Source organism: Blastococcus sp. TF02A-35 (assembly GCF_004571075.1).
Taxonomy (GTDB): Bacteria; Actinomycetota; Actinomycetes; order Mycobacteriales; family Geodermatophilaceae; genus Blastococcus.
In genome coordinates, this window is the sequence record NZ_SPQP01000007.1 from 54153 (window position 1) to 108148 (window position 53996).

The 53996-nt window shown below is 74.6% G+C and carries 63 protein-coding genes, 1 tRNA gene and 1 pseudogene (2 of these 65 cut by a window edge); 26 read left to right on the plus strand and 39 right to left on the minus strand.

Going from position 1 to position 53996, the window contains the following annotated elements:
• The 4 genes from E4P43_RS05015 to E4P43_RS05030 form a co-directional block, all read left to right on the plus strand.
• Positions 1-1001, plus strand: the 3' portion of a protein-coding gene (locus E4P43_RS05015; RefSeq protein WP_209313735.1) for an NAD(P)-binding domain-containing protein. It extends 109 nt beyond the left edge of the window; 1001 of the gene's 1110 nt are visible here — the last part of the coding sequence; its start codon lies off the left edge, out of view; the stop codon is at positions 999-1001.
• 112 nt (positions 1002-1113) lie between these two features.
• Entirely contained in the window at positions 1114-2046 is a 933-nt protein-coding gene (locus tag E4P43_RS05020) for an ABC transporter ATP-binding protein (RefSeq protein WP_135144320.1), read from the plus strand.
• The gene (locus E4P43_RS05025) at positions 2043-2876 is read left to right on the plus strand and encodes an ABC transporter permease subunit (RefSeq protein WP_135144321.1); all 834 of its coding nucleotides are present in this window, start codon (positions 2043-2045) and stop codon (positions 2874-2876) included. Before E4P43_RS05020 ends, E4P43_RS05025 begins: the two co-directional genes overlap by 4 nt.
• Positions 2877-2936: 60 nt before the next feature.
• Positions 2937-3281 (plus strand): hypothetical protein, encoded by a 345-nt coding sequence (locus E4P43_RS05030; protein WP_135144322.1) that lies wholly within the window; start codon positions 2937-2939, stop codon positions 3279-3281.
• A 24-nt stretch (positions 3282-3305) separates the two neighbouring features.
• On the opposite strand, the gene E4P43_RS20420 is transcribed toward E4P43_RS05030, so the two are convergent.
• Together E4P43_RS20420 and E4P43_RS20425 are read right to left on the minus strand one after the other, a co-directional pair.
• The gene (locus E4P43_RS20420) at positions 3306-3896 is read right to left on the minus strand and encodes a hypothetical protein (protein WP_245158942.1); all 591 of its coding nucleotides are present in this window, start codon (positions 3894-3896) and stop codon (positions 3306-3308) included.
• Positions 3897-3982: 86 nt separating this feature from the next.
• Positions 3983-4336: pseudogene (locus E4P43_RS20425) on the minus strand (ornithine cyclodeaminase); the annotation flags it as partial.
• A gap of 124 nt (positions 4337-4460) precedes the next feature.
• Here E4P43_RS20425 and E4P43_RS05040 point away from each other — a divergent pair.
• Positions 4461-4892, plus strand: a complete 432-nt coding sequence (locus tag E4P43_RS05040) for an Lrp/AsnC family transcriptional regulator (protein WP_135144323.1) — start codon at positions 4461-4463, stop codon at positions 4890-4892.
• An 18-nt stretch (positions 4893-4910) separates the two neighbouring features.
• On the opposite strand, the gene pruA is transcribed toward E4P43_RS05040, so the two are convergent.
• On the minus strand, positions 4911-6536 hold the full coding sequence (pruA, locus tag E4P43_RS05045; protein ID WP_135144324.1) for an L-glutamate gamma-semialdehyde dehydrogenase: 1626 nt from the start codon (positions 6534-6536) through the stop codon (positions 4911-4913).
• Between the two features lie 56 nt (positions 6537-6592).
• Positions 6593-7522: a proline dehydrogenase family protein gene (locus tag E4P43_RS05050; RefSeq protein WP_135144325.1), complete on the minus strand. Its 930-nt coding sequence runs from the start codon at positions 7520-7522 to the stop codon at positions 6593-6595.
• Between the two features lie 128 nt (positions 7523-7650).
• Here E4P43_RS05050 and E4P43_RS05055 point away from each other — a divergent pair, with 128 nt between their 5' ends.
• The 4 genes from E4P43_RS05055 (at position 7651) to E4P43_RS05070 (ending at position 12963) form a co-directional block, all read left to right on the plus strand.
• On the plus strand, positions 7651-8802 hold the full coding sequence (locus E4P43_RS05055; RefSeq protein WP_135144326.1) for a PucR family transcriptional regulator: 1152 nt from the start codon (positions 7651-7653) through the stop codon (positions 8800-8802).
• Positions 8802-9440, plus strand: a complete 639-nt coding sequence (locus tag E4P43_RS05060) for a biliverdin-producing heme oxygenase (RefSeq protein ID WP_135144327.1) — start codon at positions 8802-8804, stop codon at positions 9438-9440. Before E4P43_RS05055 ends, E4P43_RS05060 begins: the two co-directional genes overlap by 1 nt.
• On the plus strand, positions 9437-11800 hold the full coding sequence (locus E4P43_RS05065) for a SpoIIE family protein phosphatase (RefSeq protein ID WP_135144328.1): 2364 nt from the start codon (positions 9437-9439) through the stop codon (positions 11798-11800). The genes E4P43_RS05060 and E4P43_RS05065 overlap by 4 nt, the downstream gene beginning before the upstream one ends.
• Before the next feature lie 68 nt (positions 11801-11868).
• Complete coding sequence (locus E4P43_RS05070; protein ID WP_209313737.1) at positions 11869-12963, plus strand: M20/M25/M40 family metallo-hydrolase; 1095 nt, start codon at positions 11869-11871, stop codon at positions 12961-12963.
• Positions 12964-12975: 12 nt separating this feature from the next.
• Here E4P43_RS05070 and E4P43_RS05075 read toward each other — a convergent pair whose 3' ends face one another.
• From E4P43_RS05075 to idi, 4 genes are all read right to left on the minus strand, one after another.
• Complete coding sequence (locus E4P43_RS05075) at positions 12976-13227, minus strand: hypothetical protein (protein ID WP_135144329.1); 252 nt, start codon at positions 13225-13227, stop codon at positions 12976-12978.
• Positions 13228-13248: 21 nt separating this feature from the next.
• The gene (locus E4P43_RS05080; RefSeq protein WP_135144330.1) at positions 13249-14022 is read right to left on the minus strand and encodes an SDR family oxidoreductase; all 774 of its coding nucleotides are present in this window, start codon (positions 14020-14022) and stop codon (positions 13249-13251) included.
• A gap of 89 nt (positions 14023-14111) precedes the next feature.
• Positions 14112-14960, minus strand: coding sequence for a polysaccharide deacetylase family protein (locus tag E4P43_RS05085; protein WP_135144331.1), 849 nt, complete (start codon positions 14958-14960; stop codon positions 14112-14114).
• Positions 14961-15061: 101 nt separating this feature from the next.
• A complete protein-coding gene (gene idi, locus E4P43_RS05090; protein WP_135144332.1) occupies positions 15062-15610 on the minus strand; it encodes an isopentenyl-diphosphate Delta-isomerase in 549 nt (182 codons plus the stop codon).
• 73 nt (positions 15611-15683) lie between these two features.
• Here idi and E4P43_RS05095 point away from each other — a divergent pair, with 73 nt between their 5' ends.
• Genes E4P43_RS05095 through E4P43_RS05105 form a run of 3 tightly spaced genes read left to right on the plus strand, consistent with a single transcriptional unit; the run spans position 15684 to position 19048 of the window.
• Positions 15684-16511: an alpha/beta fold hydrolase gene (locus tag E4P43_RS05095; protein ID WP_135144333.1), complete on the plus strand. Its 828-nt coding sequence runs from the start codon at positions 15684-15686 to the stop codon at positions 16509-16511.
• A 27-nt stretch (positions 16512-16538) separates the two neighbouring features.
• Positions 16539-17888, plus strand: coding sequence for an MFS transporter (locus E4P43_RS05100; RefSeq protein ID WP_135144334.1), 1350 nt, complete (start codon positions 16539-16541; stop codon positions 17886-17888).
• Between the two features lie 41 nt (positions 17889-17929).
• On the plus strand, positions 17930-19048 hold the full coding sequence (locus tag E4P43_RS05105; RefSeq protein ID WP_135144335.1) for an NAD-dependent epimerase/dehydratase family protein: 1119 nt from the start codon (positions 17930-17932) through the stop codon (positions 19046-19048).
• A gap of 4 nt (positions 19049-19052) precedes the next feature.
• On the opposite strand, the gene E4P43_RS05110 is transcribed toward E4P43_RS05105, so the two are convergent.
• Positions 19053-19718, minus strand: a complete 666-nt coding sequence (locus E4P43_RS05110; protein WP_135144336.1) for a PaaI family thioesterase — start codon at positions 19716-19718, stop codon at positions 19053-19055.
• Positions 19711-20865: an acyl-CoA dehydrogenase family protein gene (locus tag E4P43_RS05115; protein WP_135144337.1), complete on the minus strand. Its 1155-nt coding sequence runs from the start codon at positions 20863-20865 to the stop codon at positions 19711-19713. Before E4P43_RS05115 ends, E4P43_RS05110 begins: the two co-directional genes overlap by 8 nt.
• A gap of 176 nt (positions 20866-21041) precedes the next feature.
• Here E4P43_RS05115 and E4P43_RS05120 point away from each other — a divergent pair, with 176 nt between their 5' ends.
• Positions 21042-21914, plus strand: a complete 873-nt coding sequence (locus E4P43_RS05120) for a DUF559 domain-containing protein (RefSeq protein WP_167759071.1) — start codon at positions 21042-21044, stop codon at positions 21912-21914.
• A gap of 87 nt (positions 21915-22001) precedes the next feature.
• Here E4P43_RS05120 and E4P43_RS05125 read toward each other — a convergent pair whose 3' ends face one another.
• Positions 22002-22856 carry an aldo/keto reductase gene (locus E4P43_RS05125; RefSeq protein ID WP_135144339.1) on the minus strand — a complete coding sequence of 285 codons (855 nt, stop codon included), beginning with the start codon at positions 22854-22856 and terminating at the stop codon, positions 22002-22004.
• 58 nt (positions 22857-22914) lie between these two features.
• Here E4P43_RS05125 and E4P43_RS05130 point away from each other — a divergent pair, with 58 nt between their 5' ends.
• Positions 22915-23496, plus strand: coding sequence for a histidine phosphatase family protein (locus E4P43_RS05130; RefSeq protein ID WP_135144340.1), 582 nt, complete (start codon positions 22915-22917; stop codon positions 23494-23496).
• A gap of 21 nt (positions 23497-23517) precedes the next feature.
• Here E4P43_RS05130 and E4P43_RS05135 read toward each other — a convergent pair whose 3' ends face one another.
• Entirely contained in the window at positions 23518-24084 is a 567-nt protein-coding gene (locus E4P43_RS05135; protein WP_135144341.1) for a hypothetical protein, read from the minus strand.
• A complete protein-coding gene (locus E4P43_RS05140) occupies positions 24081-25193 on the minus strand; it encodes an EAL domain-containing protein (RefSeq protein ID WP_135144342.1) in 1113 nt (370 codons plus the stop codon). Before E4P43_RS05140 ends, E4P43_RS05135 begins: the two co-directional genes overlap by 4 nt.
• 200 nt (positions 25194-25393) lie before the next feature.
• Between E4P43_RS05140 and E4P43_RS05145 the strand changes: the two genes are divergently transcribed.
• Positions 25394-25933, plus strand: a complete 540-nt coding sequence (locus E4P43_RS05145) for a TetR/AcrR family transcriptional regulator (RefSeq protein ID WP_245158937.1) — start codon at positions 25394-25396, stop codon at positions 25931-25933.
• A 72-nt stretch (positions 25934-26005) separates the two neighbouring features.
• Here E4P43_RS05145 and E4P43_RS05150 read toward each other — a convergent pair whose 3' ends face one another.
• Positions 26006-26236: a DUF3618 domain-containing protein gene (locus tag E4P43_RS05150; RefSeq protein ID WP_113800257.1), complete on the minus strand. Its 231-nt coding sequence runs from the start codon at positions 26234-26236 to the stop codon at positions 26006-26008.
• Positions 26237-26324: 88 nt separating this feature from the next.
• Here E4P43_RS05150 and E4P43_RS05155 point away from each other — a divergent pair.
• Positions 26325-26405, plus strand: a tRNA-Leu gene (locus E4P43_RS05155).
• A gap of 13 nt (positions 26406-26418) precedes the next feature.
• Here the strand turns inward: E4P43_RS05155 and E4P43_RS05160 are convergent.
• Positions 26419-26964, minus strand: a complete 546-nt coding sequence (locus tag E4P43_RS05160) for a hypothetical protein (protein ID WP_135144344.1) — start codon at positions 26962-26964, stop codon at positions 26419-26421.
• A 131-nt stretch (positions 26965-27095) separates the two neighbouring features.
• On the opposite strand from E4P43_RS05160, the gene E4P43_RS05165 reads away from it, so the two are divergent.
• Entirely contained in the window at positions 27096-27491 is a 396-nt protein-coding gene (locus E4P43_RS05165) for a GNAT family N-acetyltransferase (RefSeq protein ID WP_135144345.1), read from the plus strand.
• On the opposite strand, the gene E4P43_RS20770 is transcribed toward E4P43_RS05165, so the two are convergent.
• Genes E4P43_RS20770 through E4P43_RS05180 form a run of 3 tightly spaced genes read right to left on the minus strand, consistent with a single transcriptional unit; the run spans position 27488 to position 29389 of the window.
• Positions 27488-28420 (minus strand): hypothetical protein, encoded by a 933-nt coding sequence (locus tag E4P43_RS20770; protein WP_280790930.1) that lies wholly within the window; start codon positions 28418-28420, stop codon positions 27488-27490. The genes E4P43_RS05165 and E4P43_RS20770 overlap by 4 nt on opposite strands.
• Before the next feature lie 26 nt (positions 28421-28446).
• Positions 28447-28962, minus strand: a complete 516-nt coding sequence (locus E4P43_RS05175; RefSeq protein ID WP_135144346.1) for a DinB family protein — start codon at positions 28960-28962, stop codon at positions 28447-28449.
• 52 nt (positions 28963-29014) lie between these two features.
• Entirely contained in the window at positions 29015-29389 is a 375-nt protein-coding gene (locus E4P43_RS05180) for a hypothetical protein (RefSeq protein WP_135144347.1), read from the minus strand.
• A gap of 127 nt (positions 29390-29516) precedes the next feature.
• Between E4P43_RS05180 and E4P43_RS05185 the strand changes: the two genes are divergently transcribed.
• Positions 29517-29738: a hypothetical protein gene (locus E4P43_RS05185; protein ID WP_135144348.1), complete on the plus strand. Its 222-nt coding sequence runs from the start codon at positions 29517-29519 to the stop codon at positions 29736-29738.
• Positions 29739-29750: 12 nt separating this feature from the next.
• On the opposite strand, the gene rdgB is transcribed toward E4P43_RS05185, so the two are convergent.
• Together rdgB and rph are read right to left on the minus strand one after the other, a co-directional pair.
• On the minus strand, positions 29751-30362 hold the full coding sequence (rdgB, locus tag E4P43_RS05190; RefSeq protein WP_135144349.1) for an RdgB/HAM1 family non-canonical purine NTP pyrophosphatase: 612 nt from the start codon (positions 30360-30362) through the stop codon (positions 29751-29753).
• On the minus strand, positions 30359-31099 hold the full coding sequence (gene rph, locus E4P43_RS05195) for a ribonuclease PH (protein ID WP_135144350.1): 741 nt from the start codon (positions 31097-31099) through the stop codon (positions 30359-30361). The genes rdgB and rph overlap by 4 nt, the downstream gene beginning before the upstream one ends.
• Positions 31100-31161: 62 nt before the next feature.
• Here rph and E4P43_RS05200 point away from each other — a divergent pair, with 62 nt between their 5' ends.
• Both E4P43_RS05200 and bcp read left to right on the plus strand, forming a co-directional pair.
• Positions 31162-31566 carry a YjbQ family protein gene (locus E4P43_RS05200; RefSeq protein WP_135144351.1) on the plus strand — a complete coding sequence of 135 codons (405 nt, stop codon included), beginning with the start codon at positions 31162-31164 and terminating at the stop codon, positions 31564-31566.
• Positions 31567-31617: 51 nt separating this feature from the next.
• Positions 31618-32106: a thioredoxin-dependent thiol peroxidase gene (gene bcp, locus E4P43_RS05205; RefSeq protein ID WP_135144352.1), complete on the plus strand. Its 489-nt coding sequence runs from the start codon at positions 31618-31620 to the stop codon at positions 32104-32106.
• 20 nt (positions 32107-32126) lie between these two features.
• Here the strand turns inward: bcp and E4P43_RS05210 are convergent, their stop codons facing one another.
• The 10 genes from E4P43_RS05210 to E4P43_RS05255 form a co-directional block, all read right to left on the minus strand.
• Complete coding sequence (locus tag E4P43_RS05210) at positions 32127-32609, minus strand: DUF4262 domain-containing protein (protein WP_135144353.1); 483 nt, start codon at positions 32607-32609, stop codon at positions 32127-32129.
• A gap of 83 nt (positions 32610-32692) precedes the next feature.
• Complete coding sequence (locus E4P43_RS05215; RefSeq protein ID WP_135144354.1) at positions 32693-33283, minus strand: QsdR family transcriptional regulator; 591 nt, start codon at positions 33281-33283, stop codon at positions 32693-32695.
• A gap of 67 nt (positions 33284-33350) precedes the next feature.
• Positions 33351-34211, minus strand: a complete 861-nt coding sequence (locus tag E4P43_RS05220) for a dienelactone hydrolase family protein (protein WP_135144355.1) — start codon at positions 34209-34211, stop codon at positions 33351-33353.
• Between the two features lie 151 nt (positions 34212-34362).
• Positions 34363-34974, minus strand: a complete 612-nt coding sequence (locus E4P43_RS05225; protein WP_135144356.1) for a DUF6461 domain-containing protein — start codon at positions 34972-34974, stop codon at positions 34363-34365.
• On the minus strand, positions 34971-35924 hold the full coding sequence (locus tag E4P43_RS05230; protein WP_209313738.1) for an ATP-dependent DNA ligase: 954 nt from the start codon (positions 35922-35924) through the stop codon (positions 34971-34973). Before E4P43_RS05230 ends, E4P43_RS05225 begins: the two co-directional genes overlap by 4 nt.
• 50 nt (positions 35925-35974) lie before the next feature.
• On the minus strand, positions 35975-36718 hold the full coding sequence (locus E4P43_RS05235) for an MBL fold metallo-hydrolase (RefSeq protein WP_135144358.1): 744 nt from the start codon (positions 36716-36718) through the stop codon (positions 35975-35977).
• Positions 36715-37539, minus strand: coding sequence for a glutamate racemase (gene murI, locus E4P43_RS05240; protein ID WP_135144359.1), 825 nt, complete (start codon positions 37537-37539; stop codon positions 36715-36717). Before murI ends, E4P43_RS05235 begins: the two co-directional genes overlap by 4 nt.
• A 99-nt stretch (positions 37540-37638) precedes the next feature.
• Complete coding sequence (locus E4P43_RS05245) at positions 37639-38589, minus strand: cysteine synthase (RefSeq protein WP_135144360.1); 951 nt, start codon at positions 38587-38589, stop codon at positions 37639-37641.
• Between the two features lie 47 nt (positions 38590-38636).
• Positions 38637-38915 carry a MoaD/ThiS family protein gene (locus E4P43_RS05250; RefSeq protein ID WP_104528681.1) on the minus strand — a complete coding sequence of 93 codons (279 nt, stop codon included), beginning with the start codon at positions 38913-38915 and terminating at the stop codon, positions 38637-38639.
• A 123-nt stretch (positions 38916-39038) separates the two neighbouring features.
• Positions 39039-39524, minus strand: a complete 486-nt coding sequence (locus E4P43_RS05255) for a M67 family metallopeptidase (RefSeq protein WP_135144361.1) — start codon at positions 39522-39524, stop codon at positions 39039-39041.
• Between the two features lie 101 nt (positions 39525-39625).
• Here E4P43_RS05255 and E4P43_RS05260 point away from each other — a divergent pair, with 101 nt between their 5' ends.
• Entirely contained in the window at positions 39626-39979 is a 354-nt protein-coding gene (locus tag E4P43_RS05260; protein WP_135144362.1) for a hypothetical protein, read from the plus strand.
• Here E4P43_RS05260 and E4P43_RS05265 read toward each other — a convergent pair.
• Together E4P43_RS05265 and clpS are read right to left on the minus strand one after the other, a co-directional pair.
• Positions 39918-40415 (minus strand): DUF2017 family protein, encoded by a 498-nt coding sequence (locus tag E4P43_RS05265; RefSeq protein ID WP_135144363.1) that lies wholly within the window; start codon positions 40413-40415, stop codon positions 39918-39920. The genes E4P43_RS05260 and E4P43_RS05265 overlap by 62 nt on opposite strands.
• Positions 40412-40708, minus strand: a complete 297-nt coding sequence (clpS, locus tag E4P43_RS05270) for an ATP-dependent Clp protease adapter ClpS (RefSeq protein ID WP_135144364.1) — start codon at positions 40706-40708, stop codon at positions 40412-40414. Before clpS ends, E4P43_RS05265 begins: the two co-directional genes overlap by 4 nt.
• 59 nt (positions 40709-40767) lie before the next feature.
• On the opposite strand from clpS, the gene E4P43_RS05275 reads away from it, so the two are divergent.
• Genes E4P43_RS05275 through E4P43_RS05285 form a run of 3 tightly spaced genes read left to right on the plus strand, consistent with a single transcriptional unit; the run spans position 40768 to position 42994 of the window.
• Complete coding sequence (locus E4P43_RS05275; protein WP_135144365.1) at positions 40768-42051, plus strand: nicotinate phosphoribosyltransferase; 1284 nt, start codon at positions 40768-40770, stop codon at positions 42049-42051.
• Positions 42052-42068: 17 nt separating this feature from the next.
• Complete coding sequence (locus E4P43_RS05280) at positions 42069-42635, plus strand: isochorismatase family protein (protein WP_135144366.1); 567 nt, start codon at positions 42069-42071, stop codon at positions 42633-42635.
• Positions 42632-42994, plus strand: a complete 363-nt coding sequence (locus tag E4P43_RS05285; protein ID WP_135144367.1) for a hypothetical protein — start codon at positions 42632-42634, stop codon at positions 42992-42994. Before E4P43_RS05280 ends, E4P43_RS05285 begins: the two co-directional genes overlap by 4 nt.
• Here E4P43_RS05285 and serB read toward each other — a convergent pair.
• From serB to E4P43_RS05305, 4 genes are all read right to left on the minus strand, one after another.
• Entirely contained in the window at positions 42975-44249 is a 1275-nt protein-coding gene (serB, locus tag E4P43_RS05290; RefSeq protein ID WP_135144368.1) for a phosphoserine phosphatase SerB, read from the minus strand. The two genes, E4P43_RS05285 and serB, sit on opposite strands and share 20 nt — an antisense overlap.
• A gap of 131 nt (positions 44250-44380) precedes the next feature.
• On the minus strand, positions 44381-46138 hold the full coding sequence (ctaD, locus tag E4P43_RS05295) for a cytochrome c oxidase subunit I (protein ID WP_135144369.1): 1758 nt from the start codon (positions 46136-46138) through the stop codon (positions 44381-44383).
• Between the two features lie 64 nt (positions 46139-46202).
• Positions 46203-47063 (minus strand): putative RNA methyltransferase, encoded by an 861-nt coding sequence (locus E4P43_RS05300; RefSeq protein WP_245158938.1) that lies wholly within the window; start codon positions 47061-47063, stop codon positions 46203-46205.
• Positions 47060-47566, minus strand: coding sequence for a YfcE family phosphodiesterase (locus E4P43_RS05305; RefSeq protein ID WP_135144370.1), 507 nt, complete (start codon positions 47564-47566; stop codon positions 47060-47062). Before E4P43_RS05305 ends, E4P43_RS05300 begins: the two co-directional genes overlap by 4 nt.
• An 80-nt stretch (positions 47567-47646) precedes the next feature.
• On the opposite strand from E4P43_RS05305, the gene E4P43_RS05310 reads away from it, so the two are divergent.
• Positions 47647-49239 (plus strand): MFS transporter, encoded by a 1593-nt coding sequence (locus tag E4P43_RS05310; RefSeq protein WP_245158939.1) that lies wholly within the window; start codon positions 47647-47649, stop codon positions 49237-49239.
• A 59-nt stretch (positions 49240-49298) separates the two neighbouring features.
• Here E4P43_RS05310 and E4P43_RS05315 read toward each other — a convergent pair whose 3' ends face one another.
• The 3 genes from E4P43_RS05315 to E4P43_RS20150 all read right to left on the minus strand — a co-directional run bounded on the left by E4P43_RS05315 (position 49299) and on the right by E4P43_RS20150 (position 53309).
• Complete coding sequence (locus E4P43_RS05315) at positions 49299-50255, minus strand: cytochrome c oxidase assembly protein (RefSeq protein ID WP_245158940.1); 957 nt, start codon at positions 50253-50255, stop codon at positions 49299-49301.
• Positions 50256-50376: 121 nt separating this feature from the next.
• Entirely contained in the window at positions 50377-51294 is a 918-nt protein-coding gene (locus E4P43_RS05320; RefSeq protein ID WP_135144371.1) for a cation diffusion facilitator family transporter, read from the minus strand.
• Positions 51295-51389: 95 nt separating this feature from the next.
• Positions 51390-53309, minus strand: coding sequence for a M23 family metallopeptidase (locus E4P43_RS20150; RefSeq protein ID WP_245158941.1), 1920 nt, complete (start codon positions 53307-53309; stop codon positions 51390-51392).
• 317 nt (positions 53310-53626) lie between these two features.
• Here E4P43_RS20150 and E4P43_RS05330 point away from each other — a divergent pair, with 317 nt between their 5' ends.
• Positions 53627-53996, plus strand: partial view of a zinc-dependent alcohol dehydrogenase gene (locus E4P43_RS05330; RefSeq protein ID WP_135144372.1) — the 5' portion only. The gene runs 812 nt beyond the window's last position; 370 of the gene's 1182 nt are visible here — the first part of the coding sequence; the start codon lies at positions 53627-53629; the stop codon falls past the right edge of the window.

Sequence of the window (53996 nt, forward strand, 5' to 3'; positions counted from 1 at the left end):
GCGGCTTCGTCGTCCTCGACGGGGAGCCGGCTCCCGGCGGCGCCTGGCGCCACCGCTGGGCGTCGCTGACCCTCGGCACCACCCACCGGGTGCACGACCTCCCCGGCCTCCCCTTCACCCCCGACGACGACCGCGCACCGGCCGTCGAGTCCGTCCCCGCCTACTTCGCCGCGTACGAGCGGCACTTCGAGCTGCCCGTCGTCCGGCCGGTCCGGGTGTCGGCCGTCCGCCGGACCGACGACGGCCGGTTCCGCGTCGAGACCGACCACGGCGACTGGACGGCGCGGGGCCTGGTGAACGCGACCGGCACCTGGACCCGGCCGTTCGTCCCGCGCTACCCGGGCCAGGAGCTGTTCCGCGGCCGCCAGCTGCACACGGTCGACTACCGCTCGCCCGAGGAGTTCCGCGGGCAGCACGTCGTCGTCGTGGGCGGCGGCGCCTCCGCCACCCAGCTGCTCGGCGAGATCTCCCGCGTCACCTCGACGACATGGGTGACCCGCCGGCCACCGGTGTGGCGCGAGGGCGTCTTCGACGAGAACGCCGGCCGCGAGGTGGTCGCGAAAGTCGAGGAGGCCGTGCGCCAGGGCCGCCGTCCCGGCAGCGTCGTCGGCCTCACCGGGCTGCTGGTCTCCACCCCCTACATCCGCGACGGCCTCGACCGCGGCGTCCTGGAGCGGCTGCCGGTGTTCGACCGGATCACCGAGGACGGCGTCGCCTGGGACGCCACGCCCACCCGGCCACCCCGGTTCGTGGCCGCCGACGTGATCCTCTGGGCCACCGGCTTCCGGGCGGCCGTCGGCCACCTGGCCCCCCTGCACCTGCGCGAGCCGGGCGCCGGCTTCCGCCTCGACGGCACCCAGGTCGTCGGCGAGCCCCGGGTCCACCTCGTCGGGTACGGCCCCTCCGCCAGCACGATCGGGGCCAACCGGGCCGGCCAGGCCGCCGCCCGCGCGCTGCGCCGCGAGCTCCGCCCGGGTGCTCCCCTGTCCCGCACCGCCTGAGCCCTCAGGGAGGGTTCAGGGTCCGATCAGGGCGCTCCCCGATGGATCCAGGACCGCCGCGCCGACAGGCTCCTGGCATGACCACTCCCCCGACCGGCGGCGGGGCGATCGCATGATCGCCGCCCGCGGACTCACCAAGACCTACGGCGCCAAGCCCGCCGTCGACGGCGTCACGTTCACCGTCGAGCCGGGCCGCGTCACCGGCTTCCTCGGCCCCAACGGCGCCGGCAAGTCGACGACGATGCGGATGATCCTCGGGCTGGACCGGCCGACGTCGGGCAGCGTGACGGTCAACGGCCGCCGCTACCAGGAGTACCCGGCCCCGCTGCGCGAGGTGGGCGCGCTGCTCGAGGCGCGCGCCCTGCACCCCGGCCGCTCGGCCCGCGACCACCTGCGCTGGCTGGCCGCGAGCAACGGCATCCCGCGGGCACGGGTCGACGAGGTCCTCGGCCTCGTCGGTCTGGACGCGGTGGCGGACAAGCGGGTGGGCAAGTTCTCGCTCGGCATGGGCCAGCGCCTGGGCATCGCGGTCGCGCTGCTCGGCGACCCGCCCGTCGTCGTCCTCGACGAGCCGGTGAACGGCCTGGACCCCGAGGGCATCCGCTGGGTCCGCACCCTCGCCCGCGACCTGGCGGCCCAGGGCCGCACGGTGTTCGTCTCCAGCCACCTCATGTCCGAGATGGCGCTGACCGCCGACCACCTCGTCGTCGTCGGCCGCGGCCGCATCCTGGCCGACTGCTCCATGGCGCAGTTCATCGGCGAGCACGCCGCGTCCTACGTGCGGGTCGCCAGCCCCCAGCGCGGCGAGGTGGCCGACCTCCTCCGCCGCGAGGGGCTCGACGTCGCCGTCCACGACCAGGAGCTCCGGGTCCAGGGCCTCGACGCCGCCGGCGTCGGCGAGCTCGTCGGCCGGAACGGCCTGCTGCTGCACGAGCTGACCCTCGTCCGGTCCTCGCTCGAGGACGCCTTCATGACCTTGACCGCCGACAGCGTGGAGTACTCGGCCCACGCCCCGGCCCGTACTCCCGCAGGGGCCCACTCATGACCGTCACCGCCACCGACACCACGGTCCGCCTCGACCCGAACCGCAACGTCCCGGGCGTGCGCCGCCCGGGCTTCGCCGAGACGGTCCGCGCCGAGTGGATCAAGTTCTGGTCCGTCCGCTCGACCGCCTGGTCGGTCGTGGCCATGTTCGTCCTCGGCGCCGGCCTGACCGCGCTGGTCTGCGCCACCAACGCCGAGTGGCTGGCCAGCAGCGAGGCCGACGAGCACCCCGGTTCCTTCGTCACCTTCGGGATGACGTTCGCCCAGATCACCGCGATCGTGCTGGGCACGCTCGCCGTCACGACCGAGTACGGCACCGGGATGATCCGCGCGACCCTGGCCGCCACGCCGCGACGCGGAGCGGTCCTGGCCGCGAAGTCCGTCGTCCTCGTCGGCACCCTGTTCGTCGCGGGCACGCTCACCGCGGTGGCCGGCTTCTTCGCCGGCAACTTCTTCCTCGACCGCGAGGGCATCGGCCTGGCCCTGTCCGACGACAGGGTGCTGCGGTCCATGCTCGGCAGCGGCCTCTACATGGCCGGCCTCGGGCTGTTCGCCGCCGCCGTCGGCCTCCTCGTCCGGCACACCGCCGCCGCGCTGTCGATCGTGCTGGCGCTGGTCTTCGTCGTCGGCACCATGGTCGTGCTCCTGCCCGGGGCCTGGGGCGAGTGGACGTCGAAGCTCATGCCGGGCAACGCCGGAGCCTCGGTCGCCACCCCGGTGTCGTTCAACCCGAACCTCCTGGAGCCGTGGGCCGGCTTCGGTGTCTTCTGCGCCGAGGTCGCGGCGGTGCTGCTCGTCGGGTACCTGGTCTTCCGGCGGCGCGACGCCTGACCCCGCCGCCCGCCCGACCCCGCTGTGCCCCGGCCGCCCCGGCCGGGGCACAGTGGTGCCATGACCACGCCGGACCCCGCGGCCGAGGGGCGCCTCCGCGCCGAGAAGCTGCTGGCGCACCTGTCGGAGAACGAGGACGACGCGGCCGAGGAGCTCCTCGCCGGGCTGACGGAGGTCCGCGACCTCGTGTTCGTCGGCGCGGGGCTCACCGCCATCGCCCGTGCCGAGGGCCGGACGCTGCCCACCGCCCAGCGGGCGCAGGCCAGCACCCGGCAGCTCAAGCTGGGCCAGCTGCGCGACTCCCACCGCGACGACCCGGAGGGGCTGCGGACCTGGCTGCGCCGCTCCGGCGAGGAGATCCTCCTCATCCGGTCGCTGCAGGCCGCGGTCGCCCGCCTCCCCTGACCGGCCCGGCGTCCCGCGCCCGGGTCAGGTCCCGATGGGGGTGAGCGCGGTGACCATGCCGAACAGGTCCTTCGGGTCCTCCGGCTCGGCGACCAGGTCGATCTGCTCGGCCCACGGCGTGCCGCGGACGGCGTCGCGCACGAAGCGCAGGGCGGAGAAGTCCTCCACGGCGAAGCCGACGGAGTCGAAGACGGTGACCTGCTCGGGACCCGTGCGCCCCGGCGCCCGGCCCGTGACGACCTCCCACAGCTCGGTGACCGGGTGGTCCGGGCCCATGACCTGGATCTCGCCCTCCACCCGGGTCTGCGGCGTGTACTCGACGAACACGTCCGCGGTGAGCAGCACCGCCGGGTCCAGCTCGGTCTTCCCCGGGCAGTCGCCGCCGATGGCGTTGAGGTGCATGCCGGGCTCGACCCAGTCCGCGGCCAGCACGGTGGCGTGGGACTTGTCCGCGGTGCACGTCGTCACCACGTCCGCGCCCCGGACGGCATCCCGGCCGGAGGAGGCGACCCGGACGTCGAAGCCGAGGGGCTCCAGGTTGCCGGCCAGCTTCGCCATCGCGGCGGGGTCGGTGTCCCACACCGACACCTCGCGGATACCGAGGGCGGCGCGCATCCCCAGCGCCTGGAACTCCGACTGGCTGCCGGCCCCGACCAAGCGAGCCGCCGCGCGTCGGGCCGCGCCAGGTGCCGCGCGGCCATGGCCGACGTCGCCGCGGTCCGGAGCGCGGTCAGCAGGGTCATCTCCGCGACGAAGACGGGGTAGCCGGTGGAGACGTCGGCCAGCGCCCCGAACGCGGTCACCGTCTGGAACCCGCGGAAGGGGTTGCCCGGATGGCCGTTGACGTACTTGAACGCGTAGGTCTCGCCGTCGCTCGTCGGCATCAGCTCGATGACGCCGAACGGGGTGTGGCTGGCGACCCGCGGCGTCTTGTCGAAGGACTGCCACCGGCGGAAGTCGTCCTCGACGTAGCCGGTCAGGCCCGCGATGACGCGCTCGGGACCTGCCTCGGCGATCCATCGGACCATGTTGCGCACGTCCACGAACGTCGTCATGCCCGCTGCCCCCTCTCGGTGCGCAGAACGCTAGGAGTGGGCGATCTGCACGGGCAATGAGCAGAGTGCGCGATCCAGCGTCGGCGGATGACCAGAACGAGGCCCGGGCCCATACGATCCGCGCATGGCGACCCTGACCGACCTCGACCGGCGGCTGCTGTCGGCACTGCGGGAGGACGGGCGCACGCCCGTGGCCGAGCTGGCCCGGCGGCTCGGCGTCACCAGGGCGACGGTGACCAGCCGCATCGACCGGCTGGTGGCCGAGGGCGTGATCATCGGCTTCACGGTGCGCGTGCGCGACGAGGCGGAGACCGGTGGGGTGCGCGCCGTCTCGCTGATCGAGGTCGAGGGGCGCACCACCGACCAGGTCATCGACCGGCTGCGCGGCTTCCCCGAGATCGAGGCGCTGCACTCGACCAACGGCGCCTGGGACCTCGTCGCCGAGACCCGCACCAGCGACCTGGCCGAGTTCGACCGGCTGCTGGGCCGGATCCGCTCGGTGCCCGGCGTCCTCAACAGCGAGACGAGCCTGCTGCTGACCTCCGTGCTCCGCTGAGACCGCCCGGCGCGTCCCTCAGCCCATGTGCGGGTAGCGGTGGTCGGTCGGCGGCGCGAACGTCTCCTTGAGCGAGCGGGTCGACGTCCAGCGCTGCAGGTTCTGCTTCGCGCCGGCCTTGTCGTTCGTGCCCGACGCGCGCCCACCCCCGAAGGGCTGCTGGCCGACGACGGCGCCGGTCGGCTTGTCGTTGACGTAGAAGTTGCCCGCCGCGTGGCGCAGGAACCGCTGGGCGTGCGCGATCGCCGCGCGGTCCTGCGCGATGACCGCTCCGGTGAGGGCGTAGGGAGCCACGGACTCCATCTGGGTGAGGACCGCCTCGTACTCGGCGTCCTCGTAGACGTGCACCGCCAGCAGCGGGCCGAAGTACTCGGTGGTGAAGACCTCGTGGCCCGGGTCGGTGCCCTCGATGACCGTGGGCCGCACGAAGAAGCCCTCGCTGTCGTCGGCGGTGCCGCCCGCGACGACCGACAGCGCCGGGTCGGCGTCGACCCGGTCGAGGACGCCGGACAGCTTCGCGAAGCTCTTCCGGTCGATCACCGCGCCCATGAAGTGCGAGAGGTCGGTGACGTCGCCCATCGACAGGGACTCGGTGACGCCGACCAGGTCGTCGCGCAGCCGGGCCCAGACCGACCGCGGCACGTAGGCCCGCGACGCCGCCGAGCACTTCTGGCCCTGGTACTCGAAGGCGCCGCGGACCAGTGCCGTGCGCAGCACGTCGACGTCGGCCGAGGGGTGGGCGACGACGAAGTCCTTGCCGCCGGTCTCGCCGACGACCCGCGGGTACCCGCGGTAGCTCGCGATGTTCTCGCCGACGGTGCGCCACAGGTGCTGGAAGACAGGCGTGGACCCGGTGAAGTGGATGCCGGCGAGGTCGCGGTCGGCCAGCGCCACCTCCGACACCGCGATCCCGTCGCCGGTGACCATGTTGATCACGCCCGGCGGCAGGCCCGCCTCCTCCAGCAGCCGCATGAGGAAGTGCGCGGCGAACTGCTGGGTCGGGGCGGGCTTCCAGACGACGGTGTTGCCCATCAGCGCGGGTGCGGTCGGGAGGTTGCCGGCGATCGCGGTGAAGTTGAACGGCGTGACCGCGTAGACGAAGCCCTCCAGCGGCCGGTGGTCGCTGCGGTTCCAGACCCCGGGTGAGGACTCCGGCTGCTCGGCCAGGATCTCGCGGGCGAAGTGCACGTTGTAGCGCCAGAAGTCGACCAGCTCGCAGGCGCTGTCGATCTCGGCCTGCTGCGCGGTCTTGCTCTGGCCGAGCATCGTCGCGGCGTTCAGCGTCTGCCGCCACGGGCCGGCGAGCAGCTCGGCCGCGCGGAGGAACACCGCGGCGCGGTCGTCGAAGGAGAGGTCGGCCCAGCCCGGTGCGGCCTCCTTCGCGCAGCGGACGGCGTCCTGCGCGTCGCCGTGGGTGGCGTGCGCCGCGGTGCCGAGGACGGCGGAGTGCCGGTGCGGCTGGACGACGTCGAACCGGTCGCCCGCGGCCATGCGCTGCCGGCCGCCGATCGTGCTGGTGAGTTCTGCGGGGTCCGCGGCGAGCTCGGCGAGCCGGCGCTGCAGCTCGTCGCGCTCGGGCGTGCCGGGGGCGTAGGTGAGGACCGGCTCGTTGCGCGGGGCCGGCACCCGGGTGATGGCGTCCATGGGGGTCCTTTCCGGACGACGGAGAGGGCCGAAATGGCCATTTCGGCCCTCGGGGGTCAGCGGCGGGTGGCGAGGGAGCGCAGGAAGAACGCGACGTTGGCGGGGCGCTCGGCCAGCCGGCGCACGAAGTAGCCGTACCAGTCGGCGCCGTAGGGCACGTAGGCCCGGACGCGGGTGCCGGCGGCGGCCAGCCGGCGCTGCTCGTCGGGGCGGATGCCGTAGAGCATCTGCACCTCCCACGAGGCCGCGGCGCGGGAGTGCTGCGCGGCCAGCTCGTGGGCGCGCGCGACGACCGCCGGGTCGTGCGAGCCGACCATCGGGTACCCGGGGCCGGCCATGAGCAGCTCGAGGCAGCGCAGGTAGGCGGCGTCGACGTCGGCCTTCCGCTGGTGGGCCACCGACGCGGGCTCGTCGTAGGCGCCCTTGACCAGCCGCACCCGCGAACCGGTGACCGCGAGCGCCTTCGCGTCGTCCTCGGTGCGGTGCAGCATCGCCTGCAGCACCGCACCGGTCCCGGGGTGCTCCTTGCGCAGCTCGGCGAGCGCGGCCAGCGTCGAGTCGACGGTGCGGGAGTCCTCCATGTCCAGCGTGACCGTCGTGCCCATCGCGGTGGCGGCCTCGACGACCGGGCGCACCAGCTCCAGGGCGACGTCGTGCCCGCCGTCGGGGAGCGCCTGGCCGAAGGCCGAGAGCTTGACCGAGACCTCGGCGGCCGGCCCCAGCGCGAGCGGGGCGAGACCGTCGAGCAGCGCGAGGTAGGCGTCGCGGGTGCGCAGCGCCCGGGCGCGGTCGGTGACGTCCTCGCCCAGGTGGTCGAGGGTGACCGCGATGCCGTCGGCGGACAGCTCGCCGACGGCGCGCAGCGCGTCGTCCAGGTGCTCGCCGGCGACGAACCTGTCGACGACCCGGCGGGTGGCCGGCGTGCGGGTGACGGCGGCGCGGAGGCCGGGCCGCCGGGAGGCGCCCAGCAGGACCTTCTGCAACACCACGGCACCTCCCGCGACGACCGACCGGCTCGCCCTGAACGCTAGGCACCCCCACCCGTCTGGGCCAGGTGCAGATGTCGGGACTCCGGCCGTCTGCTCTCATACGGATGTACGAGAAGGGGAGGTTCATGCGGGACGACCTGCAGGAGCTCGTCGACGAGGTGTCGCGGGTGCTGGCCGCGCCGGCCACGCTCGAGGACGCGTCGTTCACGCTCCTCGCCTTCTGCGCGCACGACGACAGCGGCGCGGACCCCATGGACGCCGTCCGCACCCGGTCGATCCTGACCCGGGGGTCGGCGGCGGCGACCCGCCGCTGGTTCGAGGACTTCGGCATCGCCTCGGCGACCCGACCGCTGCGCACGCCGGCGGACCCGGCGGCCGGCATCCTCACCCGGCTGGTGCTCCCGGTGCGGCACGAGGGAGCGACGCGGGGGTACCTGTGGCTCCTCGACGGCGGCCGGGTCGACCCGGACGACGACGAGGACCCGGCGCTGGCCCGGGCCATGGAGCTGGCCGCCCACGTCGGGCGGCTGCTGGCCGGCCGCCCCGCCGACGACCTCGGCCGGATCCTCGCCGACGCCCTCACCGGACGCCCGGCCGCCCGCGCCCAGGCGGGACGGCGGCTCGCCGACCGGCTGACCGAGGACGGCGCCCAGGTGCTCGTCGCGCTCGCCCCGTCCGGGGACGTCCCTCCCGGCTGGCGGCTGCCCGCGGCCGGTGCGGTCGCCACCCTCGTGGACGACGGCCCGGTGGCCGTGCTCGTCCCGCTGCCGTCCACGACCGACCTGCGCCCGGCCGGCGCGCTGGCCGCGGCCTCCCTCCGGTCGCTCCCGGCCGGCAGCACCGCCGGGGTCTCCGCCGTGCGCCGCGGCACCGCCGACCTGGCCGAGCAGTGGCGGGAGGCGCGGGCCGCCGCCCGGGTCGCCGCGGCGGTCGAGCGCTTCTCGCCGGTCGTCCACTGGGCCGAGCTCGGCGCCTGGCGACCGGTCACCGGGCTGCCCGGACCGGACCCGGTCGTGCTGCCGCTGCTGGCCGACCCGGTGCTCGCCGCGACGGCGGAGACCAACCTCGACTGCGCGGGGAGCGCGGCGCGCACCGCGGAGGCCCTGGGCATCCACCGGCAGACGCTCTACTACCGGCTGGGCCGGATCGCCGCGGTCACCGGCCTGGACCTCGCCGAGGGCGACGACCGCCTCCTGCTGCACACCGGGCTGCGTGCGGCACGGCTGTCCCGAGTCGACCGCCCCCGGCCCGGGCCGGTCACCTACCCTCGACCGTGATGGCTGCGGACGACACGACTGCGCACCAGGACGACCGCAGCGGGAGCGACGACGTCCTGCGGCTGCTGCGCACCGGGACGGCCCCGGAGCACGACGCCGTCGAGCGCACCCTGGACCTCCTGGACCCGCGGCTCGACCGCGACCGGCTCGGGCGCGCGCTCGGGCTGATGCACGGCTTCTGGGTGGCCGCCGAGAGCGGCCTGGACGAGTGGGCCGCCCGCTCCCCCGAGGCCGCGAGCGCCGTGGACTGGCCCCGCCGCCGGCGCGCCGACTTGTTCGCCGCGGACCTCGCCACCCTCGGGGCGCCCGCACCGGCCGGCGCCCCCCGCCTGCCCGCGGTCACCGGCACCGACGAGGCGCTGGGCCGGCTGTACGTGCTGGAGGGCTCGACGCTGGGCGGGACCTTCATCGACCGGCACCTGGCGACGCTGCCCACCCTCGCCGACGTGCGCATCCGCGCGTTCTCCCCCTACGGCGCCGAGACCGGCGCCATGTGGGCGGGATTCCGCCGGGCCACCCGCGCCCACGTGGCCGCCGGGGGCGACGTCGACCGGATCGTGGCCGCCGCCCGCGACACCTTCCGCACGCTGGCCGAGTGGTGCGCCCCGGCCGCGCGCGCCCAGGAGGTGCCGGCATGACCGACGTCGACCGCGAGATCGAGTTCCTGGCCCCCGGCACCCCGATCGACCTCTCCAACTGCGAGCGCGAGCCGATCCACATCCCCGGCAGCATCCAGCCCCGCGGCGTGCTGATCGCCGTCAGCGACCCCGACTGGGTCGTGCAGCAGGTGTCGGCCAACCTCGCCGACCTCACCGGCGTGGCCTGGCAGGACGCGATCGGTCGCCCGCTCGCCGACGTCCTCGGCGTCGCCGCGGCCGGGGCGGTCATCCGCTCGGCCAGCGCCTTCGGCGACCTCCGCGAGCGCAACCCGGTGGAGGTCACCCTCGACCTCGACGGCGACCCGGTGCCGGTCGACGCGCTGCTGCACCGCGCGATCGTCGAGCGGGGCACCGTCGACGCCGGCGACGGGCCGGTCGCCACGCAGGAGCTCCCGGTCTCCAGCCTGGTCGTGGAGCTCGAGCCGGCCCGCGGGCCGCGGCCGTTCTCCTTCCCCAACACCTACCAGGCCGTGCGCGGCACGGTGGCCGAGCTCAACCGGGCCTCGTCGCTCCCGGAGCTGTACGACATCACCGCCCGGGCGGTGCGGTCCCTCACCGGCTTCGACCGGGTGATGGTCTACCGCTACGACGCCGACTACAACGGCGAGGTCGTCGCCGAGGCCAAGCGCGAGGACCTCAACTCCTTCCTCGGCCTGCACTACCCGGCCTCGGACATCCCGGCGCAGGCCCGGGCACTGTACGAGAAGAACTGGATCCGGCTGATCTCCGACGTCGACTACGCGCCGGTGCCGATCCACCCCGTCGAGCACCCCGTCACCGGCCGGCCGCTGGACCTCACCTACTCGACGCTGCGCAGCGTCTCCCCCATCCACGTCGAGTACCTGCACAACATGGGCGTGCGCGCCTCGATGTCGATCTCGCTGCTGCGCGGCGACAAGCTGTGGGGCCTCATCGCCTGCCACCACTACAGCGGCCCGCACGCCCCGCCGTACGCCACCCGCGCCGCCGCGGAGTTCCTGGGCTCGACGCTGTCGGTGCGGCTGATCGACCGGGTCGCGGAGGACGAGGTCCAGCGCGCCCTGCGCGTCCGGTCCACCCTGACCACGCTGACCGCCGCGGCCCTCGACGAGGACCGGGCGCTGAGCGAGACGCTGCTCGGCCGCCCCGGCCTGCTGGACGTGCTGGACGCCGACGGCGTCGTCGTCCACCTGCAGGGGCACCGCGGCTCCGCCGGCGCCGAGCTCCCGCAGGCGCTGGCCGACGACATCGCGGCCTGGGCCGCCGCCCGCGGTGACGACGTCGTCGCCACCGACGCCCTCGCCACCGACGCGCCGCACCTGCCGGCCCCCACCGAGGTCGCGTGCGGCGTGCTCGTCCTGCCGCTGCCCGAGGGCCAGTACGTGCTGTGGTTCCGCGGCGAGGCCGTGCGGCACATCGACTGGGGCGGCGACCCGCACAACAAGGCGATCGCCGAGCGCGAGGGCGACGAGGTCCGCCTCAGCCCGCGGAAGTCCTTCGACCGGTGGCGGGAGACCGTCCGAGGCCGCTCCGAGCCGTGGACGGCGCAGGAGGTCGCCGAGGTCACCGAGCTGCGCACCCACCTGCTGGAGGCGCTCTACGCCCGGTCGCGCAGCATCGTGCGGGCCGCCGAGACGCTGCAGCGCAGCCTGCTCTCCGAGCCGCCGGAGCCCGACCACCTCGAGGTCGGGGTGCGCTACGTGCCGGCCGCGCGCGAGGCGCAGGTGGGCGGTGACTGGTACGACGTGTTCCGGCAGCCCGACGGGTCGACGATGCTGGTGATCGGCGACGTCGTCGGCCACGACACCCAGGCGGCCGCGACCATGGCGCAGCTGCGCGGCCTGCTGCGCGGCATCGCCTACGACAACGGCGCCGGGCCGGCCTCGGTGCTCTCCCGCCTGGACGCCACCATCGAGGGCCTGGCGCTGGGCGCGATGGCGACCGTGCTGGTCGGCCGGCTGGAGCAGACCGCCGACGAGCGCGGCCGCGGCGTCACCCGGCTGCGCTGGGCCAGCGCCGGCCACCTGCCGCCGCTGGTGGTCGCGCCCGACGGCACCCAGCGGCTGCTGGAGTCCGCCCGCCCCGGCCTGCTGCTCGGCGTGGACCCGAGCCTGCCGCGCACCGAGTACGAGGCCGAGATCGAGCGCGGCTCCACCCTGCTGCTCTACACCGACGGGCTCGTCGAGCGCCGCGACCAGGTCTTCGACGACGGCGTGGACCTGCTCGGCGAGGCGCTCGCGGACCTGCGGGGACTGCCGGTCGAGCAGCTGTGCGACCGGCTCATCGCCCGGCTGATGCCCGAGGGCGCGGAGGACGACGTCGCCCTCGTCGCCGTCCGCCTCCGACCGCAGGAGCGCTGACCGCACCCCGGCGGTCGCCGGGTGGCGCAGGCCCTGCGCGGGCACCGGCACCCGGGCAGGATCGGTCCATGAGCGCTGGGACCACGGAACTGGACGCGTCGGCCCTGGTGCGCGAGCTCGTCCGTCGACCGACGGTCTCGGGCAGCGCCGCGGCCCAGCGGGACTGCATGGGGATGGTCACCGAGGTGCTGCGCGAGCGGGCCCCGCACCTCGACGTCCGCGTCGGCCGGGACCCGGACCAGCCGTGGAGCCTGCTCCGGACGCCCACGGACCCCACCCGCCCGCACCTGCTCCTGGCCTGCCACGTCGACACCGTCCCGGTCCCCGACCCGGGGGCGTGGCAGCGCGACCCGTTCGGAGCCGACGTCGAGGCCGGCCGGGTTTGGGGCCGGGGCGCCAGCGACATGAAGGCGGGGCTCGTCGCCGCCGCGGCCGCGCTGGCCGCCACCGACCCGCAGGTCCCCGTCGCCCTGCTGCTGACCAGCGACGAGGAGATCGGCTCCCAGGGCGCCGCCGCCGCGGCCGGGGCGGTGGCCGAGCTCCCGGTCGGTGCGGTCGTCGTCCCCGAGGCCACCGGCAACCAGGTCGTCCTCGGCCACAAGGGCGCGCTGTGGGTGGCGGTGCGCACCGCCGGGCGGGCGGCGCACGGCAGCACCCCGGAGCGCGGCCACAACGCCGTCCTCGACCTCGTCGCGGTCCTCTCCCGGGCCCCCGGCGCGCTCCCCCTGGGCAGCCACCCCTTCCTGGGGGCCGAGACGTGGAACTGCGGGACCGTCTCCGGCGGCACGGTGCCCAACGTGGTCCCCGACCGGGCCGAGGCGGTCATCGACATGCGGACCGTCACCGACGGCGCCGACCTCCTCGCCTGGTGGCGCGACCAGCCCGAGGTCGCCGACGTCGACGTCCGCGTGGACCTCCCGCCGGTGGGCACCCCGGCCGACGACCCGTGGGTCGCCACCCTGCCCGCGCCGGTGCTCCCGACCCCGGCCACCTACTTCACCGACGCGTCGGTGCTGGGCCAGGTGGTCGGGAGCGCCCCGATCGTGGTGTGGGGACCCGGCACGCCGGCGGTCATGCACGCCGTCGACGAGTACGCGGAGCTGGGCGAGCTCGAGGACGCGGCCACCCTGCTCACCGGTGTCGCCGCCCGGTGGCCGCGCTGACCCCTGGCGGGGTCAGCCGCCCTCGGGGGCGGTGAACGTGGGGGTCAGCCCGTCGTCCGGGGGTCCGGCGCCGTCCGGCGCGGGGACGACGGCGGTCGTCCCCGCCACGACCGGGTCGCCGGACCGGGCGTCCCGCTCCAGGGCGGCCAGGAGCCGCTCCTCGTCGGGCGCGAGGTCACCGGGGCCGAGGTGGCCGCCGGGCGGCCCCGCGTCCGCCCCCGACGCCATCGCGGTGTCCGGGGTGGGGTCGTCGGGAGCGTTCACGCGGCTGTTCCTCACCGTGGGTCAGCGGGGGAAGTTCGGCTCGAGCCGGGGGACGATCTGCATCTCGGGGATGAACGCCGCCGGGTGCAGCGTGACCAGCGTGCGGATCGCGTCGGCCACTGCCGACGGCGGCATCATCAGGTGCCCGGGGATGCCCCACTGCTCCATCATCGGGGTGTCCATGGCCGCCGGGATGACGCTCTGCACCCGGCACGGGAACGGCCGCTCGCTGCCGTCCTCGGCCCGGACCGCCTTCTCCCGCAGCTCGCGCTGGATGCACTTCGTCGCGTTCAGGAAGCCGGCCTTGGAGCCGTTGTAGGCGATGGCGCCGCTGCCGGAGGTGATGGCCGAGAGCGACACGACGTGGACCACGTCGGCGGTGCGGCCCTCCGGCAGGTGCTGCACCCGCTTCATGAACTCGCTGGTGAGGAAGATGGGACCCTCGCAGTTGACCGCCATGACCCGGCGGTAGTCCTCGAGGTCGATGTCGGTGATGTAGCCGGGGCGGTCGATGCCAGCGACGTTGACCAGGACGTCGAAGGCGTCGCCGTGCCGGTCGAACAGCTGCTCGACCACCGCGCGCCGGCTGCCGTCGTCGGTGACGTCGAGCGCGACGACCTCGCCGGAGCCACCGGCCGAGGTCACCTGGCCGAGCGTCTCCTCGCTGCCCGCGGCGTTGATGTCGCCGACGGCCACGTGGGCACCGGCCTCGGCGAGCGCCAGGGCGGTGGCCCGTCCCAGCCCGCTGGCCCCTCCGGTGACGAGTGCGACCCGGCCCTTCAGCGGCGCGTCCATGCAGCAAGCTCCTCCGTCGTCGTGCGTGTTCGGTCCCCGACAGCCTCTCGGACAACGGGGACCGCCGCAGGTCGGACCGGCGGGGGCAGCTAGCCGGTCGTCACGCGCCCGGAGGCGCGCGCCCCGCGCACCCGCTGGCCGGGCGTCGCCCAGACGTCGGCGAGGGTGACGGTCTGCAGCCCGCGCTCGGCGATCAGCTCCAGCAGCGCCCCGTAGACCTTGGTGACCGACGGCTGGTTGGCGTGCCCGACGACGATCGTCTGCGGGTTGAACCACTGCCGGGCGGCCGCCATGAGCTCCTCCGGCGTCAGCACCCGGAAGTCCTCCATGGTGCCGTCCCACATCGCGATGGTCGGGTGGCCGAGGTCGGCGGAGATCCGGTCGACGCGCTCGTCGTGCGCCCCGAACGGCGGCCGGAGGAAGGGGCTGTCCCGCACCCCGAAGGTGTTGCTCAGGAAGTCCCGGTTGCGCCGGATCTCCTCGGCCACCTCCTGGTCGCCCAGGGTCGTCAGGTCGGGGTGGGACCACGTGTGGTTGCCCATCGCGACCTGCCCGGAGTCGATGAGCGGGCGCAGCAGCGGGGCGTTCTCCTCCCAGGAGGCGTAGCGGCCGTTCGGGAAGAAGGTCATGCGGACGCCGCTGTCCGCGGCGAACCGGGCGTAGGCCGCGACCACCTCGGAGCTCGTGCCGTCGTCGATCGTGAGCGCCAGCGCGTTGCCCTCCCCGGGCAGGGTGTCGATGACGCCGAGGGGCGGCGGCACGGGCACGACCCCGGCGGCGGTGGGAGGTGCGGCCGGCTCCAGCACGCGGACCGCCGCCCCCGGGCCCGGAGGGGCCGCGGCCGGGCCGACGGCGTCGCCCAGCCCGGTCGCACCACGTGCCACTGCCGTCCCTGCCAGACCGGCCGCGAGGGCGAGCAGGAACCGTCGTCGGTCCATGCGGCGGAAGTTAGTGAGCGCCGCGCGGCATGCCCGGGAGGGCGCGCGGCGACGCGCCGGACCGGTTCGTACCGCGACCGGCCGACCTCGCTGGGTGACCGTCAGACGGTGTGCAGCCCGGCTGCCTCGATCAGCCGTGCCTGCTCCCGGCACCACGGCGACCAGGCGTCGCCCTCGGTCTCCTGGCGGCGGCGGAACGCGGCCCAGTCGAGCAGCTCCCACTCCCACACCTCGGAGGGCTCGGGTGCGGGGGTGCCGGTGAACCGGCCGACGTAGACCGGGCAGATCTCGTTCTCCACGACGCCGCGGAACTCCGCTCGGTACCGGTACCCGGGCACGGCCGGCCGGACGTCGGAGACGCCGAGGCCGAGCTCGAACCCGGCCCGGCGGGCGATCGCGTCGCCGTCGTCCTCACCCGGGCCCGGGTGCCCGCAGACGGTGTTGGTCCACATCCCGGGGAAGGTGGCCTTGTCCTCCGCCCGGCGGGTGACCAGCAGCCGGCCGGCGTCGTCGAACAGGTAGGCCGAGAAGGCCCGGTGCAGCGGGGTCTCCCCGTGGTGCACCTCGGGCTTGGGCATCGTGCCGATCTCCCTGCCGTCGTCGTCGACCAGCACGATCAGCTCGACAGGGGAGGCGGTCACGACGCCCATGGTCCCCGATCGACGGACCTCGTGCCCAGGCGGTCCCCGTGCGGCCGGCGGCGGCGCGGGGCACAGTCACCGGGTGGACAGCTTCCGCCGAGACGGCCTGACCTTCGACGTCCGCGACGCCGGACCGACCGACGGCGAGCCCGTCGTCCTCCTGCACGGGTTCCCGCAGGACTCCACCGCCTGGGACCTGGTGGCCCCCGCGCTGCACCAGCACGGGCTGCGCACGCTCGCCCCCGACCAGCGGGGGTACTCGCCGATGGCCCGGCCCCGCGGCCGGCAGCACTACCGGCTCCGGGAGACGACCGCCGACGTGCTCGCGCTGCTCGACGCCGCCGGCCTGGAGTCGGCGCACGTCGTCGGCCACGACTGGGGCGGCATCGTGGGCTGGGCGCTGGGCGCCTGGCACCCCGACCGGGTGCGCACGCTCACCGCCCTCTCAGTGCCGCACCCGGGCGCGATGGCGCGCGCCATAGTGACCAGCGACCAGGCGCTGCGCTCGTACTACATGGGCCTCTTCCAGCTCCCGCTCGTGCCCGAGCAGCTACTGCTGGCCGGCGACGGCGCAGCGCTGCGGCGGATGCTGAGGCACGGCGGCCTGCCGGACGAGGCGGTCGAGCGCTACGTCCGCAAGATGCAGGAGCCAGGGGCCCTCTCGGCCGCCATCGGCTGGTACCGGGCGCTCCCGTGGAGCGGCCGCGACCCGGTGGGCAAGGTCCGGGTGCCCACCCTGCACGTGTGGAGCACCGGCGACGCCTTCCTCGGCCGCGCCGCCACCGAGGACACCGCCCGCTTCGTGGACGCGCCCTACCGGCTCGAGGTCCTCGACGACGTGACGCACTGGATCCCGGAGCTGGCCGCCGACCGGACCGCCGGGCTCGTCACCGCCCACGTGCGCGGCTGACCCGCCCGGGTTGGGAGACTGCCGCGCATGACGTCGCCGCTGACCCGCGCCCAGCGCCTCGACCGGCTGCCCTACACCCGCGAGCACGGTCGGCTGGTCGTCGGCTCGGGCATGGGCTGGGCCCTGGACGCGATGGACGTCGGCCTCATCTCCTTCGTCATGGCGGCGCTGGCGGTGCAGTGGGGCCTCTCCCCCACCGAGCTGTCGTGGATCGGCTCGATCGGCTTCGCCGGCATGGCCCTCGGCGCGACGCTCGGCGGGCTGCTGGCCGACCGCTTCGGCCGGCGCCAGGTCTTCGCGCTCACCCTGCTGGTCTTCGGCCTGGCGACCGGCGCGGCGGCGCTGTCGTGGTCGGTCGGCGCGCTGCTGGTCTTCCGGTTCGTCATCGGCCTCGGCCTGGGCGCCGAGCTGCCGGTGGCCTCGACCCTGGTCAGCGAGTTCGCCCCGGCGCGCATCCGCGGCCGGATGGTCGTCCTGCTCGAGGCGTTCTGGGCCGTGGGCTGGACGCTGTCGGCGCTCATCGGCTACTTCGTGGTCCCCGGCAGCGACGACGGGTGGCGCTGGGCCCTGGCCCTCGGTGCGGCGCCCGCGCTCTACGCCGTCGTCGTCCGGCGGGGCCTGCCCGAGTCGGTGCGGTTCCTGGAGCAGCGCGGCCGGACCGAGGAGGCCGAGGCCGCGGTGCGCCGCTTCGAGTCGGCGGCCGGGGTGGCACCGGTGGACTCGCCGCCCGCCCGGCCGGTGGCCTCGCCCGGCGCCCGGGCGCTCTGGGGAGCGGCCACGCGCAACCGCACGGTGGCGCTGTGGGTGGTGTGGTTCAGCATCAACTTCGCCTACTACGGCGCCTTCGTCTGGCTGCCCACCCTGCTGTTCAACGACGGCTTCTCGCTGGTCAAGTCCTTCGGCTACACGCTGGTCATCACCCTCGCCCAGCTGCCCGGGTACGCCGCGGCAGCCGTCCTGATCGAGAAGTGGGGCCGGCGGCCGACGCTGGTCACCTTCCTCCTGGGCTCCGCGGCCGGCGCCGGCATGTTCGCCGCCGCCGACGGCGACACCGCCGTGCTGGTCACCGGCATGGTGCTCTCGTTCTTCAACCTCGGCGCCTGGGGTGCGCTCTACGCGGTGACGCCGGAGATCTACCCGACCGCGCTGCGGGCGACCGGGGCCGGCGCGGCAGCGGGCTTCGGCCGGCTCGCCTCGATCGCGGCGCCGCTGTGCGTCCCGCCGCTGCTCGGCGCCGGCGGCACCGGGATGGTCTTCGGTGCCTTCGCGGCGTTCTTCGTCCTCGGCTCGCTCGCCGCCCTCGGCCTCCCCGAGCTGCGCGGCCGGGCGCTGGACAGCGAGACGCCGTCCGCCGAGCCGGCCGGGTCCTCGGCCTGACCTCACCGGTTGGTGCGGGGAAGGCCGGGTAGCGGGAGGGCATGCCGAACTTCTCCCCCGGTCACCTGGCCGGCACGACGGTCGCCGTCACCGGTGCCAGCGGCAACGTCGGCACCGCCCTGCTGCGCCGGCTCACCGCCGCCTCCGCCGGGGTGGCCGAGGTCCGGGGGCTCGCCCGTCGCCGTCCGCCGTCGGTCGCCCCCTACGACGGCGTCCGCTGGCACCTGGCCGACCTCGGCGAGGCGGCGAGCGAGCGGGAGATCGCCGAGCTCGTCGCCGGCGCCGACGTCGTCGTCCACCTGGCGTGGGCGCTGCAGCCGGGGCGCGACCCCGACCTCCTGCACGAGGTGAACGTCGAGGGCACCCGGCGCGTGGCCCGGGCGGCCGCCGCGGCGGGCGTGGGCCAGTTCGTGCACATGAGCTCGATCGGCACCTACGCCGGTGGCGCCCGCGGGCACCGCGTACAGGAGGACTGGCCGACCACCGGCATCCCCAGCGCCCAGTACAGCCGCGACAAGTCCGCGGCCGAGCGGGTGGTCCGCGAGGTGTTCGGCCGGCACCGGGACACCACGGTGACCGTCGTCCGCCCCACGCTCGTGCTGCAGCCGGAGGCCAGCAGCGAGATCGGCCGCTACTTCCTCGGCCCGCTGCTGCTCGGCGCCGCGCGGATGCTGCCGGGGTCGGTGGCGAAGCTGCTGCCCCTGCCGCTGCCCGCGCTGGCCATCTCCTTCGTGCACGCCGACGACGTCGCCGACGCCATCGAGCGGATGATCGACCGCCGCGCCCCCGGCCCGTTCAACCTGGCCGCCGAGCCGCTGATGGACGCCGACGCCCTGGCCAAGGCGCTGGGCACCTTCCGGGTGCCCACGCCCGCGTTCGCCCTGCGCGCCGGCCTCGCCGCGGCGCACGCCGCCCACGTGGTGCCGACCGAGCCGGGGTGGCTCGACATCGGCACCCAGGTCCCGGCGCTGGACACCAGCCGGGCCCGCAAGCTGCTGGACTGGGCGCCGTTCCACCGCGGCGACGACGTGCTGCGCCAGTTCGTCGCCGCGCTCGGCAACGGCGTCGGCGCGCCGGGGCCGCTGCTGCGGCCCGCCGGTGGGCCACAGCTCGATCCGGCAGGCGACCCGGCCAACGCCCCGGGCCCGCGCGCGAACTAGGCGGTCAGCTCTTCGACGTCCAGGCGCCGACGGCCCGTCCGGTGCGCGCGAAGACCTCGCTGGCGCGCTCGGCCCGGAGCGCGACCAGCAGCGCCTCCCCCTCGGCCAGCGTGGTGTCCGGGTCGTCCGCGGCGACGAGCCGGGCGGTCGCGGTGGCCCGCCGTCCCTCGACCGAGACCAGCTGGCCGGTGACCACGAGCGGCACGCCCAGGTGCACCGGCCGGCGGTAGGTCACGGTGAGGCTCGCGGTCAGCCCGCCGTGCCCGGCTCCGCGGGCGGAGCGCGCCAGCACGTGGTCGAGCAACGTGGCGACGACGCCGCCGTGGGCTAGCCCGGGCGGGCCCTCGAGCTTCTTGCCGACGGTCACGTGCCCGACGCAGCGCCCCTCGTCCGGGAAGTCCTCGACCACCATCGGCGGCGCGACCGGGCTGCCCGGGCCGTACACGGGGCTGTACCAGCGCTGGCCGCTCTCCGGGTCGTCCACCGAGGCGATCTCGTGCACCTCGCGGAGGTCGGTGGACAGCAGCGCCGTCAGCTCGCGGGCCGCCCGGGCGGCCTCGGCCAGCCGCTCCAGCGGCACCTCGGTGCGGACGGCGGCGTCGACCAGCTCGCGCAGCGCCTCCCCCAGCTCGGCGACGGCGTCGCGGCGGACCGCCCGCTCGTCAGCCACGGGGCATACCGGCCTCGCGCAGCAGCGCGCCGCCGATGATGACCCGCTGCACCTCGCTGGTGCCCTCGTAGAGCCGGTACAGGCGGGCGTCGCGGTAGAAGCGCTCGACCGGCGTCGTCCGCAGGTAGCCCATGCCGCCGTGCACCTGCACCGCCTTGTCGACCGCCAGGCCCACCATCTCGGTGCAGAAGAGCTTGGCCGAGGACGGGCCGACGGAGGTGTCCTCGCCGGAGTCGTAGCGGGCGGCGACGTCGCGCACCATGCTGCGGCCGGCGAGCAGCTCGGCGTGCATGTCGGCGAGCATCGCCTGCACCAGCTGGAAGCGGCCGATCGGCGCCCCGCCCTGCTTGGCCGTGGCCGCGTAGGCCACCGACTCGTCCAGGACGCGCTGCGCCATCCCGACGCAGAGCGCGGCGATGTGCAGCCGGCCGCGGGAGAGCACGGTGAGGGCCTTGGAGTAGCCGCGGCCCTCCTCGCCGATGAGCGCCTCCGCGGGGACCCGCACGTCGTCGAAGTAGACCTCGGCGGTCCACGCGCCGGCCTGGCCCATCTTCTTGTCCTTCGGGCCGACGGTCACGCCCGGCGTGGAGGTCTCGACGACGAAGCTGGAGATGCCGCGGCCGCCCTTCTCCTCCGGGTTGGTCCGGGCGAAGACGACGAAGAGGTCGGCCAGCGGGGCGTTGGTGATGTAGCGCTTGCTGCCGTTGATGACCCACGAGTCGCCGTCGCGGCGCGCGGTCGTGCGCAGCGCCGAGGGGTCCGAGCCGGCCTCGGCCTCGGTGAGGGCGAAGGAGCCGATCAGCTCACCGGCCGACAGCCCCGGCAGGTACTTCTTCTTCTGCGCCTCGTCGCCGAAACGGGCGATCACCTGGCCGGAGATCCCGTTGTTGGTGCCGAACAGCGAGCGGAAGGCCGGCGTCGTGTAGCCGAACTCGAAGGCGAGCTCGACGTCCTCGCTCATCGTGACGCCCAGGCCGCCGTACTCCTCGGGCAGCGCGTACCCGAACAGGCCCATCTCGGCGATCTGCGCGCGCAGCTGGTCGGGGATGCGGTCCTCGTCCTCGATCTGCTCCTCGAGGGGGATGACCGACTCGCGGACCAGCTGGCGAACGGCGTCCTTGATCTGGCGGAAGTCCTCGGCGTCCACGCCGCCATGGTGACGCGTGCCTCAGCCCGGCCGTGCGGCGGGGTGCCGGGACGCGCCTCGAGCGCCGAGCCATGCGAACTCGTGGCCATCGGCCGGCGATGGCCACGAGTTCGCATGGCTCGGGCAGCCTGTGGACGGCGGGAGCGAGCGCCTCGCGGTTTCGGCACGCTCCCGCCATGCCGACACCCCCTGTCCCGCCACGGGTGCACGGGCCCCTCGACCGGCGCGGCGCCCGGGCCGCGGGGATCACCGACTGGCACCTGCGGCACGCGGAGGTCCGTCGCTCCTCGCGCGACACCTACCTGCCCCGGGCGTCGACCGGGCTCGAGCAGGTCCGCGCCGTCCTCATCGGCGCCCCGGACGACGCGGTCGTCAGCCACCTGACCGCTGCGCGGCTGTGGGGGCTCGAGGTGCCGCTGGTGGCGCCGGACCAGCCGGTGCACCTGACCGTGCCGCCGTCCGCCCGGCGCCGACACCGCCGCGACCGTCGTCTCCACTTCTCCGACGTGCCCGCGCCGGAGACCCGTCGTCGGCACGGGGTCGTGGTGACCTCGCCCAGCCGGACCTGGATCGACCTGGCCGCCGTCGTCCCGCCCGGCGCGCTGCTGGCGGTCACCGACCAGATGCTCGCCCGCGGTTTCCCGCGGGACGAGCTCGACGCGGTCACCGCGCGGTCGGCCGGGCGCAGGGGCGTGGCCGCGGCCCGCCGGGTCGCGCCGTGCGGGGATCGGCTGGCCGGCTCGCCGATGGAGTCGGTCCTCCGGTGGGCCGTCCACGAGGCCGGTCTCCCGCCGCCGGTCCTGCAGCACGTCGTGCGGGACGCCGGGCGGTTCCTCGGGCGGGTCGACCTGGCCTGGCCTGCGCACCGGGTGGTCGTCGAGTTCGACGGCGACGTGCACCGCGACCGCCGGGTCTTCGTCGAGGACCTGAGGCGGCAGAACGGGCTGGTCCTGGCGGGCTGGACCGTCCTCCGGTTCACCTCCGCCGACCTGCTAGGGCGACCGGCCCAGGTGCTGGCGGCCATCCGCGCGTCGCTCGGCCTGGGCTGAGAGCGGAAGCGGCCGCCGAGACGCACGAACTCGTGGCCATCAGCTCTCGATGGCCACGAGTTCGTGGGGTTCGTGCGTGCGGAGGGCTCAGGCGAGGGCGTCCAGGCGTGCCATGTCCTCGTCGGAGAGGGTCAGCTGGGCCGCCCCCAGGTTCTCGGTCAGGTGGTCGACCGACTTGGTGCCCGGGATCGGCAGGATGACCGGCGACTTCTGCAGCAGCCAGGCGAGCGCCACCTGCGACGGCGTGGCGTCCAGCTCGCGCGCGATGTCGGCGACCGGGCTGTCGGGCGCCGCCAGGTCACCGGTGGCGATCGGGAACCACGGGATGAAGGCGATGTTCTCGGCGGTCGCGTAGTCCAGGACGTCCTGGCTCTGCCGCGTCGTCAGGTTGTAGAGGTTCTGCACGCTGACGATCTCGGTGATCTCGCGGGCGGCCTTCAGCTCCTCGACGGAGACCTCGGAGACGCCGATGTGGCGGACCTTGCCCTCCTCCTTGAGCTCGGCGAAGGCGCCCAGCTGGTCGGCCAGCGGGACCTCGGCGTCGATCCGGTGCAGCTGGATCAGGTCGATGCGGTCGACCTTCAGGTGCCGCAGGGAGAGCTCGACCTGCTGCTTGAGGTAGGCGGGGCGGCCGACCGGCGTCCAGATGCCGGGGCCCTGGCGGGTCAGCCCGGCCTTGGTCGCGATGACCAGGTTCTCGGGGTACGGGTGGAGGGCCTCGGCGATGATCTGCTCGCTGACCTCGGGGCCGTAGGAGTCGGCGGTGTCGATGAAGTCGACGCCCTGCTCGATCGCGGCCTTCACCACGCGGACGGCGGCGGGGCGGTCGGCCGGCTCGCCCCAGACACCGGGCCCGGGCAGCTGCATGGCGCCGTAGCCGAGCCGGTGGACGGGGAGGTCCCCACCGATGCTGAACGTGTCGCTGATCTGTGCGGTGGTCATGCCAGTGGCCAGCACGGGACGGCGCGCGTGTGTTCCCCGCAGCGTGTTCGATGTGCGGGTGGGCGAGATCATCGTGCTGAGGCACGGGCAGACCGAGTGGAGCCGGACGGGGCAGCACACGGGGACCACCGACCTGCCGCTGCTGCCCGAGGGCGAGGAGCAGGCCCGCGCGCTGCGGGCGGCGATGGCCGAGCGCCGGTTCGTCGAGGTCCGGGTCAGCCCGCTGCAGCGGGCCCGGCGGACGGCGGAGCTGGCGGGGCTCACCACCACCGACCTCGACCCGGACCTGGTCGAGCTCGACTACGGCGGCTACGAAGGGCGCACGACCGCGGAGATCAGCGAGGAGCTGGGCCGCGAGTGGTCGATCTGGGAGGACGGCACCGCCGACGCCGACGAGCCCGGTGAGTCGCTGGCCGACGTGGGCGCCCGCGTGGACCGGGTGCTGGACCTCGTCCGGGACCGGCTGGCCGACGGCGACGTGGCGCTGGTGGCCCACGGGCACGTGCTGCGGGTCGTGGCCGCGCGCTGGCTGGGGCTGCAGCCGGAGGCGGGCGCGCTCCTCGCGCTGCCCGCCGGCCGGTACGGCGTGCTGGGCCACGAGCACGGCCGGCAGGTGCTCACCGGCTGGGCGCTGGGCTGACGCCGGGGCGGCCGAGGGCCGTCAGCGGACCGCGAGCGCCTCGCGGACCGAGGACATGAGGAACTCGCCGTCGGCGGCGCCGGCGGACCCGAGGAACCAGGTCATCAGGACGACGTGCGTCCCCGCCACCCCACCGACCAGGAGCGGCACGGCGTAGCCGGTCGCTCCCGCGCCCAGCAGCAGCTCGCGCACGGCGAGGACGGCACCGGCCACGACCACCGCCGGCCACACGACGAGGGACACCGCGGTGAGCACCCGGACGAGCCTCCGCCAGCCCAGGGTGCCGGTGAGCCGGGACCCCTCGGCGGTGTCGGTCAGCCGGCCGCGGAGCTCGTGGGTGAAGGAGTTGCCGAACGTCGGCATCGTGGCGACGACGCGGACCTCGCCGTCCCGGACCTGGCCCTCGACGATGCGGCGGTCCCGCGGGACCTGGGGCCGACGCCACCAGGACCGCCGGGTGAGGACGGCGCGCAGCCGCTCCTCGGCGACCGCCGCCGGCAGCGGTGAGGCGAGGTCGACCTCGTGCACGCGCCAGAGCGCCAGCCACCGGCGCAGCAGGGGCCCCGGCCGCTCCTGCACGCGCGTCACCGCCGGGCCCGCTCCACCGGCTGCCAGCGGCCCTCGGGCTCCTCGGCCGGCGGGTCCGGGCGCACCGGGCGGCCGAACAGCCAGCCCTGCCCCATGTCCGCGCCGAGCGCGGTGACCTCGTCGGCCAGCTGCTCGGTCTCGATGCCCTCGGCGACGACGACCGCACCGAGCTGGTGGGCGAGGTCGGTGACCGCCTTGAGCACCGTGCGGGCGCCGTCGTCGGGCAGCTCCTGCACCAGTCCCTTGTCCAGCTTGACGACGTCGGGGCGGATGGCGGCCAGCAGCGACAGGCTCGACCAGCCTGCGCCGACGTCGTCCAGGGCGACCCGCCAGCCCAGCGAGCGGTAGTGCTCCAGGACCGAGACCAGGTGGCCGCGGTCGGCGATGACGTGCGACTCCACGACCTCGAAGACCAGCTGGTCCGGCGCGATGCCGACGTCGTGGGCGACCCGCTCGGTGCTGGCGAGGCAGACCTGGGGCCGGAAGATCGACGTCGGGTTGAAGTTGACGAACAGGTCGTCGCCGCCGAGCCAGGGCATGGCGCCGGCGATGGCCGACTCCCGCCCGATGCGGTCGAGGCGGTGCAGCCAGCCGGCGGACTCGGCGACGAAGAACAGGTCCCCGCCGCCGACCTCGCGCCCGTCGACCAGCCCGCGCAGCAGCGCCTCGTGGGCGACGACGGAGCGGTCGGCCAGCGAGACGATGGGCTGGTACACCGACCAGAACTCGGCCTCGGCCAGCACGCCGACCTCGACGGTGACCCCGCGGCGGGCGAGCTCGACCGCGAGGGTCGGGGCGGTCAGCAGCCGGGCGGTCCGGGCGGCGCCGTCGTCCGGCGGGTCGGTGGCCACGCGCACCGCCTCGGTCTCGGCCCCGGTCAGCTCCCGGGCGAGGCGCTTGAAGAGCGCCTCCAGGGCCCGGCCACCGCGCTCGTCGACGATGTCGAGCAGCTGGGGCGAGGAGTGCACGGTGAGGCCCAGGGCCTTGGCCGTGCGCGAGACGTGCGGGAGCACGTGCCCGATCGACGTGGCCAGCAGGGCCCGGGAGGCACGCCCGGGCACCTCCCAGTGCTGCCGGCAGCCGCACACCCCGCCGCAGTTCGTTCCCACGGGGAAAGCCTGACTCACCGGTCGAGGTCTTGGTCCTAGGCGCGCGGCCCGTATCGGATCCACTTAAGGGGGTACTCGCGGGGGATCTGCAACATGTCCACAACTTGAATGTCTAAGGTTTGGCCATGGCCGCTCTCCCCACAGCCGAAGAAGCCCGACCCAGTCGCGGCGGCCGACCGCGCGACCCCAGCCGGGACGGCGTGATCCGCGCCGCGATCCTCCAGCTGCTCGCCGACGTGGGCTACGGCGCGCTGACGATGGACGCCGTGGCCGCGGAGGCCGGCGTCGGCAAGGCCACCATCTACCGCCGCTGGCGGACCAAGCAGGACCTCGTCGTCGACACGATCTCCGACCTCAACCGCGCCGAGGCCCAGAGCCCCGACACCGGCTCGCTCGAGGGTGACCTGCGCGAGCTGCTGCACAGCCTCGTGGGGGTCGTGAACGGCCCGACCGGTGCGGCGACCCTGTCGCTGCTGTCCACCGTGCCGCGCCAGCCGGCCCTGGCCGAGGCCTTCCACAACGGCCCGCTGGCGGTCTGGCAGCAGTCGTTCGAGGCCGTCTTCGACAACGCCGAGGCCCGGGGCGAGGTCTCCGCCGCGTTCCGCTCCTCGGTGGCCGCGGAGAGCATCAGCGCCCTGCTGGTGCAGCGCTGGCTGCTGACCGGCCGCACGGTCGACGAGGCCTACGCCGACCAGGTCCTCGACACGGTCATCCTGCCGCTGGTCCGGGCCACCGCCTGACCTGCTCGCGAACGGCGAAGGCCGGTCCACCCCACGGGGTGGACCGGCCTTCGCCGTGTCAGGGGTGCGCGGTCAGCGCTTGCGGTGCCGGATCTTCTGGACGACGACGAACGTCACCAGCAGGCCGACGGCGCCGACCGTGGCCTGACCGGCCGGGGTCTGCAGGAACCGCTGGACGGCGTCCTTGCCCTGGGCCTTGAGGCGGGTCGGGCTGGTCCGGTAGACGATCTGGTCCAGCGTGGCGGCCAGCGACTCGCGGGCCGAGTCGATCTCCAGCTGAATCTGTCGTGGGTCGCGAGGCACGGCGACAGCCTGCCAGACGCCGCGCTGGTCAGCGCGCCGACCGTCCTCGGCAGCACTCGGCCGGGGTGCTCCTAGACTCGGCGGCCACGCGGGAGTGGTGTAACGGCAGCCACGCCAGACTTAGGATCTGGTGCCTTCGGGCGTAGGGGTTCGACTCCCCTCTCCCGCACGTCGGCCGGCGCTCAGAAGCAGACGCGCCAGCGCCCGTCCTCCTCGACGAGGGCGACGGAGGTCCGTTCCCTGACGCCGCTCCTGGTCACGAAGGTGATCGCGGCATCGCCGGTCGTCCGGCCGTTGGACCAGACGACGTTCACCCCGTCGATGCTGTACGCGACGAGCGGCGGCTGCCCGAACGTGGTGGCCAGGTCCTCGGCGGTGTACTCGTCGGCGCTGCCCTCGCACAACATGCCGTGCGCGTCGTCCCACCGCTGCTCGACCAGGGCGGTGGCGTAGGTGTCCGCCGCCTCCTGGGCCGGCGCGATGGCCTGGACGAAGCCCCGGTCGGCGAAGAAGCCGAGGCTGCCGAGCACGACCAGGACCAGTAGGAGGGGCGCCCCCACGGTGGCCCAGCGCGAGCGGCGCGGCCCGGGGGGCGGGCCCCACGGCGGCGGCGGGGCCCACGGGGGCGGGGCCCACGGCGGCGGGGCCCACTGCTGCGGGTGCGGGCCGGGCCCGGAGCCGGGGGGCGGCGGCCCCCACGGCTGGAAGTGCTGTGCCGGACCGCTCACCCGCCAGCTCCCTCACGTCGGTGGCGGTGACCGTAGCGCCCGGTCACCCGGGTCCGGGGTCGTGCCCGAGCCCCGCCGGGGAAGAGCACCTGTTCGGGTGGACCGCCGCCGGGGCCGCCTAGCGTTGCGCCGTGATCCGCGCGTTCGACTGGCCCGATCTCCCCGCGGTCGCCACCCTCTGGGAGACGACCGGGCAGGGCGTGCTGCGGGAGGCGGAGCTGCGCGCCACGCTGGCGCACGGCCCGGATCTCATGGTCGTCGCTGAGGAGTCCACCGGAGTCGTCGGCGTCGTCCTCGGCACCTTCGATGGCCGCCGCGGGTGGATTCACCGGCTCGCCGTCGACCCCTCCCACCGCCGGTCCGGCCTCGCCACGGCACTGGTCGCCGAGGTCGAGCGCCGGCTGGCCGACCGGGGCGCGCCGCGCATCAACCTGCTGGTCCTGCCGGAGAACGCCGCAGCCCTCACCTTCTGGCAGCGCCTCGGTTACCTCCCGCATCCCGACGTGCTCTGCTCCAAGGCGGTCTAGGCCAGCTCGACGCGCAGGTCCAGCTCCGCCGAGGGCGTCGTGGGGTCGTCGTCGTCCACCACCGCCAGCAGGTGCACGGTGGCGCCCTCGACCCGGCGCAGCGCCAGGCCCTCCACCTTGTGCACGTGGCCGTCGACCTCCGGGATGGGCGCGACCGCCTGCACCGACTCCCCGTCCAGCAGCGCGACCGCGGTGGCCACCACCGGCCCGTCGTCGACGGCGTTGGGGGTGTCCTCGGCGGCGGCGCTGAGCAGCACCCGCCCGTCGGGCAGGGCGATGGCGTCGGTGACGGCGAGCCCGACGCCCTCGACCTCGCCGAGCTCGTACTCCAGCGGCCGCCCCACCGGGACGGCTGCGGCCTCGCCGCGCCCCAGGACGGCGGCGACCAGCCCCTCCAGCGGGACGTCGACGCTGGCGGAGCGGAAGCCGGCCATCAGGTTGCCCCGGTTGAACCAGCGGACCGTGCCGCCGGAGCGGCTCGCGCCCTCGAGGTTGAGGTGGTCCATCGGCAGGCCGAGCCGCTCGGCCACGTGGTGGTAGAGCGGGCCGAGCTCCGCGGCCCGCACCTCGGGCCGCCCGTCGACCAGCCGCACCAGCACCCCGCGCATCCTCCGCGGCGAGGAGCCGGAGCCGAGCAGGAGGACCGCCGGCTCGCCGTCCACCTCGGCCGGGCAGGCCACCTCGAGGTCGGGCTTGAGGTGCTTGGTCCCCGCGGCCGGGTCGAACGTGTCGTGCCCCTCCACGGACGGCAGGACCCGGACCGGCACGACGCCGTCGTCGCGGCGCCAGGCCGCGATCACCGAGTCGTCCTGGGCGACCAGCCACCCGTTCCCGAGCGGGGCCACCCCGGAGGCGGCCGTCACCGGCGTCCCGTCGTCGAACCGCAGCTGCCGAGCAGCGTCCACGTACACCCGCACGCGGGCAGGCATGCCCGCCCGCGCGGCTCCTCACGCCGTCAGTAGTAGCCCTTCTCGCCGTCGGCCATCTCCCGGAGGAGGTCCAGGTGCCCGACGTGGCGCGCCACCTCCTCGACCATGTGGCCGAGGATCCAGCGCAGGGTCAGCGTGTCGGCGCGGTGCTCCCGGTTGCGCCCGCGGTCGTCCAGGGAGGCGGCGGCGACCACCGCCTCCGACGCGGCGCACTCGCGCGCGTACTCCTCCAGCAGCCGGGCGAGGGGCACACCGTCCACGCGGAAGTCGGCGTCCGCGACGTCCCCGAACTGCGGGTTGGCCGCCATGTCGCGGTCCAGGAAGAGCACCTGGAACCAGCAGTGCTCCACCCAGCGCAGGTGCGAGACCAGCCCGGCGACGGTCATCAGCGGGGAGGTCGGCACCAGCGGACGGTGCGCCGCCGCGTCGTCCAGGCCCTCGCACTTCTGGTGGACGACGGCGCGCTGCAGGTTCAGCCAGCCCAGCAGCTGGGCGCGTTCGTCGCCGTCACCGGGCGGCCGTACTCGGGCAGGAATGGTCACGCCGCCGGACGCTAGCGCCCGGCGGCGTGGTGGTCGGTGGGTTTTCCCGCGGTCAGGTCCAGAGGACCGCGATGAGCACGTTGAGGATCGCCAGCGCGCCCGTGGCGTGGAAGAACGGCAGCGGCGACTTCGGGTCGGCCTGGCCGGCGGCCGCCGCGCGCTGCTTGCGGGCCGCGAGGAAGACGGTGACGACGGCGAGCACGGTGACCACGAGCTTCACGCCGATCTTGGCGTGGTCGACCGGGAGGTCGCCGGCCTCGCGGACGCCGACCAGCGCCAGGCCCGAGACCAGCTGCACGAGCGCGCCGACCTGCATCAGCCGCGGCTCGAAGTTCGCCTTCCGGCTCACCTGGAAGAGGAACGGCCCGATGATCAGCGAGAGGCCGAGGATGTGGACGACGACGAGGAGAAGGCGCACGAACTCCATGGCGGCAGGCTACTGACCAGGCAGGGGTGCGCTGTGCCACAGCTCGGTCACGCTGCGCTTCACCCAGCCGGGTGGGTGCCGGGCGCGGCCGCTCGGGTTCCCCCGGCGGCGGGCCGATCAGAGGTGCATGACCTCCAGCGCCTCCCCGACCGCCACCTGGCTCCCGGCTGCCCTGGTGCGCGCCGCCGTCGTCCACTCCCCCGCTGCCGCCCCGGCCCGTGGCCGGCACCGCGCCCCGGAGTTCGGCGGCGTCGAGGTCGCGACCCAGGAGGAGATCGTCCGCCCCGGCCGGCACGCCGAGCCGGAGGAGGAGGACTCGCTGGCCTGGCTGGGCTTCAGCTTCCGCTGATGCCCCGCCCGCTCAGCGGGCGCCCAGCACCTCCGCCAGCACCGGCACCAGCGCGGCGAACGCCTGCCCCCGGTGGCTGCGCGCGTCCTTCTCGGCCGGTGCCAGCTCCGCGGAGGTGAGCCCCAGCCCCTCGGGCACGAACACGGGGTCGTAGCCGAAGCCGTTGCTCCCCCGCTTCTCCCGGACCACGTGCCCGCGCCACTCCCGCTCCAGCACCCGCTCGGTGCCGTCGGGGGTCACCAGCGCCGCCGCGCACACGAACGCCGCGCCCCGGCGCTCGTCCGGGACGTCGGCCAGCTGGCCCAGCAGCAGCGCGGTGTTGGCGTCGTCGTCACCGTGCCGGCCCGACCAGCGTGCCGACAGCACCCCCGGCATCCCGTTCAGCGCGTCCACCGCGATGCCCGAGTCGTCGGCCACCGCCGGCAGCCCGGTGCACCGCACCGCCTCCCGCGCCTTGAGCAGCGCGTTGTCGGCGAACGTCGCGCCGGTCTCCGGCGCCTCGGGGTACTCGGGGACGTCGCGGAGACCGACGACCTCTACGCCGGGCACCGCGCTCTCCAGCAGCCGCTGCAGCTCGGCGAGCTTGCCCGCGTTGCGCGTGGCCAGCAGCAGGCGGGTGCTCACCGGGCGAGCGCCTCGGCCTGCAGCCGGGACAGCTCGGCGCACCCGGCGACGGCGAGGTCGAGCAGCGCGTCCAGCGTCGGCCGGTCGAAGACGGCGCCCTCGGCGGTCCCCTGCACCTCCACGAAGCCGCCGTCGCCGGTGCAGACGACGTTCATGTCGGTGCCGGCGCGCACGTCCTCCTCGTAGTGCAGGTCCAGCCGCGGCTCGCCGTCGATGACGCCGACGCTCACCGCCGAGACCGACTGCACCATCGGGTTCGGCTTGGCCAGCTTCTTGCGCTCGCCCAGCCAGGAGACGGCGTCGGCCAGCGCCACGTAGGCGCCGGTGATGGCGGCGGTGCGGGTGCCGCCGTCGGCCTGTAGGACGTCGCAGTCGATGGCGATGCTGTTCTCGCCCAGCGCGCCGAGGTCGATCGACGCGCGCAGCGACCGGCCGATGAGCCGGCTGATCTCGTGGGTGCGGCCGCCGATCTTGCCGCGCACCGACTCGCGGTCGCTGCGGGTGTGGGTCGCCCGCGGCAGCATCGAGTACTCGGCGGTCACCCAGCCCAGGCCCGAGCCCTTGCGCCAGCGCGGCACCCCCTCGGTGACGCTGGCCGCGCACAGCACGCGGGTGCGACCGAACTCGACGAGCACCGACCCCTCCGCGTGGTCCAGCCAGTTGCGGGTGATGGTCACCGGGCGGAGCTGGTCGGCCGAGCGGCCGTCGGAGCGGGCGGTGGTTCGAGGCTGCGTCACGGGTGCCGACAGTAGTGCGCGCCGGGTCGACGCGGACGCGGCCCGGTGGAGAGGATCGGCCCATGAGATCGGAGCTGCGAGCCGTCCGCACCGGTGCCGTCCCCGTCGTCGTCGACCTGACCGAGGAGTGCGCGGACTTCGTGCGCACCGAGGGCGACGGGCTGCTGCACGTGTTCGTGCCGCACGCGACGGCCGGGCTGGCGATCCTGGAGACAGGGGCGGGCAGCGACGACGACCTGCTGGCCCAGCTCGACCAGCTGCTCCCCCGCGACGACCGCTGGCGGCACCGGCACGGCAGCTCGGGGCACGGCCGCGACCACGTGCTGCCTGCGTTCGTGCCCCCGCACGCCTCGGTCCCGGTGCTGGAGGGACGGATGCAGCTCGGCACCTGGCAGCGCATCTGCCTGGTCGACACCAACGTGGACAACCACACCCGGCACGTGCGGTTCTCCTTCCTGCCCGGCTGATCGGCCCGCCCCCTTGCGGGCGGGGGGAAGGGACACGGCAGGATTCCTCCCATGACCGCGACCGACGCTGCGCCCGTCCGCCTCACCGCCGGCGACCCCGCGCCGGAGTTCACGCTGCCCGACGCCGGGGGCAACCCGGTGTCGCTCAGCGACTACCGCGGGCGCCGGGTGATCGTGTACTGCTACCCGGCGGCGCTCACCCCCGGCTGCACCACCCAGGCGGTGGACTTCACGGCCTCCGCGGGCGACCTGGCCGAGGCAGGCCTGGACATCGTCGGGATCTCCCCCGACCCGGTCGAGAAGCTGCTCCGGTTCCGCGACAAGGAGCAGCTCTCCATCACGCTGGTCTCCGACCCGGAGAAGGAGGTGCTGGCGGCCTACGGGGCCTACGGCACCAAGAAGCTGTACGGCAAGGAGGTCGTCGGGGTCATCCGCTCGACCTTCGTGATCGACGCCGAGGGCCGCATCGAGAAGGCGTCCTACAACGTGAAGGCCACCGGGCACGTGGCCAAGCTCCGCCGCGACCTCGGCCTCGACTGACGAAGGCCCGACCCCGTCTCCTAGGCCCGCCACGTCCCCGGCCGCGGCTGGCAGTCCGGAGGGCAGGGGTAGCCGGGCTCCCAGGGGAACGAGCCGTCGGCGTGGGCCCAGGTGAGCTGGTACGCCGGGACGGAGAACTCGTCGGGCCGCTGGTAGAAGCGGTTGGCGCTGAACAGCACCTCGCCGGGGTTGGGCAGGGTCTCGACGGCCAGCCTGCTGAGCTCGTCGAGGTCGACCAGCTCGCCGGGCACCAGGTCCCGCCCGCCGAGCACCAGCTCCGCCACCGCGTCCAGCAGGGCGCAGGCCCGCTCCTGGTCGACCCCGACCACGACCAGTTCGGGATGGCCCACGCCGAACAGCCCGACCGTGTAGCCGAACGGCGGCTCGCCCGGGCCCGTACCGCGCATGACGTACTGCACGGCCACGCGGTGGGCCCGGACGGCCTGCGCCAGCCGGCTGTCCTCCTGGTCGAGCCAGGCGATGGTCTGCGGGTCGTGCGTCATGCCGACAGCTTCGGCGCCGGCACCGACAGATCCCCCGCTCTCCGGCCGCCTGTGGACGCGGCGCACCCCTGGGGACGGCGCGCTCAGCTCCCCCCGACCCGGAAGACGCTGGTCACGAGGGCGTCCAGGACGGTGGTCGCCGCCTCCAGGTCCGGGGCGCGGGCCGCCAGCACGTCGGAGTAGAGGAAGGACTCCCCGAGCCGCACCACGGCCAGCGCCAGCAGCGGGACCGGCACCTGCGGCTGGAACCCGTGCTCGTCCACGTCCCGCTGGAAGAGCGCGGTGTAGGCCTCGACGACCCGGGGCTGCACGCGCCCCTGCGGGTCGGTGAGGATCCGGATCGCCGTCGAGGGCTCCTCGTCCAGCAGCCGGCGGATCGGCACGGCGGTGCTCAGCGCGTAGCGGAACTCCTCGCTCACCGCCAGGCACCGGAGCCGGCCCGAGGACGCGGTGTCGGCCCGCCGCTCGTCGTACCGCCGCTCGATGGCCCGCAGGGTGCGGTGGCCCAGGGAGGACAGCGCCTCGCCGAGGATCGCGTCGCGGTTGCCCGCTCGCCGGAACAGCGTCGCGCGGGAGATGCCGAGCTCGGCGGCCAGCGTGCCGGTGTCCAGCCGGCGGCCGGCCAGCAGCGTCTGCGCGGCGCAGCGGACGACGTCGTCGGGCGGGCCGGTCACCGGGGCAGGGTAAGCCGAAGGGGCGGGCCCCGACGTGGTCGGAACCCGCCCCTCCTCGGTCACCGGCTCACATGGGGCAGGTGGCCCGGTAGTCCGAGATGTCCCCGAGCAGGGAGACGCTCGGTCCCGGGCAGAGGAACTGCGTGTACCGGGTGTCGGCGTCCACGAACCGCTTGAGCCAGGCGATCGAGCTCGACGCGATGTCGTCGTCCGGCGAGTTCGGGGCGAAGTGGCTGGCGTTGTTCAGCTCGAGGTAGGCGCGCTCCGACGCGTTGGTCAGGCTGTTGTAGAACGGGATGGAGTGGCTGGAGACCGGCGCCACGCTGTCGTTCTCGGCACCGATCACCAGCGTCGGCGTCGTGACCTCGGGCCAGGTCTTGTCGGTGTTCCAGCCGGTCAGCGGGATCGCCGCCCGCAGCGAGGGCCGGTCCTTGGCCGCCTCCAGCGTCCCTCCACCGCCCATCGAGTGCCCCATGACGGCGAGGCGGTTGGCGTCCACCCGTGAGCGGACCGAGCTGGTCCGGGTCAGGTAGTCCAGCGCCGCGAGGAGCTGGTCGCCACGGGCGGACGGCTGGTCGTAGCGGGAGTTGGTGTTGAACGTGATGACGACGAAGCCCTGCGAGGCGATGCGCGGGCCGAGCCAGGCGATCGTGGACTCCGAGGCGGTGTACCCCGGGGAGATCGCGACGCCGCCGAAGGTCCCCGACGTCGTGCTCGTCGGGTAGTAGATCGTCGCGGACCCGAAGCCCGGGCTGGCCAGGTCCGAGACCGAGGTGGAGCTGACGGCGAAGGGGCCGCGCTCGGCGGTGATGCTGGCCTGGGTGGGTGCGGGACCACGCCACCAGGACGGGTCGGCCGAGGCCGGGACCGCCGTGGCGACGGCGGTGGCCGCGGCGAGGGTGAGGGCCGCGAGGGTGCGCGACATCATGCGAGGAAGGGGCACGGTGGACCTTTCGGCGAGAGCCGCGGAGCACTGCGGCTGCTGAGGGGGGATCCACCGACGCACCGGGCCCGGCTGTGACGCGCGTCACCGTCGATGTGCGAGCACCGTAGCGCCGGACCGCGCCGTGCCGCAACACTTACGAGATCTGTCTCATCCATCGCGTCCGCCGGGCGTCCGGCGCGGAGTACCGGCCGCCGTCCGCCTCCGGCGCGCCCACCGGCGGGTGCGGGGCCAGCCAGGTCCGGCGGGGCCGCTCCAGCAGCCACGACTCCTCGATGCGGACGCCGGTCAGCCGCTCCATCAGCGTGAAGGCGAGCGCATCGGGGTCGGCGTCCTCGTCGGCGAAGTCCAGGCCCTCCTCCTCCGGCAGCGGGTCCCCCTCCTCGTCGCCGGGCACGACCGGGTCGAAGGCGCGGACCACCTCCCCCCGGCGCGCCACGAGGAACTCGGCGTGGGCGTTGACGTTGCGGAAGGAGGAGACCGCCGTGCCACCACGGGACAGGCGGGCCAGCAGGTCCCGGTCGGCCAGCTGGAAGCCGTTGGGCTCCACGACGACGAGCCAGCCCTCGAGCTCCTCCACCTGCACCGGGAAGTGGTCGGGGCCGCCCTCCGCGTCGGCCTCGTCGAAGGTCCGCATCCGCTCGGTCGACGGGTCGAGCCGCAGGAGGTGCGCGACCTCCTCCAGCCACCCGCCTTCGAGCATGGTGATCGTGTACGCCTCCATGTCGACCCAGTCGTAGCCGCTCACGCGCCCTCCTCCGAGCCTGCCGCCGCCCGCTTGCGGCGCTTGCCCTCGTGCATGGCCTGGACCCGGGCCACCGGGATGGTGTGCCCCTCGGCGACCAGCTCCGCCGGCAGCGGCTGCGGCTCCGGGAGCGCCTCCGCCCACGGGTCGCGGTCGCCCAGCAGCCCGGCCGCCGTCGCCACCGTGAAGTCCCCGGGCCGGACGTCGTCGAGGTCGTCCCAGGCCACGGGGAACGAGACCGGCAGCCCGGGGCGGATGCGCGGGCTGTAGGCCGCCACGACCGTCCCCTGGCCCGAGCGGGTGGAGTCCACGAAGACCCGGCCGCCGCGGTCCTCCAGCAGGTAGGCGGTGGTCGCCAGCTCCGGGCCCAGCGCCGCGGTCCGCGCCGCCAGCGCACGGGTGGCGGCGGCGACGTCCTCCACCGGCGAGCCCTGCACCGGGACGACCACGTGCAGCCCCTTCGAGCCGCTCGTCTTCACCGCGCCGGACAGCCCGCTGCCCTCCAGGGCCTGCCGGACCAGCCGTGCGGTGGCCACGACGACGGCGAAGTCCGCCCCGTCCGGCGGGTCGAGGTCGAGCACCAGGCCCGTCGGCTCGTGCGAGCCGGCCCGCAGGAACGGCACGTGCAGCTCGACGGCGCGCTGGTTGCCCAGCCACAGCAGCGTCCGCCGGTCGTCGCAGAGCACCTGGTGGATCTCCCGGTGCGAGCCCTCGGACCACACCGGCACCGTGCGGACCCAGTCCGGGGCGCCCTTGCTGACGTTGCGCTGCATGAACGGCGCCTGCCCCGGGCGCACCCGCTTCACCGACAGCGGCCGGCCGGCCAGCAGCGGGACGAGCCGGTCGGCCACGGCGTCGAAGTGGTCGACCAGCGCGCGCTTCGGGACCCCCAGGCCGTCGCCCAGGGGCGCGTCCAGGCTGCTCAGCGCGACGCCGTCGCGTTCCTCGTCCACGCGGCTCACCGTGCCGGGCGGGCCCGCCCCGGGCAACCGGGGCCACCCGTTCAGATGTCGTAGACCGCCTTGGCACGCACCAGCTCGGTCTCGGGGAACACCGAGCTGGCGGCGAAGAGCTGGCCGATGTGGTCGACCCAGGCCGGGATGTGGGTGAGCAGCAGCCGCCCCACGCCCGCCGCCGCCGCGTGCTCGGCCGCCTGCCTGCCCGTCAGGTGCAGACCGGGCGGCTGGTCGCGGTCGTTGTCCGGGTGGGCGGCCTCGGCCAGCAGCACGTCGGCCCCCCGCGCCAGCTCCACGACCCGCTCGCTGGGGCCGGTGTCGCCGGTGTAGACCAGCGACCGGCCGCCGGCGGTCAGCCGGATCGCGTAGCACTCGATGGGGTGCGCCGTGCGCGCCAGCTGCACCTCGAACGGGCCGATCTGCAGGGCGCCGGGCCCGACCGGGACGAAGTCGAAGACGTCGGTCAGCCCCTCGCCGTCCATGTCGTAGGCCAGGGCCAGCCGCCGCTCGGCGCCGACCGGCGCGTACAGCGGCACGAGCGAGCCGGAGGACCGCTTGGAGTACCGGTGCCAGACGACGAACGGGGCGACGTCGAGGCAGTGGTCGGCGTGCAGGTGGGACAGGAAGACCGCGTCCACCGACCCGGGGTCGACCAGGCCCTGGAGGGCACCGAAGGCGCCGCTGCCCAGGTCCAGCAGCAGCCGGAAGCCCTCGTGCTCGACCAGGTAGCTGGAGGCCGGTGAGTCCGGCCCGGGCCCGCTGCCGCAACAGCCGATGACGGTCAGCCTCAAGCGGCGCCCACCGTCCCGGCGCGCAGGACCGCGCCGACCTCGGGGCCCAGGAACCGGCGGCCCAGCCGGGCGAACGGCTCGGGGTCACCGGTGGCGAGGAAGGCGTGCCGCGGCGGCGGCGCGTCCTCGCCGCGGAGCAGGTCGGCCCGCGTGAGCACCCGGTAGACGTCCTTTGCGGTCTCCTCGGCGCTGGACACCAGTGTGACGTCCTCCCCCATCACCAGCGAGATGACGCCGGTCAGCAGCGGGTAGTGCGTGCAGCCGAGGACGACGGTGTCGACCCCGGCCGCCAGCAGCGGGTCGAGGTAGGACTGCGCCAGCCCCACGAGCTGCCGGCCGCTGGTGACGCCGCGCTCGACGAAGTCCACGAAGCTCGGGCAGGCCGCGGAGGTCACCGTGATGCCGGGGGCGGCGGCGAAGGCGTCGTCGTAGGCACCGCTGGTGACCGTGGCCTGGGTGCCGATGACCCCGATCCGGCCGTTGCGGGTCGCCGAGATCGCCCGGCGCGCGGCGGGCAGCACGACCTCGACGACGGGCACGTCGTAGCGCTCGCGGGCGTCCCGGAGGGAGGCGGCGCTGGCGGAGTTGCAGGCGACCACGAGCATCTTCACGCCGTCGGCGACGAGGTCGTCCATGACCGCGAGGGAGTGCCGCCGCACCTCGGCGATGGGCAGCGGGCCGTACGGCCCGTTGGCGGTGTCACCGATGTAGCGGACCGCCTCGCCGGGCAGCTGGTCGAGCACCGCCCGGGCGACGGTCAGCCCACCGACCCCCGAGTCGAAGATGCCGATCGGCGCGTCGGCTCCTGGCTGCGTCCCCATGTCGCCGGTCAGGCTAGCCCGCACTGGTGACGTGCTGGGACGGCCGCCCTCCAGGGCCCCGCGGCGAGCGCGCGACCCGTGGGGGGAAGGTCGGTCCTCTCAGGCCCAGAGCTGGCCCTCCAGCGCGGAGGTCGCCTCCTCCAGCGTGCCCGCGTAGGCGCCGGTGGAGAGGTACTTCCAGCCGCCGTCGCACACGATGAAGACGATGTCGGCCGAGCGTCCGGCCGCCACCTCCTTGTCGGCGATGCCCAGGGCCGCGTGCAGGATCGCGCCGGTCGAGATGCCGGCGAAGATGCCCTCGCGCTCCACCAGCTGGCGGGTGCGGTGGATGGCGTCGTCCGGCCCCACGGAGAACCGCGAGTCCAGCAGCGAGGCGTCGTACAGCTCGGGGATGAACCCCTCGTCGATGTTGCGCAGGCCGTAGACCAGCTCGCCGTAGCGCGGCTCGGCCGCGATCACCTGCACACCGGGCTTGTGCTCGCGGAAGTAGCGGGAACAGCCCATGAGCGTGCCCGTCGTCCCCAGCCCGGCGACGAAGTGCGTGATCGACGGCAGGTCGGCGAGGATCTCCGGCGCCGTCCCCTGGTAGTGCGCGAGCGCGTTCCCCGGGTTGCCGTACTGGTAGAGCATCACCCAGTCGTCGTGCTGGGCGGCGAGCTCCTTGGCCATCGCGACGGCCTGGTTGGAGCCGCCGGCGGCCGGGGAGCTGATGATCCGCGCCCCGTACATCTCCAGCAGCTGCCGCCGCTCGATCGAGGTGTTCTCCGGCATGACGCAGATCAGCTTGTAGCCGCGCTGCCGGGCCACCATGGCCAGCGAGATCCCGGTGTTGCCGCTGGTCGGCTCGAGGATCGTCGACCCGGGCTGCAGCAGCCCCTCCTTCTCGGCGGCCTCGATCATCGTGATCGCGGCGCGGTCCTTGATGGAGCCGGTCGGGTTGTGGTCCTCGAGCTTGGCCCACAGACGCACCTCGGGCGTCGGCGAGAGGTTCGGCAGCCCCACCAGCGGGGTGCCGCCGAGGGAGTCGACGAGGGAGGCGAAGCGGGCCATGGGAGCTCTTCCGGGACGGGGACGAGGAGGTGGGAGCGGGGAGCCGCTCAGCAGCCGCCCGCGACCGCCGGGAGGATCGTGACCGAGTCGCCGTCCTTGACCTGGGTGTCCAGGGCGCCGGTGAAGCGCACGTCCTCGTCGTTGACGTAGACGTTGACGAAGCGGTGCAGCTTGCCCTCCTCGGTGACGAGGCGGTTCTTCAGGCCCGAGTGCTTGCTGTCGAGGTCGTCGATCAGCGCGGCCAGCGTGTCCCCGCTGCCCTCGACGGTCTTGTTGCCGCCGGTGTGGGTGCGCAGGATGGTCGGGATCCGGACCTCGATGGCCATGGCGTGGTTCTCCTCGGGACGTGGGATGCAGGGGGCGCTGCGCGAGAGGCAGCAGTCGTGCGTCTGGACCGGGCAACGCCCGGTGCCCGCCGTCGATTCCGGACGGCGGCGTGGTTCACCCGCTCAGTCGTAGACGACGGTCGTCGGCGAGTGCCCGAACAGGTGGGTCTCGACGATCTCGACCTCCTCCTCCGACACCTCCCCGTCGACGATGCGGTAGCTGCGGAACTCGACCTCGTCGTCGGCCAGGCCGGTTCGCGGGCCGTGGTGCCGGGTGGAGACGAGGACGTAGTGGGTGCGCGGGTCCGCGGCGGGGCCGGAGGCGTAACCGATGTCGGTCCGCGACGGGTAGGCCTCGGTGGCGGTGTGCGAGTGGTAGACGACGACGGCCCACTCGTCCCGGTCGTCGAGGTCGCGGTACAGCCTCAGCAGGTCCGCGGTGTCGAACTCGTAGAACGTCGGCGACCGCGCCGCGTTGAGCATCGGGACGACGCGCTCGGGACGGTTGGTCCCCTCGGGGCCGGCGACGACGCCACAGGCCTCGTCCGGGTGGTCCTCCCGGGCGTGGGCCACGATGGCGTCGTAGGTCGCGCGGGCGATGCGCAGCACGGGGGCAGTCTATGCGCGCGCCGTCGGCCCCCTGCAGGGTCCCGTCCCGGGGCCGCGAGGGGCGGGCGGCAGGGGGCCCTCCATCGGATACGGTCGCCGTCGTGCTGGTCCCCTCGCTGCTCGTCGCCGGTGTCGTGCTGTTGGCGCTGCCGGCTCTCGTGCTGGGCGGGCGCGGGCTGTTCCGGCACCGCGGCTACAGCGCCGCCGAGCCCGGCGACCGGGCCTCGGTCGTCGTGATCGTCGTGCTCCGGGTGCTGCTCCTGCTGCTGCTCGTCAGCGTCTCCGCCGTGGTGCTGCTGTCCACGGTCGGCGCGATCGTCGTCGACGTCGAGCTGCACGGCATGGTCTACGTGCTGTTCGGCCTGGACGTGCTCGTGGCCGCGACGGTGCTGCTCACCTTCGGCCGGCGCGACCGGCGGCCAGCGCGTCGACGAGCGAGCCCTGCACGGCGGTGAGCCAGTAGTAGACCGCCAGCTGGTGGTCGGTCTCGTCGACGATCTCCTCCGGCGGCTCGGAGTCCTCGGTGATGTCCAGCCGCGTGCCGAGCGCGAGCCGGAGGTCGTTGCTCGTGCGCAGCCAGGCGCCGGCCTGCTCCGCGTCCAGCCGGACCTCCCCGCCCTCGGCGGGGAGGGTCGCCCGCACCGTGGCCAGGTCGTCGGCCTTGCCCCCGCGCAGCGACTCCTCGGTCAGCTCGCGGTAGTCGTCGGCCATCGCGCGGTCGGAGCGGTGCCCCGGCGGGAAGAGCCGCTCCAGCACCGGGTCCCCGGCGACGTCGTCGGTCTCGGCGGCCAGGAGCTGCTCGAGCTGGTCGAGGAGCAGGCCGACGATGCCTGCCTCGGCCCGGTCGAGCCGGGCGACGAGCTGGCCGCCACGGGCGCGGAACGGCTTCATGAGTCCTTCTGATAGCTGGCCCACAGCCCGTAGGCGTGCAGCCGGCTGGTGTCGTGCTCCATCCGCTCCCGGGGGCCGGAGCTCACGATCGCCCTGCCCTCGTGGTGCACCTGCAGCATGAGCTCGGTCGCCTTGGCCTCGTCGTAGCCGAACAGCTCCTGGAGCACGAAGGTCACGTAGTTCATGAGGTTGACCGGGTCGTTCCAGACGATGGTCACCCACGGACGGTCCAGGTCACCGTGCTCCTCGACGGTGGTGTCGGGCGTCCGTGTCGGCGCGAGGGGTCCGGCCACGGGTCCACCTTAGAGCGCGGGTCTGCCCCCGCGCGCCCGCCCGCCTACGCTCCGGTGCCATGCCGACGGCTTCCGCGCTGTTCACCGACCGCTACGAGCTGACCATGCTCGCCGCTGCCCTCGCCGACGGCACCGCCGACCGCGACTGCGTCTTCGAGGTGTTCGCCCGCCGCCTGCCGCACGGCCGCCGGTACGGCGTCCTCGCCGGCACCGGCCGGCTGCTGGAGGCCCTCCCCCGCTTCCGCTTCGGGACCGACGAGCTCGCGACGCTGCGGGAGCAGGGGCTCAGCGACGAGCGGCTGCTGGACTGGCTGGCCGGGTTCCGCTTCTCCGGCGACATCGACGGCTACGCCGAGGGCGACCTCTACTTCCCCGGCTCCCCGGTGCTCACCGTGCGCGCGTCCTTCGCCGAGGGCGTGCTGCTGGAGACCCTCGCGCTGTCGATCCTCAACCACGACTCGGCGATCGCCTCCGCCGCGGCCCGCATGGTCGCCGCGGCCTGCGAGCGCCCCTGCATCGAGATGGGCTCCCGCCGCACCCACGAGGAGGCCGCCGTCGCCGCCGCCCGGGCCGCGCACCTGGTCGGCTTCACCGCCAGCTCCAACCTCGAGGCGGGCCGGCGCTACGGGGTCCCGACCACCGGCACCAGCGCGCACGCGTTCACGCTGCTGCACGACGACGAGCGGTCGGCCTTCCGGGCGCAGGTGGAGGCCCTGGGGGTCGGCACGACGCTGCTCGTGGACACCTACGACGTCGAGCAGGGCATCCGCACCGCCGTCGAGGTGGCCGGGCCCGAGCTGGGCGGCATCCGGCTGGACTCCGGCGACCTGCCCACGCTCGCCACGCGGGCCCGCCAGCTCCTCGACGAGCTCGGCGCCACGACGACGCGGGTGATCGTCACCAGCGACCTCGACGAGTACGCCATCGCCGGTCTCATGGCGGCCCCGGTCGACGGCTACGGGGTCGGCACCTCGCTGGTCACCGGCTCCGGGGCGCCGACGGCCGGCATGGTCTACAAGCTGGTCGAGCGCGACGGCGTCCCGGTCGCGAAGCGGTCCGAGGGCAAGAACTCCGTCGGCGGCCGGAAGCACGCGGTGCGCCGGCACGGCGCCGACGGCACCGCGACCGCCGAGGTGGTCAGCAGCGCGCCGGTCCGGCCCCGGGACGGCGACCGCGACCTCCTGGTCCCCCTCGTGCGCGGCGGGCAGCCGTGCGACGACGTCACCCCCGCCGACGCCCTGCGCCGGGCGCGGGAGCACCACGCGCGGGTACGGGAGGCGCTGCCGGCCGAGGGCTGGGCGCTCTCCCGTGGCGAGCCCGCGCTCGAGACCCTGACCGCCTGACCCCCGGAGGAGGACCGATGACCCGCGCACTGGTCGTCGTCGACGTGCAGAACGACTTCTGCGAGGGCGGCAGCCTCGCCGTCGCCGGTGGGGCCGCGGTGGCCGCCGCCGTCACCGAGCACGTCCGGACGGCGGGCTACGACCACGTCGTCGCCACCCGGGACCACCACGTGGACCCCGGCCACCACTTCGCCGACTCCCCCGACTTCGTCGAGACGTGGCCCGCGCACTGCGTCGTCGGCACCGGCGGGGTGGAGCTGCACCCGGCGCTGGACCGCGGGCCGATCGAGGCGGTGTTCGACAAGGGCGAGTACGCCGCCGCCTACTCCGGCTTCGAGGGCGCGGCCGGCGGCACCGGGCTGGCCGACTGGCTCCGGGAGCGCGGCGTGGACGCCGTCGACGTCGTCGGCATCGCGACCGACCACTGCGTGCGGGCCACCGCGCTCGACGCCGTCGCCGCGGGGTTCGCGACCCGGGTCCTGCTGCCCCTCACCGCCGGGGTCGCCGAGGGCACCGTCGAGGCCGCCCTGGAGCAGCTGCGCACCGCCGGCGTGGAGCTGGAGGGCTCGGTCCTCCGGCCGTGAGCGCTCCGCAGCTCGACCCGCAGGAGCGTGCCCGGCTGGAGACCTGGTACCGGTCGCTGAGCGGTCGCCACGGCCGGAAGCTGCACGCTGCGGTGGGCCACGAGATCTTCCGCGGGCCGGCTCCCCGGCTCGGCCGGGCGCTGATGTGGGCCGGGGTCGTCCTCGGCGTCGCCGGCGCCGTCGTCCTGGGGGCCGCGGGGCTCGAGCGCGGGGCCGTCCTGTACCTGCTGCCGTTCGTGGGCCTCGCCGCGCTCGGGTCGTACCTGTCGTACGGCCTGGACCCCGGCTACGTGCTCACCGACGAGCTGCTCGTGGCCCTGTGGGAGGCCGACCAGCGGCTCAGCTCGCGGGGCCGGTGACGGGCACGGCGTCGAGGACCTCGTCCCGCGTGAACCCGAGGACCTGCAGGACGGCGTCCAGGTAGGGCTGGTTGAGCGCCGTGTGCGCCTGCTCCCGCACGAAGGGCTTGGCGTTGAACGCGATGCCCAGACCGGCCGTGTTGAGCATGTCGAGGTCGTTGGCGCCGTCGCCGACCGCGACCGTCTGGTCCAGCGGGATGCCGTACTGCTCGGCGAACCGCTCCAGCGCCCGCGCCTTGCCGGGCCGGTCGACGATCTCCCCCACCAGGCCGCCGGTGAGCCGGCCGTCGACGACCTCCAGCGTGTTGGCCGCCGCGAAGTCCAGGCCCAGGCTCTCGGCGAGCGGGTCGGTGATCTGGGTGAAGCCGCCGCTGACGATCCCGCAGCGGAACCCGAGCCGCTGCAGGGTGCGGATCAGGGTGCGGGCGCCCGGGGTGAGCACCAGGTGCTCGCGCACCTCGTCGAGCACCTCCTCCGGCAGCCCCGCGAGGACGCCGACGCGGGCCCGCAGGGACTCGGCGAAGTCCAACTCCCCGTTCATGGCCGCCGCGGTGATCCGGGCGACCTCGGCGGCCCGGCCGGCCCGCGCGGCCAGCTCGTCGATGACCTCGCCGCGCACCAGCGTGGAGTCGACGTCGAGGACGATCAGCCGCTTGCTGCGCCGGGCCAGGCCCACCTGCTCCACGGCGATGTCGGCGCCCGTCGTCGCCGCCACCGAGGCCAGCGCGGTGCGCAGCGCCGTCGCCTCGGCACCGGAGACGGTGAGCTCGAAGCTGGTGACGGGGTAGTCCGACAGCCGGCGGATGGCGTCGATGTTGCCGCCGATCCCGGCGACCGCCCGGGCCGCCCCGGCCACCGCCTCCGGGGGGACCGGCCGGCCGAGCACGATCACGTGGTGCGGGCGGCCGGCGGGGACCGGCGCGTCCGGGCCGCTGGCGGACTCGACGTCCACCTGGACGCCGACGGCGGCCTCGACGCCCCGGGCCAGCGTCCGCAGGTGCTCGAGCAGCTCGGCCTCGCCCAGCGGGCGGTCGGCGTCCGCGAGGGCACCGACGACGACGCCCAGCACCAGCTGCCCGTGCACGACCACCTGCTCGATGTCGAGCACCTCCACCGCCGGCCCCTCGCCCGCCGAGAGCGCGCCGAAGAGGTGCGCGGTGACCCCCGGGCGGTCCGCCCCGGTGACGGTCAGGAGCGCCCGGACCGACGTCGTGCGGGCGTCCGGCAGCTGGCGGGGCGTGGGGTCGAGCGGCACGGCGCCATCGTGCCGCACCGCCGTCGGGACCCCTCCCCTGCCCCCGTGGGCGGCGGGACCCGGCCCGGGAACGGCGGACGCCCCGCCGGCCGATGGCCGACGGGGCGTCGCGACGAGCTGTTCGACCTGGGTCAGGTCGGGTCGGGGTCGTTCGGGCCCTGACGCGGGCCGGCGGTGCCGCCGAGCTCGCTGACCCCGGCGTAGGGCTTGTGCCGCTTGCCGACGTGCGCCTCGTCCTGCAGGCGCTGCAGCAGGTGCGGGTAGTGGGCCTCGAACGCCGGGCGCTCCGAACGGATCTTCGGGATCTCGACGAAGTTGTGCCGCGGCGGCGGCGAGGACGTCGCCCACTCCAGCGAGTTGCCGTGGCCCCACGGGTCGTCGCGCAGCGCGAGCTTCCCGTACTTCCAGGACTTCACCACGTTGTAGACGAACGGCACCGTGGCCGCACCCAGCACGAACGAGAAGATCGTCGAGATGGTGTGCATCGTCGTGAAGCCGTCCGTGGCCACGTAGTCCACGTACCGGCGGGGCATGCCCTCGGCACCCAGCCAGTGCTGGATGAGGAACGTGCCGTGGAAGCCGATGAAGGTCAGCCAGAACTGGAGCTTGCCCAGGCGCTCGTCCATCATCCGGCCGCACATCTTCGGGAACCAGAAGTAGACGCCGGCGTAGGCGGCGAACACGACGGTGCCGAAGACCACGTAGTGGAAGTGCGCCACGACGAAGTAGCTGTCGTTGACGTGGAAGTCCAGCGGCGGGCTGGCCAGGAGCACACCGGTGAGGCCACCCAGGAGGAAGGTCACCAGGAAGCCGATCGAGAACAGCATGGGCGTCTCGAAGGTCATCTGACCCCGCCACATGGTGCCGATCCAGTTGAAGAACTTGATGCCGGTCGGCACCGCGATCAGGTAGGTCAGGAAGGCGAAGAACGGCAGCAGGACCGCGCCGGTGGCGAACATGTGGTGGGCCCACACGGCGACCGAGAGGGCGGCGATCGACAGGGTCGCGAAGACCATGCCCTTGTAGCCGAACAGGGGCTTCCGGGCGAAGACCGGGATGATCTCGGTGACGATGCCGAAGAACGGCAGCGCGATGATGTAGACCTCGGGGTGGCCGAAGAACCAGAACAGGTGCTGCCACAGCATCGGACCACCGTTCTCGTCCGAGTAGATCAGCGCACCGAGGTGACGGTCGGCCAGCATGCCCATGATCGCGGCGGTCAGGATCGGGAACGCGAAGAGGATCAGCACGCTGGTGACCAGCGCGTTCCAGGTGAAGATCGGCATCCGGAACAGCGTCATGCCCGGCGCGCGGAGGCAGACGATCGTGGCGATGAAGTTGACGCCGCCGAGGATCGTGCCCAGACCCGAGACGGCCAGGCCGGCGAACCACAGGTTGGCGCCCGCACCGGGGCTGTGCACCGCGTCGGACAGCGGCGCGTAGGCGTACCAGCCGAAGTCGGCGGCGCCACCGGGGGTGATGAAGCCCGAGACCGCGATCAGGCTGCCGAAGAAGAACAGCCAGAAGGAGAAGGCGTTCAGCCGCGGGAACGCGACGTCCGGCGCACCGATCTGCAGCGGCATGATCAGGTTCGCGAACGCGAAGAACAGCGGCGTCGCGAACATCAGCAGCATGACCGTGCCGTGCATGGTCACGAGCTGGTTGTACTGCTCCGGGGAGAGCAGCTGCAGGCCCGGACGCCCCAGCTCACCGCGGATCAGCATGGCCATCAGCCCGCCCGCGATGAAGTACGCGAACGAGGTGGTCAGGTACATCAGACCGATGGTCTTGTGGTCGGTGGTCCGCAGCAGGTTCGAGAGCCGCGAGCCCTTCTCGACCACGTGAGCCGGGCTGGGCCGACTCACGATGGGCGCCGGTGCAATCGTCACGGCTCGCAGCTTAGACCGTGCCGGCCGAGCGCTCAGGACGGGCGGGGCGGGCGCGCCGCGCGGGTCATCCGGCCGGCGCGTAGGTGGCCACGTCCACCGACACGGTGACCTCCAACCGCGCCGGGAACCGTTCCAGCGACGCCGCCAGCGCGCCCGCCGGGAGGTGCCGGGCGTGCGGCCCCATGCCCACCAGGGTGGCGACGGCGGAGCGGTCCAGGGAGGCCGTCCACCGGTGCGCGGTCGACCGGACCGGCTGCAGGTGGGGCCCCAGCGTGGCGGCCAGGCGCTCGGCCTTGTCGGGGTCGACCCGGAGCAGCCCGAGCGGCCCGACGACCTCGGCGAGGTGGTCCGGGGCCGGTGTCGCGACGACCAGCCGTCCGCCGGGGCGCAGCACCCGGGCGATCTCCGCCCCGTTGCGCGGGGCGAACACGACCAGCACCCGGTCGGCCACCTCGTCGAGCAGGGGCAGCCGGGACCAGGCGTCCGCGACGACGGCGACGGCGCGGGGGTGCGCCCGGGCCGCGCGCCGCGCGGCGTAGCGCGAGGCGTCGAGCACCAGCCCGACCGCGTCGGGCAGCGCGTCGAGCAGCGCCGCGAGGTGGTGCCCCGTCCCGCCGCCGAGGTCGACCAGCGTCTGCGGCGCCGGGCCGTCGCCGGCCACCGCGTCCCGCAGCGCCGCCGTCAGGGGGTCGTAGTGGCCGGCGGAGAGGAACGCCACCCGGTCGGCGACCATCTCGGCCGAGTCCCCCGTCGGCGGCCGGCGGCCGGCCGGGAGGAGCGTCAGGTGCCCCTGCCGGGCCCGGTCCACCCGGTGCCCCGACGCGCACGCCAGACCCGCACCGCCGTCGACGACGGCGAACGGGGCGCGGCAGACCGGGCAGGACAGCAGCGCGACGGCACGCGCGTCCAGGGTCGGGCCGGTCACCGGGGCGGCACGGGGTGGAAGGTCACGTCCCGCAGCTCCCCCGAGTCGGCGACCGCGGTGACGTACGTGCCGTGCGGCTGCCGCCGGCGGTCGGTGGGCGAGCCCGGGTTCAGGAGACGCAGCCCGGAGGGCGCCGTGGTGTCCCACGGGATGTGGCTGTGGCCGAACACCAGCACGTCGACGTCGGGGAACCGGGCGGAGCAGCGCGCCTCGCGCCCCTTGGCGTCACCCGTCTCGTGGACGACGGCGAAGCGCAGCCCCTCCACCTCGAACCGGGCGACCTCCGGCAGCCGCCGGCGAAAGTCCCCGTGGTCGTTGTTGCCGTGCACCGCGACCAGCCTCGTGGCCCGCCGCTCGAACTCGTCCAGCAGCGCCAGGTCGACCCAGTCACCGGCGTGCACGACGACGTCCGCGGCGTCGATGTCACTCCACAGGTGATGAGGTAGGTCACGGGCGCGCTTGGGGACGTGCGTGTCGGAGGTGAACACCAGCGAAACAGGCACGACGTCATGGTCGCAGGCGGTTACCGTCGCCGACGGCCGGCGACCCGGCCGCTCCCCGCACGACCTCGAGGACTTTCGACGTGACCCAGCCCCAGACCACCCCCGCCGCGCCGGACGGCGCCGGCACCGACGAGCCGTACGAGCGCCGCTGGCTCGCTCTCGGCGTCATCGCCATGACCGTCCTGCTGGTCATCCTCGACGCCACCATCGTCAACATCGCGCTGCCCGCGGTGACCGAGGACCTGGGCATCAGCTCGGCCAGCCAGCAGTGGATCGTCACCGCCTACACCCTGACCTTCGGCGGCTTCCTGCTCCTCGGCGGCCGCATCGCCGACTTCTGGGGCCGCAAGCGGACCTACCTGGTCGGCGCCGCCGGTTTCGCCCTCGCCTCGGCGCTCGGCGGCATCGCCCAGAACGAGGCCATGCTCTTCGGCGCCCGCGCCCTGCAGGGCGTGTTCGGCGCGCTGCTGGCCCCGGCCTCGCTGGCGCTGCTCACCGTGCTGTTCACCGACCCCAAGGAGCGCGCCAAGGCCTTCGGCGTCTACGGCGCGATCGCCGGCGGCGGCTCGGCCATCGGCCTGCTGCTCGGCGGTGTGCTGACCGAGTACGCCGACTGGCGCTGGTGCTTCTGGGTGAACCTGCCGGTCGCCCTGCTGGCCATCGTGCTCGCCATCCCGATCGTGCCCGAGAGCAAGGCCCCCGGTGACACGCGGTACGACATCCCCGGCGCCGTCCTGGTGACCCTCGGCCTGGCGTCGATCGTCTACGGCTTCACCCGCGTCGCCGAGGCCTCGCAGACCAACTCGATCGAGGCCGCGGAGGCCAACGCCCGGGCCGCCGCGCAGGGCTCGACCCAGCTGGTCAGCCCTGAGAGCGGCTGGACCGACGGACCGGCCTGGCTGTTCATCGTGGCCGGCCTCGTGCTCGTCGCGCTGTTCGTGGTGGTCGAGATGCGCACCCGGAACCCGCTGCTCCCCATGCGGATCGTGCTCGACCGCAACCGCGGCGGCGCCTACCTCACCTCGACGCTCGTGGGCGCCGGGCTCATCGGTGCCTTCTTCTTCCTGAGCCTGTACTTCCAGCAGGTGCTGGGCTACGAGCCGGTCGAGGCCGGCCTCGCGTCGCTGCCGGTGACGCTCGGCGTCTTCATCTCGGCCGGCACGTCGAGCGCCCTGCTGCCGCGGGTCGGCCCCAAGCCGCTCATGGTGCTCGGCGGCATCCTGGCCGCGGGCGGCCTGTTCACCCTGTCGTTCGTCGGCGTGGACACCGGCTTCTGGCAGCTGCCCTTCCCGGGCCAGGTCCTGCTGGGCCTCGGCCTCGGGTTCACGTTCGTGCCGCTGTCGAACCTGGCCCTGGTCGGTGCCGGCGTGCACGACGCCGGCGCGGCCAGCGCGATGCTGAACGCCACCCAGCAGGTCGGCGCGTCCATCGGCACGGCCGTCCTGGCCTCGCTGTCGGTGGCGGCGATCAGCAGCTACACCGCCGACGCCCTCACCTCGGGGGCCAGCCCGCAGGACCCGGCCGTGGGCCTCACGGCGCAGGTCGAGGGGTACACCACCGCCTTCACCTGGGCCTCGGTGCTGCTGGTGGCCGGCGCGCTGGTCTCGGCCTTCCTGATCAAGGCGACCAAGGACGACCTGCCTGCCGGCGACGCCGTCGTCCACGTCGGCTAGCGGCGCCGGAACGGCCCCGCTGACCCCGCGCCGAGCGTGCGAGGCGGCGGGGCCGTTCCTCAGCCCCGTTCGGCCAGGGCCTTCAGCCGGGCGTTGTAGGCGGCGAGCTCGGCGTCCCCGCTGCGGTCGGCGGCGCGGTCCAGGGCCCGCGCCCGGCGCTCGTCCGAGCCCACCCACGAGAAGAAGACGACGGCGAGCACCAGCACCGTCGGCAGCTCGCCGAACGCCCAGACGATGCCGCCCGCGATCCCCTGGTCGCCCAGCGGGTCGACGCCCCAGCCGGCCGGCGGCTCGGCGAAGCTGTCGACCACCAGCGAGCCGGCCATCATGATCGCGACGCCGAAGAAGGCGTGGAACGGCACCGGCAGGAAGAGCTCGATCATCCGGCCCGGGTGGCTCAGCGTCCGCGGCCACGGGTCCTGGGCGACGATCGGGCCGAAGAACAGCAGCCCGGTGACGACGAAGTGGGCGAGCATGAACTGGTGCCCGGCCGGGTTCTGCATCAGCGCGTCGAACAGCGGCGTGAAGTAGACGCCGTAGAGGCTGACGATGAACAGCGGCACGCTGAACAGCGGGTGCGCGACGAACCTGGCCAACCGGCTGTGCAGGCCGCCCAGGAGCAGCGCGCGCGGGGTCCCGGCCGCGCCGTGCCCGCGGGGCAGCGTGCGCAGCGCCAGCGTCACCGGCGCCGCGAGCAGCAGGAGCAGCGGCGTGATCAGCGACAGCACCATGTGCTGCGCCATGTGCACGCTGAAGATCACCATGCTGTAGCCGTTGAACCAGGTGCCGGTGACGGCGAACAGGGAGGCGCAGCCCGCGACCCAGGCCAGGCTCCGCCACCACGGCCACGCCACCCCGGAGCGGCGCAGCCGGGCGACCGCCGCCAGGTAGACGACGACACCGACGATGCTCAGCACGGCCAGGACCGACCAGGCGTCGAGGTGGGGCAGGAACAGCCGTCCCGGCGTAGGCGGGTCCGCCGGGACCCACATCCCCGAGTGGTGCCCGTGCTCCACCGCGATCTCCTCCCACCGGACGTTCCTCCGGCTCCACTGTCCCACGTCGTGACGTGCTGGAACGGCCCCCTCCAGGGACCCACCCTGAGCCTGCGAAGGGTGGGGAGGAGGGGGTCCTTCTTCAGTCGTGGACGGGCGCCTCGTGCCCGGCGTGCGCCTCGGCCTCGAGCTGGAAGGTGCAGTGCTCGACGTCGAAGTGGTCGCCCAGGCAGGCGCAGAGGGCGTCGAGCACGCGGCCGCCGTGGCCGTCGGCGAGCACCGCGTCGGACACGACGACGTGCGCGGACAGGACCGGCAGGCCCGAGGTGATCGTCCACGCGTGCAGGTCGTGCACGTCCAGCACGCCGTCCACCCCGAGGATGTGCGCCCGCACCTGGGCCATGTCGACGTCGCGCGGGGCCGCCTCCAGCAGCACGTCGAGGGCCTCGCGGAGCAGGTGCCAGGCACGGGGCACCACGAGGCACCCGATGGCCAGCGAGGCCACCGTGTCCGCGGGTGTCCACCCGGTCGTGGCGATGACGACGGCGGCGACGACGACCGCCACCGAGCCGAGCGCGTCGGCGAGCACCTCCAGGTAGGCGCCACGGACGGCGAGGGACCGGTCGCGCCCCCGGTGCAGCACCGCCAGCCCGACCAGGTTCACGACCAGGCCGACGAGGGCGATGGCCAGCATCGGCCCGGAGGCGACGTCGGGCGGGTGCCCGACCCGGCGCACCGCCTCCACGACGACGTAGCCGGCCACCCCGAGCAGCAGGAGGCCGTTGGCGACGGCGGCGAGGATCTCCGCCCGCTGCCAGCCGAACGTGCGCCGCCCTCGGGCAGGCCGCTGGGCGAGCGTCACCGCGCCGAGCGCGAGGGCGATGCCGGCCGCGTCGGTGGCCATGTGGCCGGCGTCGGCGAGCAGGGCCAGGGAGCCGGAGACGACGGCGCCCACGACCTCCGCCGCGAGCACCCCGAGGGTGAGCACCAGCACGACGGCGAGCCGCCGCCGCGGCGGCCCGGAGGCCGTGACCGGCCCGTGCGCGTGGCCGTGCCCCATCGATCGCTCCTCCCGGACGGACACCCGAGTCTCCCCCACGCACGACGCCCTCGACCGGGTGCCGGTCGAGGGCGTCGTGGTGACGGTGCGGGGGGTCAGATCTGGACGCCGCGCTCGCGGAGCCAGGGCAGCGGGTCCACCTTCGAGCCGTTGAGCCCGCCGACGTGCACCTCGAAGTGCAGGTGCGGGCCCGTCGACTGCCCTCGGTTGCCCAGCAGCGCGATGGTGTCGCCCGCGCGGACGATCTGGCCGGCCTCGACCAGGATCTCGTCCATGTGGCCGTAGACGGTCACGTCACCGTTGTCGTGCTGGATGTAGACGGCCAGGCCGAAGCCGCTGGCGGGGCCGGCCTCGAGCACGACGCCGTCCATGACCGCGTACTCGGGCGTGCGCATGGGCGCGGCCAGGTCGATGCCGGCGTGCAGCGTCCCCCAGCGGGCACCGAAGCCGCTGGTGAGGCGGGCACCCTCGACGGGGAGGACGGCGTCCGGGCGGGCGGCCTCGGCCGCCGCCTCCACGGCCAGCCGGTCGGCCTCGGCCTGGGCGTCGGCCGCGGCCGCGCGCTCGGTGTCGCGGGCCGTGCGGCTGGCGACCAGGCCCTGGAGCCGGGTCGCCGCCTCGACGTTCGCGAGCTCGGTGGTCGGGGGCGCGGCCTCGATGCCCAGCTGCTCGGCGACGCTCACCGAGTGGCTGACAGTCGTGGTCTCGACCTCGGTGGGCTCGCCGGCGGCGGCACCGCTGATGCTCAGCGCGCCCACGAGCGCGGCGGCGAGGTACAGCGAGGGGCGACGGCGCGCCGAGGGCGGGCGCCGGGTGAGCACGCCGCGGCGGCCCCGGGCCAGTGCCGCGACGAAGCCGGCCGGGTCACCGGTCGGGACCGCGACCGTGGTCGCGGCGGCAGGCGCCTCGACCGAGACCGGGGTGGTCGGCTGCTCGGCGGGCTGGACCGGGGCGTCCTTGACGACCACGAGCTCCGGGCGCGGCGAGACCTGCGCGTCGACGAGCGCGGCGATGTCGGCGACCGGGGCGGCGGCCACGCGGGCGGCCACCGGGGTGCGCTTGTAGGGCGTCGGCCGCTGCACGGCCGGCTCGGCGGAGGCGGCGGCCTTGGCGGCGATGGCCTTCACCACGACGGTGCGCGCCGCGGCGATCCGGGCGGCGGTGGTGGGCTCGGCCCGGTGCCGGCCGCGGCTCCCGGCCGGCGGGGCCTTGACCGTCAGCGGCGCGCGGACGACCACCGGGGCGACGACCGGCGCGGTCTCCGCAACGGTCGCCTCCGCAACGGTCGCCTCCGCAACGGTCGCCTCGGCAACGGTCGCCTTGGCGGCAGTGGTCTTCGCAGCGGCCGGCTTCGCAGCGGCGGTCTTGGCGGCAGCCGGCTTCGCAGCGGTGGTCTTCGCGGTGGTCGCCTTGGCGGCAGCCGGCTTCGCAGCGGCGGTCTTCGCGGCGGCGGTCGCCTTGGCGGCAGCCGGCTTCGCAGCGGTGGTCTTCGCGGCGGTGGTCTTCGCGGCGGCGGTCTTCGCAGCGGTGGCCTTGGCAGCGGCCGGCTTCGCAGCCGTCGCCTTCGCGGTCGTCGCCTTCGCCGCAGCCGGGGTCCGCACGGACGTCGTCCCCTCGGCAGCGGCGGCCGGGGCCTGCGCCCGCTTGGCGGCCGCGGCGGTCCGAGCGGCCGCGGCGGCCTTCCGGGTCGCGGCGGCGGTGGCGGAGGCCGCCTTCACCGAGGCGACCTTGGCCGTGGCGGCGGTGGCGGTCACGGCCTTGGAGCCGGCGGCCTTCGCCGTCGCGGTCCGGGCGGCCTTGGCGCCGGCGGCGAGGGTGCCGGCCGCAGCCTTGGCGCCCCGCGTCGCGGCGGTGGTCCGGGTGGTCGACTCGGTGGTCCGACGGGTCCCTGCAGGCGCCTTCCCCTGGCGCTGCGCGGGAACCGTGGGCTCGGCCTTCCCCTCACCGGACCCGCGGGACGAGGTCCTCGTCGTGCGGGCCGGGGCAGGGGCTGCGACGGCCTGGTCGGCCGGCACCGCACCCCCTGCGAGGAGGCGGTCGTGGTGGAGCGAACTCATGCACCTGACTTCCGTCGGCGGACATTGCAAGCGGCTCCCGGGGAGAGGAGCGGGGCCCATGTAAACACGCCGTGATGGATTCGTGATCTGAGAAAGGGGGTATCCACGTGCAGTTATGTGAAGTGGATCACGACGAATCACGCTCAAGGTTCGACGGTCCGTCGATGTGGCGCGACGGAGCGTGACTGACGCGCCGTAGATGGTTGAGAGTCGCGCGATCCGGTCACGAACACGTCCAGAGGCCGATTTCGCGGTCCGATCGAGGGAGATTTCGCATGCGCGCAGTGACCTGGCACGGCCGGGCGGACGTCCGGGTGGACACGGTCCCGGACCCCGTCATCCAGGACCAGACGGACGTGATCGTGGAGATCACCTCGAGCGGCATCTGCGGCTCGGACCTGCACCTGATCGAGGTCATGGCGCCGTTCATGTCGGTCGGCGACGTGATGGGCCACGAGCCGATGGGGATCGTCCGCGAGGTCGGCCGCGAGGTCACCGCCGTGAAGCCCGGCGACCGCGTCGTCGTCCCGTTCAACATCTCCTGCAACACGTGCTGGATGTGCTCCCAGGGGCTGCAGTCCCAGTGCGAGACCACCCAGAACCGCGAGCAGGGCATGGGCGCCTCGCTCTTCGGCTACACCAAGC

Bases quoted from the DNA above. Each gene is read 5' to 3' on its own strand.
- E4P43_RS05085 (WP_135144331.1), bottom strand. From the start codon at position 14,960: ATGGACCGACGACGGTTCCTGCTCGCCCTCGCGGCCGGTCTGGCAGGG.
- E4P43_RS05275 (WP_135144365.1), top strand. From the start codon at position 40,768: ATGCCGACGGCTTCCGCGCTGTTCACCGACCGCTACGAGCTGACCATG.
- E4P43_RS05070 (WP_209313737.1), top strand. From the start codon at position 11,869: ATGAGCGCTGGGACCACGGAACTGGACGCGTCGGCCCTGGTGCGCGAG.
- idi (WP_135144332.1), bottom strand. From the start codon at position 15,610: ATGGGCGTCGTGACCGCCTCCCCTGTCGAGCTGATCGTGCTGGTCGAC.
- E4P43_RS05105 (WP_135144335.1), top strand. From the start codon at position 17,930: ATGCCGAACTTCTCCCCCGGTCACCTGGCCGGCACGACGGTCGCCGTC.
- E4P43_RS05250 (WP_104528681.1), bottom strand. From the start codon at position 38,915: ATGGCCATCGAGGTCCGGATCCCGACCATCCTGCGCACCCACACCGGC.
- E4P43_RS20420 (WP_245158942.1), bottom strand. From the start codon at position 3,896: ATGCGCGCCGCCCTCGGTATCCGCGAGGTGTCGGTGTGGGACACCGAC.
- E4P43_RS05180 (WP_135144347.1), bottom strand. From the start codon at position 29,389: ATGGAGTTCGTGCGCCTTCTCCTCGTCGTCGTCCACATCCTCGGCCTC.
- E4P43_RS05020 (WP_135144320.1), top strand. From the start codon at position 1,114: ATGATCGCCGCCCGCGGACTCACCAAGACCTACGGCGCCAAGCCCGCC.
- E4P43_RS05030 (WP_135144322.1), top strand. From the start codon at position 2,937: ATGACCACGCCGGACCCCGCGGCCGAGGGGCGCCTCCGCGCCGAGAAG.
- E4P43_RS05185 (WP_135144348.1), top strand. From the start codon at position 29,517: ATGACCTCCAGCGCCTCCCCGACCGCCACCTGGCTCCCGGCTGCCCTG.
- E4P43_RS05065 (WP_135144328.1), top strand. From the start codon at position 9,437: ATGACCGACGTCGACCGCGAGATCGAGTTCCTGGCCCCCGGCACCCCG.
- E4P43_RS05100 (WP_135144334.1), top strand. From the start codon at position 16,539: ATGACGTCGCCGCTGACCCGCGCCCAGCGCCTCGACCGGCTGCCCTAC.
- murI (WP_135144359.1), bottom strand. From the start codon at position 37,539: ATGGGGACGCAGCCAGGAGCCGACGCGCCGATCGGCATCTTCGACTCG.
- E4P43_RS05265 (WP_135144363.1), bottom strand. From the start codon at position 40,415: ATGAAGCCGTTCCGCGCCCGTGGCGGCCAGCTCGTCGCCCGGCTCGAC.
- E4P43_RS05080 (WP_135144330.1), bottom strand. From the start codon at position 14,022: ATGGACGCGCCGCTGAAGGGCCGGGTCGCACTCGTCACCGGAGGGGCC.
- E4P43_RS05200 (WP_135144351.1), top strand. From the start codon at position 31,162: ATGAGATCGGAGCTGCGAGCCGTCCGCACCGGTGCCGTCCCCGTCGTC.
- E4P43_RS05280 (WP_135144366.1), top strand. From the start codon at position 42,069: ATGACCCGCGCACTGGTCGTCGTCGACGTGCAGAACGACTTCTGCGAG.
- E4P43_RS20770 (WP_280790930.1), bottom strand. From the start codon at position 28,420: ATGCCTGCCCGCGTGCGGGTGTACGTGGACGCTGCTCGGCAGCTGCGG.
- E4P43_RS05125 (WP_135144339.1), bottom strand. From the start codon at position 22,856: ATGACCACCGCACAGATCAGCGACACGTTCAGCATCGGTGGGGACCTC.
- E4P43_RS05220 (WP_135144355.1), bottom strand. From the start codon at position 34,211: ATGATGTCGCGCACCCTCGCGGCCCTCACCCTCGCCGCGGCCACCGCC.
- E4P43_RS05245 (WP_135144360.1), bottom strand. From the start codon at position 38,589: ATGGCCCGCTTCGCCTCCCTCGTCGACTCCCTCGGCGGCACCCCGCTG.
- E4P43_RS05320 (WP_135144371.1), bottom strand. From the start codon at position 51,294: ATGGGGCACGGCCACGCGCACGGGCCGGTCACGGCCTCCGGGCCGCCG.
- E4P43_RS05210 (WP_135144353.1), bottom strand. From the start codon at position 32,609: ATGACGCACGACCCGCAGACCATCGCCTGGCTCGACCAGGAGGACAGC.
- E4P43_RS05120 (WP_167759071.1), top strand. From the start codon at position 21,042: ATGCCGACACCCCCTGTCCCGCCACGGGTGCACGGGCCCCTCGACCGG.
- E4P43_RS05060 (WP_135144327.1), top strand. From the start codon at position 8,802: ATGGCTGCGGACGACACGACTGCGCACCAGGACGACCGCAGCGGGAGC.
- pruA (WP_135144324.1), bottom strand. From the start codon at position 6,536: ATGGACGCCATCACCCGGGTGCCGGCCCCGCGCAACGAGCCGGTCCTC.
- bcp (WP_135144352.1), top strand. From the start codon at position 31,618: ATGACCGCGACCGACGCTGCGCCCGTCCGCCTCACCGCCGGCGACCCC.
- E4P43_RS05025 (WP_135144321.1), top strand. From the start codon at position 2,043: ATGACCGTCACCGCCACCGACACCACGGTCCGCCTCGACCCGAACCGC.
- E4P43_RS05055 (WP_135144326.1), top strand. From the start codon at position 7,651: ATGCGGGACGACCTGCAGGAGCTCGTCGACGAGGTGTCGCGGGTGCTG.
- E4P43_RS05040 (WP_135144323.1), top strand. From the start codon at position 4,461: ATGGCGACCCTGACCGACCTCGACCGGCGGCTGCTGTCGGCACTGCGG.